The following is a 57,671-nucleotide window of genomic DNA, read 5'->3' on the forward strand; positions in this document are numbered from 1 at the left end:
TGTTGTCCCCAGCTTAGAGGCAGGTTGTCTACGCGTTACTCACCCGTTCGCCACTGAATTCGCTAGTTCGAGGTTCGATTGCTCGAAGTTCGATTTTAATGTTAGCAATTGATCTATCAATTGCTTCATCATACTTCGATCCTCGAATTCTCGAACCTCGAACCCGCGAAATTCCGTTCGACTTGCATGTGTTAGGCACGCCGCCAGCGTTCGTCCTGAGCCAGGATCAAACTCTCCATAAAAAAGCAGTATTTAGGAAGTTAGATGCACTACATCTAACTAAGCGACTACATCGACGCTAAAGCGCCGTGTATCTGCTTATGTTCGATGCATTAGCAGTCGAACCTCAGCTATCTTATGAAGCCATTTGTTGGCTCTTAAATCAAGAAATTATTTATTGACGTTGAATTATCATAAATGATAATTCAACCGCACATCTGGCTTTTTGATGCATTACTTACATTGTTCAGTTTTCAGGGAACATCGTCGTTCGCTGACGACTTATATATATTACCACACGACTTTTCATTGTGTCAATATATCTTCATCTGGTAATTTTTTGAATAATATAATTCGCTGAACCCCATATCTAATGAATTCTTATAATACCTTAAAGCGGCAAGCGCCGCTTTAAAATATTATAAAGTGTTATATCAGACTACAAATTGCTCCACCGATTTTTCTAATTCATTCGCCATTGCGCTTGTCTCTTCTGCACTAGCCGCCACTGTCTGTAAGGCGGAAGATTGTTCTTGATCGGATGCCAGCACTTCCCCACTATGCGCAGCTACTGTTTCAATCACACTGGAAAGATCGTTGATTAACTTTACAATTTGATCCGAATTGGCAACCTGCTCGGAAGTAACATCGCCAATCTCTTTGGCCTCTTGCGCCATAAGGGTTACTGCCTGCAATATCTTATCAAGAGCCAGTCCCGCCTCATTGACAGTAGTAACTCCACCCTCGACTTCAGTCACATTTTGTGCCATCGCCGCTACAGCCAGTTCCGTTTTCTCAGTAACTTTTTGAACCAGCGAGGTAATTTCCTGCGCACCCTGATTAGACTGTTCAGCCAGTTGCCGAACTTCCTCTGCCACTACCGCGAAACCACGCCCGTGTTCCCCGGCGCGTGCGGCCTCAATTGCGGCATTGAGTGCCAAAAGATTTGTCTGTTTAGCAATACTGGTAATGGTATCAATAATCTGCGAAATTTGCTGAGAATATTCACTTAATTCGCTGATAATCTGACTGGATTTTTTCGTTTGCGCGGTAATATTGTCCATCTTACTCACGGATTCGTTGACTTTTGTCCGGCCATTTTCGGCTGCGGCTAATGTTTCTTGCGAATTATTGCACGTATCATTTGCCTTTTTCTTAGCAATTTGAATTAGACTGGACAATTCAACTAATGCCTGTGACGCTTCCAACATAGACTGGTTACCGTTTTCTGCTTCACCAGATAAGCGCTCCATACTCTTAGAAACTGATTCACTTGTGGATGTAACTTCTTCAATAGATGCCGCTGTCTGCTCCGAGGCCGCAGCCAGTTGTTCCGAAGCCGAGCGAATTCCGGTAATCATACTGACAAAATGGCTATGCATAACACTTAATGAACGCCCTAACTCTCCAATTTCGTCAGAAGAATGAGTCTCAATTGCATCCCGCAAATCTCCTGCCGCATATTTCTTAGTAGCGTCAGTAAGGACGATTATAGGGTTCCTAATCGTCTTCGTCAAAACTATAGCAATGACCAATCCTAAGATCAGCACAACCAAGCTGACGACAAGAGAAAACAAATTCACGTTATCTACTCTATTTTTACTGTCATCAATTAGACTTTTTGCAAGAGCAGCATTATTTTCGGCAAAACCATCGACATCGTTGGTAATTGCTTGATCCAATGGTGCCAGCCGTTTAGTCATTTCGTTTAGTTTAATTTCATATTCCCATACCAAAGCGGCATCACCTGCCGTCTTGGCAGTATGATAGGCTTTAACCAACGGAATATAATCCTTGGTAATGATTTCTTTATATTGAGTTGTATCATCAATTACATTTTGAACCTCCTGCCGTTTATCTTCTCTCGCCATAGTCAGCAGTTCTTTTTCATCGGCCACCATGTTTTCAAAACCACTGTCAATTTGTCCCAAGTATGCGGTTTCACCATAAGCGGCATAACCCCGAATGGCTGCTATCGTTGCCTTATACTGTACTGCAACATCATCGGCCAGCGACATCCGCTTATTCGCTTCATCGATTTTTATTAAATCAGCCTTGGAATGTTGCATATTGATAAAAGAACTACAAGCCATAATCAATATAAGTAATAAAATAGTGCCAAAACTCACCGCAAATTTAAAACTCAATTTTGTTTTCAACAAACTCACCCCTAATTCATCCAACCGCCCATCTATATACAACGTGCTAAAGATTTTTGCTCTTCATACACCAGCCGCCTGCGCCTGCAAACTTCTTTAATGCCGAATATATAGCATGAACATAAATTACCGAATTACTATTCCAACCCCTGAAGCATCATCCTTGATTGCTTTGTTAGTTGACAGGCTTTTACACAGTTCATACATGGTTGCAAAGGTATGTGAACGAGCTATAGGTTGTGCCAGCATTTCAAATAGCCCGTCAGTCAAAAAGAAAAAACTATCGCCTGCGTGAAAGGTTAACACCCCTTCGTCATAGGCCTCATTTTCGTTAATGCCTAAAAACAGGCCAGGACTCTTTATCACCCTTGCGCCTTTAGTACTTAAGCGGATAAAATGACTGACTCCCGCCGAAGAATATGTCATTGTCTTATTTTTAAAGTTAAATGCAAACAGTAAGGCGGCCGCAAAGCCACCACAACTAAAAAACGGCATCACTTCATTGTTAATCCAGGCTAATTTGTCACCAATCGCTATATGTTTCTCGATTGCCTGACGAAAGAGGTAGCGCAGAATCCCCCCTTGGCTGGTGGCGGTGATTCCATGCCCCATCACGTCGAGAATAATCCCATAGAGAGTTTGATTGTTATTATCATATTGAATATCATATAAATCACCGCTCAAACCGTGCAGCGGCTGATAAACAGTTTTTAAAGAAAATAGTTCTGTCTCCAAATCACTTGGCAAGAGCAGTCGTTGAATTTTGCCGGCAACTTCAACTTCCTGACGCATTTTGTCTTCAATAGCCGCATCTCTTACAAGCGCGGCAATAACCGGCTTGCCATGCATAACCAGGTAGCGGGCACTGATTTCCACTTTAAAAAGAGTACCGTCTCCTTTAACATGATTCGCCGAAAAAACATACCCCCGTTTTTCCTGTTCAATCACCATCTCTACTTTTTCACGGACGGTTTCCCGCGACTCATGACTTAAGTCCATAATTGACAGGCCCACGACTTCCTGAATCCCATAACGATACATGTGCAAGGCCTTGTGGTTCATAAATATAACAGCATCCGTCTTGGCATCCACTAACAATATAGCGTCGTTGATCATATTTAATAGATCAAAACGTTGGCAATACTCGCACATCTCCGGCTTTTCCCTAGTACTCATTTCCACATCCCCTTGGGTTGGCTACTGCATGTCAAATACTTTATTTAAACGGGTTAACTCAAATAATTCTTTAACAAAGCCGGTCACGCCACTAATTACCAGGCTGCCGTTGCTTTGCCGTGTCCGCTTGTGTATGGAAACTAATACACCAAGCCCGGAGCTGTCAATGTAGTCAACTTTATCCATCTTTATCCAGAAGTGATTTTGCCCTTCTTCCATATATCTGATAAGTTTTTCCCTAAGAATTTCTGCGCCTTCAACATACAGTTCTCCTGACAAATTGACGATAACTTGATTATTGACAATACTGGTATCGATTTGCATGGAATAAACACCCCTTTTCTTTAATTTTTTTCATACGCATCTGACGAGTCTCCCAGTTTTTTTAATTAAAACCACTTCGCTTGGTTCTGAATTAAAGTAATACTGGTCTACGCAATGCCTGATAATTTCAATACCTCGTCCGGTTTCCCGCAACCCTTCTTCTCCATTACCATTCACCGGCGTATATCCCTGGCCTTCATCCCGGACGATAACCCGGACTTCCCCTGGCATACTATTTATTGTTAGCTGTACTTTTTTTGTTTTATCTTGTTTATTGCCATGAAAAATGGCATTATTTACAGCCTCGTTAATCGCAACGAAGAATGCATCCACACCTGTAGCCAGCATTTCTTTAAGTTTCTTTCGAACAGCTTCACGCAATTGGGCAAATTCCTCCACTGTCGAAAAGCAATACATGCATTTCACCCTCTCACCTCTCACATCGTTCTGGTTAATAAACAAATAGAGGCATAAAACAACAAAAGATCCTCTTTTGCAGTTTCATGCCAAATTTATTATATTAAACAATAACCTTACCTGAAAATCAATTTTACAAGATTTTCAGACTGCTATATAGTACCCAATAAAGATTTACCGGCAGGAAGCGGAAGTCAAGCGCCAGCGGTGGAGCGTTACTAACACCCTGTCAGAAGAAAATCTTTATTAGACTTCCTATAACCTTAGTATAGCCTCGCTATTAAAAGGCTGTCAATCCAAAATGTTCCATAATGAGGAATCCTAGCGAAAATTGTCTTGGTTATATTGCCATTTTTCTCAAAGTGAGTACTTTTTGCTGCCGAACCAATTTTTGCTCCCATTCAGCCCTGTTTCTATAGATAAACTCATGCACGAGAAACTCCGGGCGCACAAAATCAATAATGCGCTGAGCGGCTGAGGTAGTAAACGGCCTGTGTTCATCAATCTTGAGGACATGATTCATTACCTCTTCCATATCATAGTTATCTTTAAAGTTCTGTACGTTTTGACTGGAACGAACGTACTTTCCCGATAACGACTTGTTTAAATGAATCCCTTTGACATATTGCGCATAGCTGCCTAAATTTTTGATAGTATTTAGGATATAGCTGACTCCTTCCGCTTCTGTAGTTAAGTCAGGATTGGTATTCATTAAATGACCGGTATCAAGCATTATCCCAATGTTGCGGTGAGAAACGCCCTCCAGCAGCATAGCTGTCAAATTTGCATCGGTAAGCGTCAAACCCGGCCACCACAAATTTTCGAATAACAGGGTAATATCCTGAGGAATCTCCGGTGCCAGCGCATTAACGACTTCTATCGTTGCTTCAATCACTTCCCTGCTGGTTGCACTAAAATTCCAGTTAAATAACTCCGACACCCGGGTATGGCTAACATGCAATACCAGGTATTTTACGCCTGCCTGTTGGGCGGACCGTATATTATCACGATAGATAGCCAGCCACGCTTCACGGGTCGGCCCTCCATAGCATTCGTTTATGCTTTCCTGACTGCCAAACTGACGAAGCAGCACTTCCTGGTCACCGCGCCAAAAGTCCAGCCACCAGGGCCAAAAGCGCAGATGACAGCCCTGCATCCATTCCCGCTTATGAAACTTTGCATCCCAGGGAGAACAAAACATCATTTCCAATCCGTCCAGATTATACCGTGATAAAAAAGCCTGCAGCCGTTCCGGACTATTCCCAAACAATTCATTATCCGTAGTATAGTTCGATATATTTACAAGTTGCAGCATACTAAGATCCTCGCTTAGTTATTTTGTATATCTTACATACTATTCGCATATACATGCCATATCTGCCTTTTATAACACTCTAGCTTCCTACTGAGAGGAGAAGTTACTTTGGTAAAGCTGGCACTTTCCTATTGGTTGTCGGCCGTAGCGCCAAAAGCATGGATATTATCCCTTTTCCTAGTTTTTTGCACAGGCCTGCTTGCTTTTTTAAATATGCAACTCAACAACTGGCAGGTAGACTTCTATAACCATTTGCAACAACATAACCTGTCTGGTTTTTTCCAGGATTTAGTGCAATTTGTCATAATAACTTCTATTTTAGTTACAACATCAGGCTGGCAGACTCATAGTAAGATGCTGCTGCAAATATGCTGGCGACAGTGGCTAACAAATACATATATATCTCTCTGGCTCCATAATCAAACTTACTTTCGTATAAAATTCACTGCCACTCCTATCGATAATCCTGACCAACGAATTGAAGAAGACATTCAGCTTTTCGTTACCCATTCGCTCGATTTAGCGGTAGGCTTACTGCGCCATTTAGTAACCCTTGTCATATTTTCAGCTGTCCTTTGGAAATTGTCAGGAGACCTAACCATACTTTTGTTTGGTACACCTTATATAATTCCAGGATATTTAGTTTGGTCGGCCCTGCTTTATTCCGCTTTTGGAACCTGGATAACCGTCAAAATAGGGCGGCCACTCATGATTCTAAACAATATTCAACAAAGCAACGAGGCGGATTTCCGGTATAAATTAGTGCGAGTCAAAGAATATGCAGAATGCATTGCATTATATAGAGGAGCTTGCTGGGAAAAGAACAGCCTGTTCAAGAATTTTTCACGCATTATTGCAACCTACCTTGCTATGATTAAAACAACAAGAAATATAACCTGGATATCTTCAGCCTATACGCAGTTGTCTACTGTTTTTGCCTTTTTGATTGCGTCACCCAGATATTTCAATGATGAATTACAACTTGGCCAACTCTTTGAAATAGCCGGTGCCTATTGGTATGTTCATTCCGCATTGTCCTATATCATTGAAAGCTTCGGAAAATTTGCCCAATGGCGCGCTGTAACGGATCGTCTCCGGCTGTTTTACGCTCAACTCAAATCACTGGAACAAATGAATAAAAAAACGTTATCTATTTGTAATCATAACACACTACTAACCAAAGAGCTTTCTATATTTTCACCAGCCGGCCACATTTTGATAAACAAGCTTTCCCTAGAAGTCACTGCTGGTGACAGCTTGCTTATTACCGGTCCTTCCGGTTGTGGAAAAAGCACACTGCTGCAGACCCTGGCCGGAATTTGGCCCTATTTCGACGGGCGAATCTCCCTTCCGTCCCACAGCGGTGTACTGTTTCTTCCACAAAAGCCCTACCTCCCCGTAGACTCCCTGCGCAATGTTGTTCTCTACCCGCAAAAAGCTGACCTCATTCCGGACACAAAGATAAAAGAAGCGCTCACTATCTGCAAATTAAACGGCTTGCTCTCACAACTGGACATGGAAGCAGACTGGTCCAAAACCCTTTCGCTCGGTGAACTCCAACGCCTTGCGCTTGTCAGAGCCTTCATCCATCAACCTAAATGGCTATTTCTCGATGAAATCACTGCCTGTATTGACGCTGACACAGAAGCACAAATATACCAGGTACTTAGAGAAAAATTACCCCACTCATCGTTAATCAGTATTGGCCATAGAGATTCACTAAAAGTTCACCATCGCCGAATTTTAGAGTTAAATGGTACAGGCGACTGGCGTTGCTTTGAACAACCCCAGGCATCCGCTGCGCTTTAATGCTCATCAATACTCTATGCCTTTTTGGGCTTTAATTCCCTGTTTCAGCGGATGTTTTATTTCTTTCATTTCTGTAACCAAATCCGCTTTGTCAATAATCTCCTGCCGCGCTTCGCGACCGGTAAGCACCAGATGCAAAGACTCCGGTTTCATTGCCAGCAATTGCAGGACTTCGTCCACTTGAATCAAGCCGAACATAATTGCATAATTAATTTCATCCAGGATAATCATGTCCCATTTACCGGACATGATTTCAGTTTTTGCATCACGCAACGCATGTTCGGCTGCTGCTTTGTGGTCAGCCCGGTCATCATCTTTGATGTTTCTTACGAAACCTTCGCCCAATTGGCGGATGACAAAATCAGCCCCCATCCTTTCGGCTGCCTGCAATTCGCCATACTTCCAATTTCCTTTAATAAATTGCAGAACCAACACCCTAAGTCCCTGCCCCCAGGCCCTGAGCCCCAACCCTAAGGCAGCGGTCGTCTTTCCTTTGCCATTTCCGGTGTTTACGATAATCAAACCTTTTGTTTCCGGCATGTAATTCATCCTCTCTTTCTTGTATTTATTTGTGTTATAGCCAGCATTTTTTTCCGAAGCAAGCCATTTGTCTTGCCTTGAAGCATCCCTCAAGATAAGGCAGAGGCGTTACCGGCAACGCGATATTAGTAAAACAAGGTGTCTTTTTTCTTATTGGTCCAAAATCATCAACGCTATCTACCGGCCAATTCTTAGGAACATATTGACATTTACTATATTGCCGCATTACATACTCCTCCTGGCTAATCAGGCACAGGATAAAAGCCTTCTCCGGCTGCCAACTGCTCTGCAAACTGCTGCGAATTCATGACAACGACCTGCTGCAATTTGAGCAGGTTCCTGTATACCGTGGTAGCTTTACCGCCGGTATAATCCCGCTCTTCGATGGGCGTATCCTCAATCACAATCAGTTTCCTGGCGACAAAAGCAGCTTCCAGATTATCGAAATTCTGCTGTCCATAACATAAATTGCAAAGCACAGTAAAATCAGCCGCAAGAATCTTTTCCCGATTTTCTTTCGCCTGTATTTTTTCAATTTCACAAAAAGGCTGGCCAACAATAGCCGCTATACCAAATGCCAACGCTATATCGGCATCGGTGTCCCCTTGTTGGAAAACTCCCCCGCTTAACGTATAGGCACTTTCGTACAAGAGCCGCAGTATTTTTCCCGCAGAGCCACCGCCGCCAATCACGTGAACCGCTCTCTGCCTTGTGGTCGTACCGGCGGCCTCGTAGGTATGAATATCCAGATTACCTGTTACTTTATTGATGAAAACCGCTGAGTGCAAACCATAGGCTTTTTCAAGATTTTCCTTGGTGATCACTTCTTGGGGTTTTCCGTCCGCCAGCACAGTACCGTCAGCCAGCAGAATCAGCCGGGAACAAAACTTGGCCGCCTGTTTGATATCATGAGCGATAATAAGTACAGTCTTGCCTTCTTGGCACATAATCCGGCAATAGCGGAATATTTCTTCCTGATATACCAAATCCAGGCTGGCTGTCGGCTCATCCAGAAAGATCAGCGGTGTCTCCTGCGCCAATACCTTGGCCAGCAGAATACGCTGCCGTTCCCCGCCGGATACCTGCTGCACCGGTTTCTCCGCCAACTTATCGACGCCGGTAAACACCATATACTTCTGAGCGATCGCATAATCCTGTTTCTGCTCGCTTTGCCACCATTTCAGGTAAGGATAGCGTCCGGTCAGTACTACCTCACGGGCCGTAAAACCAAAGCCGACATTAACTTCCTGCTGCATATACGCGACATGTTGCGCCAATTCTTTTTCGCTCATAGCCAGTATTGGCCGGCCATACATTCTGACTTCGCCGGACGCTACGGCACACATACCGCGTAAGCTGCGCAGCAAGGTGCTTTTGCCGACGCCGTTCGGCCCGATAATACCGATAAATTCTCCTGGTTTTGCGGCAAAAGAAATATCGTGCAGAATGGTTTTGCTCCCTAGAGCAACAGCGATGTTCAAAACTTCCAATGCCACTTGCCCGGCTTTCTTCATGATAACCCGCCCCCTTTCTGAGCCTTACGCAACAGGTACAGAAAATAAGGCGCTCCCACTAACGCCGTCATAATCCCAACCCGGATTTCAGAGGGCGGCATTATGATGCGTCCCAGCGTATCGCAGGCGACCAAAAACAAGCCGCCGGCCAACGCACAGGCAGGCAGCAAGGTGCGGTGTTCGGGCCCGAGCAACAGACGCATAATATGCGGCACGACCAAGCCAACGAAGCCAATTGTACCACTGACACATACCGCCGTTGCCGTTGTCACGGCAGCAACAACCAGCAGCAATAACCGAAAAAACGCCACCGAAACTCCCACGGCCCGTGCTTCCTGTTCGCCTAATGCCAGAATATTGAGGTGCCTGGCCAGTAAACACAGAATAAGAATACCGATTACCACCGGTCCTACCGCCAGATAAACATGGTCCCAGCGGCGGTAATCCAGCCCCCCTACCATCCAGAACAAGAATTCCCGTAGCCGGTACTCATTCATAAAGGTCAATATTCCCGAAGTTAATGCTCCCAGCAGCATGCTTACCGCCACGCCGGCCAGCAACAATACCATGACCGGAATTTTACCATCCCGCATTGCCAGAAAAACCGTCAGCCCGACCGCCAACAGTGCGCCTGCCAAAGCAAAGAAGGGCATATAAAAAATCCCGCTGGCCGTCACTCCTAAAGCAATCGCGATAACGGCTCCTAACGCTGCGCCGCTTGATACCCCGATGATTCCCGGATCGGCAAGCGAATTGCCAAATACCCCCTGCATCACGGCCCCGGAGACAGCTAACGCTGCGCCTACCAGGATTCCTACCAAAGTCCTTGGCATACGTATATGCCAAATAACCGAAACCTGTTCCTGCGTAACAGCTACCCCTTCTGCACCTGTAAGATGCAGCTGTTTCCCAATAACGGCCAAAGCAGCGGTAACAGGCACATTGATTTGTCCCCAAAGCAACGATAATAAAACAATCATCAATAGCAGCACAAGCATGCAAGCAAAAAAAACTGCTTTATTTTTAATCCTGCCTGTCATAACATTCAGTCCTTCTTATCTATTATCAGGTACCTTATATCGTATTATCTTCGCTGACAATTCGCAATATGCCGGTTCCAGAGGCTCTCTGTCAGATAGCATGCCCCACGGAACCCCATTAAAGGCCAGTCACAAAGTTGAACCTCATCATAGACCGGTAAGGCGATATTCAGATAAACTGCATCTGCCACCGACCGTTGCTGCAATATAGCTCTTTCATTACTGCTCCCTAACAGCAATCCGCCGGTCAGCGCCGTCAATTCCTGCTCAATGAGCTGACTGTCGCCGGCAGCATCTAAAAAAGCATCGATATATCCCTCGGTGGCAATATGAGCCGGCCGCCGGTCATACGATACTACCGTCAGTCTGCCGGTATCCAGCCATTCAGTGCGGACAGCCACCGCCATGGCAACCGCAACCGAAGCCGGAGCGGCAATGAGCGTCTTGGCAAACCATAAGTCGCCCCAGATGCGCTGCATTTCCAATTCGGCAGCCTGTTGTTTGCGTTCCAGTCTTTTAACCTCCTGACTAACCTCGGAAAAATCGCAATCTGTAGGTGTCAGATGCTGTCTAATGGTTTCCAGCCAGGCAAAAGATCCCTGCAGACCGTAAGGCAACGCTAATGTCACATAGGGCATTCCATATCGTTCCTGTAACATGTTGGCCAAATCCAACCCCAATTCATCATGGACAACAATATTGAGCGCTGCTTGGGCCATAGCGGTTATTTCCCCAGTACTGCTGCCTGCGCCCGGGCAGGCCAGCACTTGATAGCCTGCCCGCTTGAGCATCCGCTCAAGTTCCCGCACATCACTCGCACCCCGGTAATAACCGACCGTACCTCCCAGCAAATTGACAGCATTGGCTTGCACATTTTGGGGCCGGGTCAGCGCAATCTGATCGAAATAGGCTTTAGCCGCATTACGGTAACCGGCAGCGAAACCGCCCTCCATGCCGCCGCTGTCCATACAGACCACCGGACAAGGTAAATCAGCTTGCCTGGCAATTCCTGCAATATCATCACCAATCAAACTGACAGAACAACTATTTTCAATGAGTACAACGGCCGGTCTGGTCTGCCGGCGTATGATCTGCAAAGTTTCCAGCAGACATTCTTCCGTACCGTAAATCACCGCATGATTATCGGCCTGAGTACAGTAAAACCTAGCGTTAATTTCCGGACACTGCTTTTGCAAGTAACGCAAGGCATAATAGTAGCACCACATGGGGCCGTTGGCGATTAGCACGGCGTCAGGAATACCGGCAAAAAAGGCGGCGGAACCCGTAAGCGCGCATGCCTCCGCTAAAAAGCGCGCATCGTTCCACTCTTCATTACACATACAGGATGCCACCTCTTCTCTCATGCCGCTGTGCAAGCTGGACCAATTTTGTCATTAAGGTGATGATTCCGCCTACTCCGGCCAGTGGTAAGAGCGGCAGAAAAAGTTGTTTCTTGCGTACATCAGGCAATTCGTGAGTGGTAATAACAAAGTCGGCTGCTTCAAATAATACTGCATTGCCTTCTGACCGCGAAAAGCAAAAAATCTCTTTTTGCTGGCGCAGTTCCTGACGCAAATTGCATTCTTGTTTTTTGGTAAGCATCTCATCTAATACGGCAACACCTATTACAATTATCCCATAAAGAGAGATCAACTCCAACACCCACGCCGGGTCAAAATAAGTCAGGGGCCGGCCGATGCACAGCACTATTTTCTTGCCTTTCAATAACGGGCCGCATTCGGCTATATGCCTGGTTAACCGCGTTCTTTCCATTTCAACAGCCACTGCGGCTGCCTGTTCCTGCTGAAGAAACCGGCCAAGCTCTGTCAACCACCCGCTTGTCGCTTGCCAGCCAGTTGGATCATCACCGTCAAAAAACGGTATGCTTAGCAATTCATCCAATTTCATTCCTAGCTTGCGAATCCATGGATAAGACATTTTTGTACCACTAAGGGGTATCGTCATTGCCGAACACGGCACCCGCTTGATATCTTCCAATGATGCGAAAGCCGGGAAATGGCTATGTACTATCAGCCCGAAATAGGCAAACATCCGCTTAAATTCCTGCACATCAGTTCCACTCGGTCCCCCGCGGTCACCTAATAAAGTAACCGTATGACTCAGCTTGGGCTGCCGGGTCATAAACCGTTCTGCCAACTTTATGCCCGCATGATAAAAACCGGTGTAATAATCGCCGTCAAGATAACCGTAGCAAGGCACCGACATAACCGGTAGCCTGAGGTCCGCCTCGGCATCACTGGCGACAGCCGCCGTATCGTCGCCAATTACGCCGGCTACACAGGAATTGGCAATCAAAATATACTTAGGTTTGTATCTGCGGGCTGCATACTCAATGCATTTTCTCAGCAGTTCAGCTCCGCCGAAAACAGAATGTTCTGCCTGCAGGCCGCTGATGATAAGCGGCGCCGCATACTGTTCGGGACAAAATTGCCGCTCTACCAATGAACGGAAATGCATGCCCAGATCCATTTCCCTGCCAATATGGCCGCATGCTTTCGGACTATGATAGATGACCACCGCCCCTTCATTATGGGAGACAGCCCGCCAAACCCCCGGCATCGTACAGCTATATCCCCGCTTGCAAACGGTTGCGGCCTGCTTATTCATCACCATAGGCAAGCACTAACTCTTCTAAATCTTCAAAAGCCAGGGGGGTTGGCACAGTTAATTCCTGATTTTCACAAATAAAATTGGCTAACTGCCGATAAACCGCGGCTTGCGGCGCAGTTGACGCAAATTCTATTACCGTCTTACGATGAATTTCGGCCTTATTGACAGTGCGGTCCCGGGGAATATAGGCAACCAGCCTGGTATTTAACCGTTCGGCAAATTGCTGCAGCAGGGCTTGTTCATTAGCAAGCCCGCGGCTGTTGCCAATAATACCGCCAAGCCGTACCGGTCCCCGCGCGGCATAGCGGGCCACTCCCTTGGCAATATTATTGGCAGCATAAAGAGACATAAGCTCGCCGGAGGAAACAATATAGATATCGGTTGCGTAACCTTCCCGTATGGGTACGGCAAAACCGCCGCACACCACATCTCCCAGTACATCATACAGGACAATGGCTTCCTCAGGCAAAGCCTGCAAGGCTTTCAGCTTTTCCAGCGCCACAATAATGCCGCGGCCGGCGCAGCCTACCCCCGGTTCAGGCCCTCCCGCCTCCACGCAATGTACACCACCAAAACCGGTATGCACAATTTGCTCGGGTTTTACCTCTTCGCCGTATTTTTTCACCATATCAAGAACCGTTTGCTTGCAAACCCGCCCTAATAAGAGCCGCGTTGAATCATTCTTGGGATCACAACCAATTTGGCAGACCTGATAGCCGTTTTCCGCCAACGCTGCCGATACATTGGCGGCAGTCGTAGACTTGCCAATACCGCCCTTACCGTAAAAGGCAATCTTTTTTTGCATAATTTCTTAGCCTCTCCTATTTATATACTATTATGCTACTAAACCTATGCTTGCTTTACTTTATCCTTATGGCTCAACCCCCAACTTTTTCAGCATATTTTTTGCCACCGTTATGGCTTCCCGCGTCTGTTTTTCAACCGGAACATTAGCCAGTAAGCTTTTATAAGCTTGAATAGCCTCATCCGGGCGATCCAGCTTTTGATAGCATACCCCTTTCACTAAATATGCGCCCGCATGCTTAGGCTGTACGACAATTACCTGATCCAAATCATTAATTCCAAGCTCATACTGCCCCAGATAGTAATAACATATCCCCCGCCGGAAATGGGCGTCGATATTGCCGGGAGCCATTTCTATAATCTTGGTATAATCAGCCGCCGCCGCATCATACTGCTTAGTTTCAGAATAAACTCTTCCCCGTACCGCATAGGCCTGTATATTTTGGGGATCCAATTGAATCGCCTGCGCATAATCGGCAATGGCCAAGGTAAACTGCTTGTCCTCTTCATAGGCTTTCCCCCTCTCTATATAGGCTGTAACCGCATGGGGATCAGCCGCAATCGACCGGGTGCAAGCCGCGATACGTTCTTGGTTAATTTCGGCTTCCGCTTTCTTGCCGGCGGCAAACCCCAGGGATAGATTGGCCGTTACCAATACAAACAGAACTAACACTACTAGTCTTTTCAATAAAAACACCTGCCTTTTTCTTGCTATATACAACGTGCCAAAAACATCCTCTATGCTAAAATAACGCTTGTGCCAAGCCCTTCAGGACGGCAGAAGCCTAATATTTTTCTTATCCCCTAGGTTAAATAATGAATCTTATACTTTCTGATGGGGTAAGAAATTCCCGACTGCTTACGCAACCGGGAGAATTCCTCAGTATAAACCAAATAAAAACTCCTGGTCCATGACCAGGAGTAAATTCAGTCAAAAAGCACACTTACTGGGAATAAGCTCCACCATAAGCTAATGCATCTGTAATCTCCTCCCCATCACTCGTGGGTAAAGCGGCGATCTTAAACAGGCAGTTCTCCTGGCTCTGGATCATAGTTTTCCCAAACCTTCCCAGGACTCTTGTCCCAGTGGCATATCCTTGGGTTCACTCCCCATTACAGTGGCGGGACCGCGCCGGCTTTTAACCGATCTTCCCTATTAAGCCCCTTAGGGCACCTGTCTTACTTTTATGAAATTGATGAACCGTATTTAAGTTTAAATTATCATTAATTACCTATTTTGTCAATATTTTATTTGATTGGATAGGCATGCCGACCAGCTTAAAATACCGCTTTTACCCCTACGACATAGTTTCGCCCGCCGCAAGGATACGTGCTATTAGCGGCATAATTGTTATAATACTTGTCAAAAATGTTATTAACGGTAAGAAAAGCCGTATATTCCTTGCTGAATTTCCAGTTAATATCCGCATCCCATACCCAGTAGCTTTTCTCAATATAGTTATAATATTTAGGGTTTATCCGGTCAAAGGCAGCGGTCCCCTTGATATCGACGCTAAGCTTTTCATCCACGTAAGACGCCCCAATATTCCAGGTCTTTTTAGGAACATTAGGATCGCGCGCATAGTCCGCGCTACCGGTTTTATTTTGGACATCCATATAGGTAAAGCCGACAAAGCCTTTGAGTGTAGAAGTCAACTGCTTGCTTACCTGCAGTTCAATCCCATCGGCTTTTTGTTTATCAACATTGGACGGTACCCAATGCGAATTATAAACATCGGTGCCAATATCCTGCCAATTAATGGCATCTGTTAGTTGCCGTTTAAAATATGAAATTTTTCCTTCGGTAGTATCGTCAAATTTATGATTGATACCAAACTCCATATTCCAGCCGGTTTCCGGTTTTAAATCCGGATTGCCGTCATAGATATCGGTATAGGTTTTTGAATTATATGTATATTGTTCTACCTTATGCGGCCAGTACAAATCATCAAACCGCGGCGCATGGAAGACCTTTCCCCAGGATGCATAATACGTGGTTTTGTCGCTGGCTTTATAATTGGCCGCCATATGCGGCGTCGACCGCTCGCCGTACACACCATTATCATCATAACGGAACCCGGGAGTTACACTAAATTTTTGAGAAATGTCCCATTTATCCTGCAGGTAAATTCCCTTTACCGTATTATCCTTACTGCCATAGGCTGAACTCTGGATTTCATCCTTGCGCCAGTCGATTCCTGATGATAACAGATGCTTGTCGCTTAGTTTTGTATTAACCTGATAGTTGAAGCCTTTAATCCGTACATCATGATCATCACTGACATTAAACCGGTGGGAAGCATTCTGGTACACCTTGAGTTGATAATCCGTATTGGTCGAAGTTTTTTCCTTGTAGGTAATATCCCAGTTATGCTGCTTGGTGGTATTATAACCATCGACAGCACTCCCGTCGTCGTCAACCTTAAAATATTCATAGGCCACGGTCAAATCACCATTGCCCAGCTTATCGTCCACTCTAAAGGTATACGCGTTTTGGTCAACCCCTGTATAATTCACTGTTTTCCCGCTGCCATCGGTATAATTGCCTACATGTTTTTTGTCGGCGCTGAAAAACCAGCTAAAATCGCCGTCTTTTCCCTGATTCGTCATGGCATAATTGCGGCTGTTCCAGTTTCCGCCTGAAGTCGTAACTGTAGTCTTATTGTCTGTGCCTTTTTTCGTGATGATATTAATCACGCCGCCAACTGCGTCCGCACCATACAAGGCCGAGCGGCCGCCTTTAACGATTTCAATCCGGTCAATATTTTCTATACCGACTAAACTTGTCAAATTTGTTGTTGCTGTACCAAAACCGCCAATGCCGTTAGGCATATTCATACGCCGGCCGTCAATCATAACCACAACCTGCTCGCTGCCGTTAATAAAAGGAGCGCTGATACTGCCCGGCCTGCCATATGTCCCAATATTCACCCCGGGAATATGCCGCAATATCTCGCCTAAATTCCGGTAGTTTCCTTTTTCAATTTCCTCGCCGGTAATTACCGTTACATTGGCTGCCGTCTCCGATGCTTTCACCGGCATACGGTTAGCGGTAACCACCACTTGATCAAACGAAAATTCCTGGTCCTCAGCCTGAACAACAGCGGGGAACTGGCATAATACCGCGCTTGCCACCATTGCATACAGCAGGCTTCTCCTGGATTTTTTCACTGTCCTGTACCTAATCATTTTCCTACCCCCAAATTTATTAAAATTAAGCCGGCACACATGTCCCGGTAAAAAGAAAAACCGAAACCGTTCTCTGTTAAATCAGCATCCTGTTTGGCAAAATACTGGTTGAGCGCCGGCATTTGAAAAGACTTGCCAATATTGGTATACCAGGAAGTACTGTCATTTATTTTATAAAGGGTCTGGATTTGCGGCAAAAAGACATTTTGCCTTGTCGCATAATCATCAATAAAATGCCCCCGCAGCCCCAGGGTTGTACTAAAGTCAGGCGTCATGGCATAGGTATACGCACCATATATGGCCAGACTATTGCGCAGGGCATTTTTACGAATAGCCGCCGTATCTGTGGAAGGATCATTATAATGTTCAAGTTCCACCAATATCTCATCTAGGCTATAGGCTAAGGACACGATACGTTTTGGATTCTTCGCCAGCATCATGGTACAGCCGCTATCATCCGTTATCGCATAACCGTCTTCGCTATGCGGTGTTTTCCCGGTGACCGGCCTGGCCCGGCACCCGGCAAGCAGTAGGCAGATCCCCACAAAAACTACCAAACACCCTAACAGCTTCCGGCTTTCGCTAAGCAGCCTCACTATACAGTTCACACCTCCTTTCCGGACCATCTAAGTACAAAATAACACAAGCATAGCCACACTATGAGCAAACATGATGGCAGCGAAGATATAACAAAACCTCCCGACTGCAAACAGCGGGAGGTTTATCGACCACAAAACCAAATAAAAACTCCTGGTCAATGACCAGGAGTAAATTCAGCTAATTAACGCACTTGCTTAATTACGGTTACCCGTCCAAACAAGCAAATGCAACTGTAATCTCCTCCCCATCACTCGTGGGTTAAAACGGCGATCTTAAACAGGCAGTTCTCCTGGCTCTGGATCATAGCTTTCCCAAACCTTCCCAAGACTTTCGTCCCAGTGGCATTATCCTTGGGTTCACTCCCCATTACAGTGGCGGGACCGCGCCGGTATTGCACCGGTCTTCCCTATTAAGCCCCTAAGGGCACCTGATTCGGCTATATTCATTTTTATTCATTTTACCATTATTTTCCCTGGATTGTCAAATAATTCTTGCAGGTTCTAACCGTCACAGCGTTCCTCAAGCTCTCCTTCAATGGAAAGATAAATATTCTGCAACTCTTTGACCATTTCCTCTGTCGTATTCCACATACCGCGCTGCTGCGCTTCCAGCAATGATTCGGCAATTCTCTGCAGCGCCCAGGGATTAACGTCCCGCATCCATTCCCGCATGGCCGGATCAAGCGCATATTTTTGGGCATATTGCTCATACATCCAGTCTTCCATAACCTCACTGGTCGCATCCCACTGATAGCTATGCGCTACATAGTTCGCCAAATCCGCCGCACCTTTGTAGCCATGTTTCTTCATCCCTTCGATAAACTTCGGATTCATCGCCTCGCCGCGGAACAAGCGCTTAATTTCAGCCTGCAGGCTGCGCATAATCACATGGCTTTTATCCGTGCTGTCGCCGCAATAAGAACGCGGCGCTTTTCCCCGGATACTGCGTACCGCAGCAATCATGCCGCCATGATACGAGTTAAAGTCATCAGAATTCAGGATGCTGATCTCCCGGTTATCCTCATTATGAATGGTCGCGTCGATTGTGCTTAGGCGCCGTTTAAACAACTCCGGCAGATATTTCCCTTGTTCCTGTTGTCCGTACACATGCGCGCCCCAGCGTATATAAACTTTTGCCAAATCGTCAACCGTTTTCCAATTTTTTTCTTCCAATACATTGGCTACACCGGCGCCATAGCCCCCCGGCGGACAACCAAACAGCCGATACTCTGCCTGCTTTCTTGCTTCTTGCACACTAAGCCCCGTTTTCTCGAGATAAAGAGTATCTTCCATTGCATGCTTACGCACATAGTTCATCTCCGGGCTCTCCTCAAGCCCGGCCGCCATGTGAACTGCTTGATCCATCCAGGCAACCGCACAGGGCATACTGTCCCTCAGCAGGCCGCTGAGCCGTCCGGTAACGTCAATTCTCGGCCGCTGCAGTTCGTCAAGCGGCATAATCTCCAAACCGACGACCCGGCCCGCTGCCTTTCTGCCAAACCGGCCGGATACCCAGCAGATACAAAAATTGCCCGATGCATTCGCCATGCGTCCGCATATTGGCGCCGGCCCAAAGAATGATCCCGATTGACTCAGGATAGCGTCCCTCAGCCGCAATATAATCATGAATCACCGCATCGGCCATTTTTTTGCCTGTCTCCCAGGTGACCCTGGACGACAGCATCCGCGGATCAATACCATAAAAATTTCGCCCTGTCGGCAACACATCCGCCCGGCCGCTTGTTGGCGCACCGGCCGGTGACGGCTCGATAAACTCACCGGCCAGCGCCTTAAGGGTATTGGTCATTTCCTGTACGGTTTTGCCAAGATTAGGCGCAATATCGGTGCAGATATAGCGGCATATCGTGCGCATATCAGCCTGCAAATCCATGGCCATTTGTCCGTAGTCACGCAGCTTACATACATCTTCTACCGCCTCTTCCGCAAAATCCCGCTCCATCAGTGTTTCTATAATTTCCGCACTGGCCGCGCGTATACGGTCTGCCAGAGTGCCGCAGGTAATATTTTTCCCTTCTACAAGTTGTGCACTGTTCTCCAAGAGTTCATAATAATTATAGCCGTCCTTTTTGGCCAGCAGCCGGGCCAGGGAAGGCACCTGGCCGTTCTCAAGCCGGGTTAGCGCCAGCAGATATTCCCGCAATACTTCGCCCTGCGGTGGACTACCGAGGATATGCAGGCCAACGCGGATCTGCATGTTCTTGATATCGGTCACATACGCATGAATTCTGCCAACATAGGCGCTGAACTCTTCATCATCCCCTTGAGCAATATCCTGATCCAAATGCGCCACCACAACTTTTTTCCGTATCAAGTCAATGGCACTTTCGGCTTTTTCCGGCTGATTAATCTGGAGCTGGCAATACTCATCAACCAGCTTTTCTAATTCCTCCAGTTCGTCATACGTACCGGCATTGCTCATGGGCGGTGTCAGATAATCAATCAGACAGGCTGCCCCGCGCCGCTTAGCCTGTACGCCTTCACCGACAATGGTAACAATATACGGATAAATATTCGGCAGGTCGCCAAGCGCAATATCCGGATAGCAATCCCGTGACAGGCCGGTCCCTTTGCCCGGCAGCCATTCCAGAGAGCCATGCGTCCCGACATGAACAACGGCATCTGCCTGCCAGATATCCCGCAGCCAATAATAATAAGCCAAATAATAATGAGTCGGCGCTGCATCAGACGAGTGATAAATTTTGCCCGGATCTTCGCCAAAACCGCGCGGCGGCTGAACAGTAATCAAAATATTATCATGACATCAATACAGGTCTTACCGTCTTTCATAAAGTACTTACGGATTGCTTCCTCCAATCCCGGCGCACCCAGCTCAGAATTGGCAATGCCATCGCTAAACACGGCAATCACATTAAAGCCCTGCCGCTCACATTCCTCAATCACTGCCTTGGGGTAGGCAAGGTTATCCATCAGCCATTCATTGCGATAAAACAAGAAGCCAATGGTTAGGCGACTTGGCCGGCAAAAGGCCAGTGCATATTCCGCCAAATCGGTATAGGCCTGTCCAGCCCGCGGATGATAAATGCCATGCCATAGCTGCGGCATTGGCGGCTCAAAATCACCTGCAGCCTGGGTAAACCGTTGAAACAGCCACAGCCATAAATTTTTATAATTTTCCAGACCGCCATAAGTTTCATACTGCTCCAGGCAGTGATGGTCGTCAGCGTTAAATCCCGCAGAATCCTGTTCGTCAGCCTCATCACCGGCGGTAATTTTATAGAGTATGTTATGTTGCCGAAAAAAACGGCGGGCTTCCCGGAAAAACGGCGCGTCAATTCCCAGCCCCATCCATTTGACGATGACAACCTTGGCGCCGGTCAGCTTATTGGCCCATTCCTCATCCCAGACAGTTTCCTTCTCAATAATATAAATTTCCCCTTCACCCGGAAACCGCCCTTCCTCCTCAGCCATTTGTTTCGCTCTGGCCAAGGTATAACGAAGATCGGTATTAACGATAAAAATAATTTTCCCCATCACAATCAACTCCCGCTAATTCCATGCCACTACCCGGCTGCAATTTTCTCCCACAAAAAAGCACCGGTATCCTGATAAGCTTTCCGGCCTTGAGAAAAATCCCAGCATCCCGGATCTAATGCGAATTACCTCACGGGTTAGAAAATCTATCATTTCGCGGCATCGATCCTGGCCGCTAAAATTTTTACGATTAGGGAGGACCAAGCCTGAATACTTGGTGCCAGTTCCGAAGAAGACGGGACAGACGGTGAAACCCGGTATTTACCGGCTGTCAATACAAGCAGATCATTGCCTGCCTGGATTAATTCGTCGCCGCTCAACAATCGCCATTGAAATTGATCCAATAAGTGAACATACAGAGATGTGCCGGTTACCAGCGCCGGCTCCTTGTCCAGCTGCTCGAGAAACGCTAAAAACTGCTGCCTGTCAATCATTCCGTAAGCATGCAAATATTCCTGATACAGCGTTTCCTGCGTAACGCCGTAACGATTCATACGCCGCAGCACACTATGCTGCTTCTGAGGGGACAATCCGGTCTGCCGCAACAAAGCTTCCTTTACTGCCTGTTTCACTGTGCAGCCGATCAGTTCACCTAATTTAGAATGTTTTCCTGAATCCTCCAAGTATAGTGATGACCCCGGATTAGTAATAATCATAGTTTGATCTGTTCCCGAACCGGTGGCCAGCCCACTCGAATATTTGCTGCCGGCCATCAGTTCCTGTAAGGCGGCTGTTTTGGCCTCCGTACAGGTTACCAGCGCCCGGGCCATTGTAGCCGGGGGAATATCGGCGTCAATAACCAGCATTATGTTAATTGTTCCCGGCTTATGCAAAGTTGTTTTTTCCCCGGGATTAAAGTAAGTTGCCGGATCACCGGCCCGGCCGCCGTTGCCTTCCACCCCGCCCGTAACGATGGCTGTCACGGTAAGTGTTTTATAACTCTCGGTCTGAATAGCGACATTGTCCATAGAAGCGGCCGTACCCATGCCGGTTACCCTGCCGGGATCAAGCCCCAAAGACCTTGCCACATCCTGGAGGTAACCCAGATAAGTAGTTGCATCTACGCCGGCAGCCCCTTTCATGTCGTGATTAAAAACGGCGCTCAGATGTTTCTGATATCCTCCGTTTAACAAAGATGTACTCAACACATCTCTGGGATTGGTAAAATTGACAAAAATACTGGTGTCCTGCCGGTAAACCGCGTCACCGGTCGATAATGTATAGATTTTTACCCGCTCGCTGGCGAGGCAGGGAATAATACTGCAGCACACAATAATAGCCAGCAATATTCCTACTCTCATATACCGTTTCATTTGCAACTCTCCTTTAAATGATATGTCCATGCGGCGGATGGTCGATGGCGGCTTGGAGATGGGCTACATAAATATCCTGAAAAGCTTTATTTTCACCTAAACCACGGAAATATACGTCAACCTCAAAACCGGCTGCCAATAACTGAGATTTGGCAGAATCCTCAGCCTCACCCGCCATGTCCTTAGCTGCATGGTCGCCGGCTACCAGCAAAAACGGCATCAGCGTAACCTTTTTTACCTGTTTTTGTTTGAGCTTGCCGATAATTCTGTCCAAAGACGGATAGCCTTCTACCGTATAAATATAAGTATTCGCAAGTCCGGCATCTTCCAATTTTAACTGAAACACGCCATAGGCGGCATTAGCCGGATGCATTCCGCCGTGCCCCATAAGTACAACAGCACTCGCCGGCTCGAACTCCGGCAACTGGGATGCTAACGCTTTTATGGCAATTTCATAGTCATCAGGATGATTGTCCTGTCCCATGGCATAGAGCAGCGGACGGCTTAACCGGATTTTTTCAAACGCCCTGTCTTTGGCATGGGCATATTGGTTAACCATTCTTCGGATCTTATCATATTCTGCCCCAGGCACAATATGCAGCGGCTGGATATACACCTCCTGAAACCCGTCGGTCCGCAAGCGTTCCAAGGCTTGAACTTCATTATCAGTCCGAACCCCATCCCTCTTCGCCAACAGACTGATAACGGTACGGGAAGTAAAGGCCCGTCGTACCTCATAGTCGGGAAAAGCTTCACGAATGCGGTTTTCCACGCTTTCAATATTCAGCTTCAATGTTTCCGGATAAGACGTGCCAAAACTAACGACGACGATGGCTTTCTTTTTCGCAGTTTGTGCTTGCATCAAACGATATCGCCTCATTTCTTTCAATATTAATTTTCGAACCGTTCTTTTCTAAGCCCCTAAGGGCATCTGACTCGATAATACTGCGCACTTTCGGAAAGTCTAACCAAACATAGAGTACTTGCCGGGATTATTAATATATTTGTCAAACCTACCTGCAGGATCAAATAATGCTGATCCTTTTCCAGTGACCGCCAAGAAACCGATTTGTTACTAAAACCGCCATAATTATGCTATATCCTGTTAATGCAATCCACAGCCAAATCATTGAGAATTCTGCCCAAACACAGAGTATAAACGGCAGAATGACATAAAACAGAAACGGAACAGTTGCGTAAATTAGCATCATAAATTTGGTATCGCCCATTGACTGCAGCACACTGCCTATCGTTAAATAAACGGTATCAAACACCAGCCATACGGATGTCAGCCTCACCAACGGAATCGTTGCCGCATTTATATAGCGAATATTGCCTTGCCCCTGTTCGTCGGTAAAAATCGAAATCAAAAACTCGGGAAATAAATTATATAACCCAATAATGAAAAAATTAAAACAGATCCCGATTACCATTCCTTTTTTCATCACTGCCGTAATATTGTCCAGTCTTTTGGCCCCTCTCTCCTGACCGGCAATAATACCGACTGCCGTAGTGATGCCGATAATCGGCAATATCGAAATTGCTTCAATGGAAAAAGCAATATTGGCACAGGTTAAGGTGAATTCACCTGTTTTGCCGATAATAAGCAACAGAAAACTGAAATATCCTGTTTCAACGAAAGCCTGCACCCCGGCAAACGAGCCGAATTTCAACAACTTATAAAGCAATTTTCTATCAAATCCGTACGTGCTTAACGTCTTATACTTATGTTTAAAAGTATTTTTGTTTAACAGAAATGCATACAAAACAAGGCCAATTGTGCAACTTATCATTGTTGCCAATCCCGCTCCGGCTATTCCCCTCGCGGTTAAACCGCAATTACCGAAAATCAACAGCCAGTCCAGTACCATATTTATAACGTTCGTGGCAACACCCACATACATGATGATTTTGGTATCGCCAATACCACGATAAAAACCGGAAAATGCCGCAGAAAAAATTTGGATACAATTCGCCAGTATAATCAGATAAAAATATTCAACTTCGTATTTTACTAGTTCACCGTCATGCCCCATGATTCGAAAGATATCGGCGGCAACAACAGATAGCAGGCCTAGCAATACCAAAAAAAACATACTCAGATACACGCCCTGCCACATAGCGGCTGAACAGTCGCTATATCTGCGGGCACCGTAGTATTGTGCTATAAGTACTGAAACGTAACTTACGGCACCCGTAAAAATACAGGAAATCGCCGTAGCCAAAGAGCCGGCCGGCATCATGGCGGCAAACTGAGTAAGATTATAGTGCGCTACAAAGGTCCGATCGACAAAAATCATGATATTTACTGAAAGCATGGAAAGTACTACCGGATATGTAATTGTAAGAATATTCCTAAAAGAAATCATAGGTATCTCTTTACTTGTTTCGCTCACTTTATCCCCCATTAAGTCACAACAAAAGCAAAAAGCAATTATACAATTTATTACTATATTTTTTCGGCACAACACCAAAAGACCCTTTATAGCTGCAAGCTTCGAAGGTTATTATTTCCCGGTCCCTCACTCAATTCAAATGTAATAAAGCTGCAAAATAACAAAAAGTATATCGCTTTAAAAACTTAATTTGTAACCTAATAAGAAATTGCAGGGTGCAACATAATAATCGGTAGCACCCGAATAGACAATATCGTCACGATCCAAAACATTGTTTACGCTAAGAAAAATATCACTATTTTTCGTCAAACTGTAGTTTACGTTCAAGTTTGTTAGCAAATATGGCTTCACATCGTTTCCATCAGAAGCCCTTTCCCCTAGATAAGTTGCATTCAAACTGGTACGCCATTTATCTTTTTGATAAGTTGCGCCGCCGGTCACTTGCAGACGTGCATAATCACGTATCCAGCCACTGGATATGCCAGCGTCTATAGTCTTGGTCCGCGGGTTACCGTAACTTACTCCCCAATTATAGGTCCAGCCACTGTTGCCGGTAATATCACAGGAAAGTTCAATACCCGTATTTTTCAGATCTTCATTGTCATAGACAAAATCGTCTTTTGCCGAATCCCATTCTGCGGTAATGTTATCTTTGATAGAATAATTGAATAAAGCAACTCGCCAGCGATGATCATTCGTATTCTTTTTCCAACCTATCTCATAGTGCATCCCTGTTTGCGGTTTTAAATCTGCTCCTTCTTTTGTGCTATAAATCTGATGCAAATACGGCATTTTATAGGATTGTCCAATGTTCAAATACAAATTTTCTTCTTTTCCTAATTTATGAATAATTTGTCCTTGCCCACTGAAATTTGTATTATTGTAATTTTGGGGAGCACCGGTTGTCCACGACTCACGTGCACTTATAATCATTGTATTCCGTTCGTTAAGCGGCTTTTCATACTGCGCATATGCCGAAAAATTATTTCTGGACTGTTCGCTTTCACCGGAAGGTGTATATTCTTCATCTTGGTAGGAAGTGCCGAATAATAGCTTTGCATCCCCGATATTCCAGTCTTTTTGCAGATCAAAGCCCAGATTATCATTTTTTTCCTTATCTTTGCTTACTTTGCCGGATTTTAAGGTTACTGCATTTTTCATTCTAGTCCGGTCAACATAATACAAGGTTGCCTTCATATGCTCATCCGCATAATTTAATTGAGCGTTATTGCGCTCAACATCTTGCCGAGTATCTGTTGTTTTCGTAATATAATGATATTTCGAATCTATGCGATTATAAAATAAACTCAGCTTATCATCAAACCGGTAATTTAAACTAACGTTATTATTCTCCGGACCTTTCCATGTTTTGCCGTCACTGGCAACATGCTCTCTGGTTCCCCATTTGGAATATTGATAGCCTATTCCTAATTTTCCGGCTTGCAGACTTACGCTGTGATCTTGCTGATTAAAATTGCCAAAAGATGATTTGACATAATTTTCTCTTTCTTTTTTCGTAATAATATTAATAACGCCGCCAGTTGCCTCGCTGCCATAAAGGACCGAACCGCCGCCCCGGATTACTTCTACTCTCTCAACATTTTCTACCGGAATATCACTTAAATCATAAGTTCCTCGTATGTTAATCGGTGTTCCATTAACCAACACAAGCGTTCCATTCCCCACGCCCCGAATTACTAATTTACTTGTCATATTTCCCATAGAAGATCCAGCTGTTCCATAGCCCTGCACCTCTATACCAGTTGTATACTTTAATGCTTCATACAGATTTACCGCCCCGGTGTTTTTTAAATCTTCCGTCGTATAAATATCAGTCGATGCCGCAACATCTACATCTTTTTTTTCGTACCTTTGTGCTGTTACAATTATTTGATCTAAGTCAAAATCCTGCGGGGAATTTTCAGCAGTTGCAGCACTTGCCACGCCACTCAAGCCAACACCTGCAATCAGCATAGTCGCGAAAACAGTTTTACCTAACTTCTTTTGCATTATAAATCTCGCTCCTTTTTAAATTTACTATTACTAAAGGCAAATCCCCTCTGATTACTCGCGCACCTTTTCCATGGTCCAGACACTGATAGCCAGCAGCACGCCGATATACACCAGCATAACCAGCCAGGACATGCCCGACGCCTCACCGCCGCTGCCGATGGCTCTGAGGGCATGACTGGCATGAGTCAGCGGCAGCAGCTCCAGTACCCACCGGACCATGACCGGCAATTTGTCAATGCTGAAGAAAGTAGCGCAAAGAAACGACATTGGCAGCAGCACATAGGTACTGAAATTCCCCATATCTTCATGGGAATTAATCAGCATCGCCGCCACAAATCCCAGGCTGGAAAAGACCAAACAATTTAAGATAATGGCAAGCCAAAATAGCATATTTATTTGAAATTTAGCTCCAAACGCATAAGACAAAAGAATAATAATGGCAGAGGAAATCATACCGCGCAAGGCTCCTGCCAATACCTTGCCGGTGATAAAAGCAATAGAACTAATCGGGGCAACTAAATATTCCTCCAGCGTTTTATGATATAACCGGCTCATATTAAGCGGCGAGGCGACTGAGTTAAAGCTAATATTCATAGAATTGAGCGCCAAAATGCCCGGCACAATATAATCCAGATAATTGCCCTGGCTGACCTGTACACTCCGGCCTACACCCCAGCCAAAAGCCACCAAGTATAAAACCGGCGTGATCATGCGGGAAAAGATAAAAGTTCCCAGCCGCCGCTGCAGCACAATCCAGTCCCGCCAAAACACCGTTGCCATATCCTGTAACATTAGCCAGCCACCTTTCTGCCAGTCAACTCCACAAATACATCTTCCAGATTGGAACGCCTAATAGTAGTTGTCATCGTCAATTTTCCCGCAAACGCAGCCGCTTCTTCCCGGGTGTGAAAAAACTTGGTTTGGCGGCCTTCATCAATATTCCACTCCACCACATACACACCTAAACGCCGACATAAGGCCGAGGGACTGTTAAGGGCAATCAGCCTGCCTTTTTCCAGAATGGCCACTCTGCCGCATAAAAACTCGGCTTCCTCGATGTAATGGGTTGTCAGCAGGACGGTCAGCTTGTCACCCGCCATGCGTCTGATTAAATCCCATAACCGTCGCCGAACCTGAGGGTCAAGGCCGACTGTCGGTTCATCAAGAAACAATACTTGCGGCTCATGTAACAGCGCCCTGGCAATCATCAGCCGCCGCTTCATACCGCCGGAAAGGTTCTGTACCTTATCATCGGCCCGCTCGGCCAGTTCAACATATGCCAAGAGTTCACCTATACGCTGCTGGCGTTTTTTCTCCGGGATATGCTGCAGCCTGCCATGCAGTTCCAGGTTTTCCTGGGCAGTCAAATCGGTATCCAGATTAAAATGCTGCGGTACAATGCCAATTATCTGCTTGATTTTTTGCTCATCCTGCGGCAATTGCCAGCCATTAATATTTAGCGTACCGGCGGTAGGGCGGGTTAGCATGGTTAACATCCTGATCGTTGTCGTTTTGCCTGCTCCGTTTGGTCCCAATAGGCCAAAAATTTCTCCTTGCCCAATATTCAGCGAAATTCCATCAACCGCGGTACGTTCACCAAATTTTTTGACCAAATTGCTTATTTGAATCATGTTACAAACCTCTTACCCATTAAAATTGTTCAGATTTTCGTACAGATGGAATCCCCCTATAAGATCACGAACTAAGTTCAAAATTTATCGGCACTTTAACTGTACAAGCAATTTTTTGTCCGGTTTCCCTCACCTTAGCCGGCACAAACCGCCAACGCTGAACGGCTTCCACAGCAGCCTCATCCAAAAGGTCTGAGCCGCTGCTGCTGATGACACTCACCTCACCGGCACGTCCATTCTCCAAAACTTCCACTCTAATCACTACCGTGCCTTCAATGCCTGCCTGGCGTGCTGCTTCCGGATACGGCGGTTTCCGTTGCGAGAGAATGCTGGGGCGAATAATGTCCGAGCCTGAACCTGAGCCTGTGCCTGAACCTGAGCCTGTGCCTGAACCTGAGCCTGTGCCTGAACCTGAACCTGAGCCCGAGCCTGAGCCTGAGCCTAAATCCGAACCTGCGCCTGTGCCGTAGCCGCCTGACGACGATTCCCCGGCGCCACTTGCGGCGTTACCGGCCGGGACAATAGCGCTGGTGTCAACAGACTCGAGCGACATGCTACTGACAGCCACTACCGCCTCTACAGCCGCAGGTTCCGCCATCGCTGCCTGCGAAAACGGCTGGGCAACTTGCTGCATAACTGGCAGTGCTGCCGGCTGCTGCGGCTGGTTTGCCGGTGCCGCACTGCTTGCCGCCCCCTGGTCAGGTAAGGATGCTCCCCCTCCCCCCTGCGGACTATCCGGCTCATTTGACAATTCCAGCTCAATTAAGGTTTCCGGCAGCTCCACAGGCACCAAAGCCTTACTCACCATCCAGCCTGCACCTGCTAACACAATAACATGCAGTATAACCGAAACAATCCAGGCTTTTTGCCAGCGTGAACCTCCCTCCCGCTTCATTATTTATCCTTCCTTTCCGTCGCAATAGCCACCCGGTGCGCCCCCGCCAGTTTCAATTCATCAAGAACAGCCACAACCTTGCCATATTCCGCCATTTTGTCGGATCGCAATACGAAAACCACATCGTTTTGTTTGCCAAGCTCCATTTGTACCCGCTTCTTTACCAGTTCCAGCGGCACATCCTCCTGATCAAACATAATCCTGCCGTCTTTCGTAACAATAACAGCCACACTGCGCGGCCTCTCGCTCTGCGCCGAAGCCGCCTGCGGCAAATTAACGGGAATAATCTGCTGATCAACCATATAGAGGGTACTCATAATAAAAAATACCAACAAAAAGAAAATAATATCAATCATCGGAATAATCATTAGCTTAGGCTGGTGTTCTGACCGCAAGTTACGCAATTTCATGATCTTGCTCCTGTTTGACGTGCCCGATAATCACCAGACAGGTCTGCTCAATCTGAGTAATAAACTGGTCCAACCGGTGATTAAAATAACTGTAAACAACCATCGACAAAGTGGCTACACACAAACCGGAGGCGGTCGCGACAAGCGCCTCGCCCACGCCGCCGGTTATGGCCTGCGGCTGACCGGCTTTGATATTCATGACACTGAACGAGCTAATCATCCCGACAACGGTTCCCAGGAGACCTAACAGCGGCGCAATCGTAACGATCGTATCCAAGTGACTTAAATTGGCCCGCAAATTGGCAACAGCCAACGATGCTTCTCCTTCAAGGACACTTTCCATATTCCGGCAGCCGCACCGCCAATAACCAATGCCCTTAGCAGCCACCATGGCGGCAACGCCTTGGGTTTTACAGCATAACTCACCGGCTGCCGGCCAATTGCTCTGTTCCAGCAAAAGCGTCAGCTGCCCAATAAACTTGTGCATATCGGTGTTCATTTTTCTAAAGTATAAAAAACGCTCCACGCCAATTGATACCACTATCAAAGAACAGGCCAGAATCAGGTACATGACCGGCCCGCCTTTATGAAACACACTAAAACATTCCGCTATAAAGCTCATTTCTTCTCCTCCGTATTCCAGCATGCACATTGCTAAGACAAATTCTTAACAATATACATAATGTTCTGTTCCGATAATTCCTGCAGGCTGTAGTAGGCAGAACCCATCTTCCTGGCCACATTCCGTGCCAGACCCAGCTTAACAAAATCCCGCTCGGTATCAATGACCACACTCTGTACGCCTACCCGATTGATTTTTTCCGCTGCTTTCAAGGCTTCGTCCATTCCGCCACCACCGCCGGTGACGGCAGCATTGGCCCGTCCATCGGTAACAAGTACCAATACCGGCTTCATTTCCCGGTCTTTTTGCCGACGAGAGGCCAGCACTTTTAGAGCTGTTGACAATCCTGCCGCCAGCGGCGTTTTTCCGCCTGTCGGCAGGCGGCGCAGACATTTTTGCGCCAGATCGACACTGCGGGTAATGGGCAACAGCACCTCGGCGGTATGCCGCCGGAAAGCAATCAAGCCTACCTGGTCCCGCTTCTGATAGGCATCCTGCAGCATGGAGCACACGGCCCCCTTGACAGCCCGCATCCGCTCACGCGCCCCCATGGAGCCACTGGCATCCACAACGAAGAGGAAGGTGCTGCCGATTCGCTTTTCACGGATTTTTTGCCGCAAATCTTCCTGCTCAATAGCAATGGCGCATTTGTTTCTCTTACGAAATCTCTGATAAAGCACAGCCGCCCGTAAAGTAGCGTCAAAGGCTAAATCGGTCACCGGCCCATGTGGGATAGCGGAACGCACATAACGTCCCTGCTTACTATCAGTCCGAGTTAAACTGCGTTTGCCGCTGCCGCGGCGCTCCTGGCGATCCTGCGCCAACGATAAGTCTATGGAAATAAAGGGAAAAGTTGTGTCAATATCCGCCACTTTTTCCCGATCGCTGCCCTGATTTTCCGGCTGCCCGCCAGACAGTTCGTCCTGTTTCTCCGGTTTTTCCTGCTCCTGCCGCTCTCCTGGCGGAGGTGGCTGATTATTGTGCTGATCATCAAAAGAATCATCAGGCGGTCGTTCCTGGTTTTGCTCTTGCTCCGGCGATTCGGACGGAAAAGGCTGTTCCTCCTGACGCCTGCGCTGCGGCAGTACATAACCGGCGGCTTCATCGAGATCTGCCGGCAGCAAATAAGTGCGCCCGGCAAGGGCCGCAATACCCCGGGCAGCTTCCAGCAAGAACAGTTCCGCCCGGTGACCTGCCGAATGGGCTTTGGCACACATTTGAGCGGCAAGCAGCATCATGGGTTCAGAGATAGCAATACCGGGCAACTGCTTTTTAGCAGCCGCCACCTGCCGGCTGATTGATGCCGTAGCCGCCGCATAACGCCGCACAAACTCTTCCGGGTTCGCTTCATAGTCAAGAATACGCCGCATAATTTCTGCCCGTACGGCCGCGTCCTGTTCGCTGCTGACAGCGGCATATAAACCAAACCGGTCCAAGTCCTGCGGTGACAGGGCTCCCTCTTCCGGATTCATAGTACCGATGAGAATACAGGCGGCTTCCTGCACACAGGAAATTCCTTCGCGTTCCACCTGCTGCTGCCCGGTGGCCGCCGCATCTAAGAGCGCTCCTAAAAAATCGCGGCGCAATAAATTCACTTCATCAATATAGAGGATATGCTTATGAGCCCTGGCAAGTATGCCTGGCAAAAAGCGGCGCTCGCCGCATTCTACGGCATACTGCATATCAAAATATTACGGTTCGCCTGGGCCAAAATGCCGGGGTCAAATTTCTTTTCCCCTTGTTTAATGGCATGTTCGATGTCCAGTGTGCCAACCACCCGGTCCTCTGTCGCGCTGACAGGCAGTTCTACCACTCGCATTTTGACTGTCTGCACCGGCAAACCATTTTCCTGTCCCGCCTTGTCCCGGCAATTGTCGCATAAATGGCCGCTATCGGCCGGATCGCAATGAAACGGACAGTTTTTACTTACCGCCATGGCCGGCAATAAATCAGCCAGTGCTCTAACAGCCGTAGATTTAGCAGTACCTTTTTCCCCTTTGATCAATACCCCGCCCAACAATGGATTAATTACATTTAAAATAAGTGCCAGCTTCATGTCCTCTTGTCCGACAATAGCAGTAAACGGATACACAGCCTTATGCTTCACCTTCGCTCAACTCCCCGTTGGCTTCCCGGCATTTTGCTCTAAGAATATTGATCAGCAAAATTGTCCAGAATTTTAAACAAGCCTCTACGCTTGCCTCGGCGATAACCGGCGCTTCCACCCCAAATTTGCCGGCTGCCGCCCTAAGCAGTTCATTGCCGGCCTGCCGCACTTCCACAGCGGATAATAGCTTCCACTGGAATTCATCTAAAAGATGTATATACAAAGCTGCATAAGTTACAACATAACCGTCTCGATCGACCTGATAAAGTACATCCATAAATTTAGGCTTACTAACCGCCTTAGCGTTACCGCCGGCATAAGCCTGCCACAAACTTTCTTCCACAATACCGTACCGTTTAAACCGGCGCAGCATACTGTGCTGCTGCCGCGGCGACAATTTAGTCTGCTTACATAAGGCCTCTTTAACTGCCGGCAGCACCGTCCGGCCGATCAGTTCCCCCAGCTTCGAGTGCTTGCCGGCGCTTTCCAGATAGAGCGACGAAGCAGGATTGGCAATCACAATGGTCTGGTCGGTGCCTGAACCGGTAGCCAAACCTGTCGAGTAATGGCTGCCAACCATCAATTCCTGCAATGCCGCTGTCTTCGCCTCCGTACAGGTAACCATAGCCCGGTTCAAAATTCCCGGCGGCAAATCGGCGTCAATGACCAGCATAATATTTATGGTGCCGGGTTTTTCCACCGCGCTTTTGTCGATAGGCTGAAAATAATCGGTCGGATCACCGACCCGTCCGCCATTAACCTCCACGCCGCCGGTGACAATGGCCGTTACCGTCAGATTCTCATAGCACTCCGTATATATCGCCACATTTTCCATAGAAGCCGCCGTGCCCATGCCGGCAGTTGTCGCCGGGTCAAGCCCGATTTCCTCGGCAATCAGCCGCATATGCTCCTGGTAAGTAGGCGCGCGCATCGTACAAGCCATGCCGGCACCGGGATTGCAGTCATTGTTAAATACCGCTGTCAAATCCTCCCGGTAACCGCCGTTGACAACAGCCGTACTGCTTACCTTGCGCGGTTGTTCAAACGGAATCACGATGCTTTTATAATACCGGTAAACCGAATCACCGGTTGCTAAGGTGCATAATTTCAATGCTTGCTCCCTCCCCTGTATCCACAAATTCATGTCTAATCCTCTTTTCGCTTTGCAATTATATTGGCAATACGGCAAACTGACCCGGGCCGACGCACTCTTTGGCAAAATCCCAGTCAAATACAAGAACCGCCGGCTTGCCGGCATAGGCCAGCCGCATTTCTCCGGAAACGACTACCGCGCTTTGCGCATGGGTAAAATCCAGTCGCTCCTGCTTGCCTGTCTGATTACACACCCATAGCGCACGCCCGCTGGCCCTTGAAGCCCTTTTCCAGGCGTTTTCCGGCGGGCCGCCGCAGCCATTGGGCGGCCAGGCGGCAGGAACAACCAGGATCTCGGCGCCTTTACCGGCCAATTCAACGGCATTTTCTGCATACCAGGAGTCGGCGCAAATCAGAATGCCAGCCGTTCTGTCCCCGCATTTTACCGGCTCCAGCATTTCTCCTTTTGCCGCCCAGCCTTCGGAAACGCCCTTATGGGCTTGTTTTTTCCGGTGACGGCCAATTACAGTGCCATCAGGGCCAATCACCAGGCAGCTGTTATAATGCTTGCCTGTCACCGCATCCCGCTCGGCACAGCCTAAGAATACCGTCAGCCGGTGTTTAGCTGCCGATTTTAGAATAGGCTCAATCTTTGCTGAGGGCTGAACCGGCACTTCAATGAGCTTGCTTTCCCGCTCACAAGCAAAAAAATATCCCTGCACCGCCGTTTCCGGTGTAACAACCCAGCTGGCTCCCGCTGCCGCCGCCACGCCAATACCCTCGCTTAGAATCTCCAGATTGTGGCTTTCCGGACCGCCACTAACATCTACATGCAGCAACGCAACTCTCATCTATTTTTCTCCCCTGCCCTTCATGCTTTAGATACCATTCAATTGCCACCTGTTTTAAGGCGCATTCGGCGGCATAACCCTGACTGCCGCAGCCTGCTCCGTACCAACGGGCAAAACAGGCACCGCCGCACAGTGAAAAAGAGGGACATCGCCGGCAAAAACTCATTTCATTGGAAATTAATGCCGCTACTTTTTGCTGTCTGGCAGTATCCAGCCCTGTTTTCACATGCCCCAGGTAAAAATCCGGCTGACCCGCCAGCGAAGCACAGGCATATAAACTGCCGCCTGCATCAACAAAAACCGCCTCGCCATTCATTGCGTGGCAGTGGCCAAACCCCTGCATTCGATTGTTCGCCAGTTTATCTACCCGCTCAATCTGAGAAAACAGAATAGTTCTGTCGGTCTTTTCCGCCAGATCTTTTCCTGTCTGAAACGCTTCTTCCACCCCCTGCCATACAGCCTCGGACGAAGGTGCCGCCATCCCGGCGCCCCTTCCTTGAGCGCGCAACAGATCAAAGCCAATCCGCCGGATATTTCCCAGGTAATAGGCCATTTCCACCAGGCCGCTCAACTTAGCTGCATTTTCCCGGGTAACAACACAGGTAATGCCGGCGGCCATACCTTGTTCCGCCAGCTTGCAGACACCGTTAAGAATCTGGCTGCAAGTTCCCCGGCCATCCGGCAGGCAACGCTGCCGGTCATTACTGTCCAAGCGTCCGTCAAGACTGATCCCGATGCCTACCTGGCCGGCTTTCAAGACGGCGGCCATTTCTCTGGTCAGCAGTGACGCATTGGTCTGCAGCTGCATAATAACAGGCAGGCCATTTTCCCGTACATAGCGAATCACTGCCTGCAGAACCGGAAAATTAAGCAAAGGCTCACCGCCGCTAAACTGCAGGGCAAAAGGCTGCCCGTCGGCCGCCGTCAATTCCAGGGCAGCAATGGCAGTGGCAGTATTCATGGTTTCTGCGGGATGTTCGGCATAACAATATTTGCAGGCAAAATTACACTGTCCGGTCAAACCCAAAATCAACATACTCAACATACGTTTTGTCCATCACTCCGTTCTTTCACTCACGACAATCAACATTCGTTTCCGGCAATACGCGCCCCCAAATGCTTAGTCTCCCAGTTTCCCTCTATAATAAAAAGAAAAAACTTAGTTTTATTCATCCTTAACATAATCCGGATAAGCAACCCTGGCTACATCCCATACACCTTGCACAATATACTGCGATGTGCAAACCAAATGACTATCAGGCACCGAAATCAGCTTGTGCCGGCGAATGGCTTTTACCCCTTGAAGAGCCGGGTCTTCCTGTAACTCAACGGCCAGTTTTTGCAGATCGGTTTTGCCGGCATAGTCCCAAAGAGGGAGCAAAATTATATCAGGATTAACGGCAACAAGCTGTTCTTTCGTTAAACTGTCATTCATCTCCAAACCGGCAGCAGCCGCACCGTTCACCACACCGGCATGCCGGCAGATATCGTCAAAGGTACTGCCTTTGCCATCGCTTCCCCCCATTACGGTATACCGGATGATCACCTGCCGTTTGTCGTCAGGAACCTGTTTTACCTGCCCGGCAATTTGCGCCAGTTGTTGATCCATTTCGGCTACCAGACGGCTGCCGGCCTCGTCCTCACCAACCACCTGGGCGATAGCCATAATCGCTTGTTTGATCTCAGCAATGCTGGTCGGCATTTTATAGACATACACGGGCATCCCCGTCTCCCGCAGTGTTTGTATTAATTCGGGCGGCTGCCAATCAGAAATAATCACCAGATCAGGCTGCAGGGCAATAACACTTTCGGCATTAGCCCGTATTTTTCGCGAAACAGCTTTCGCCTGCCCGCTAATATTGGAAATACCGCTGTCATCAGCCAGATAGGTTAAGGCGGCAATGCGCTCCGGCGCTACCAAACCCATAAGGATTTCATCCGTGCTGCTTAACAGGGACACAATTTTTTGCGGTTTCTGCGGCAGGGTAAGCACATAACCCGTACTGTCTGTAAATTGGCCGCTGCTGACCGGCGGTTGATTGGGAACCTGACTTTTCCCGGCACAGCCGCCGGCAAAAGCTACCAGCAATCCCAAAAATACAATGATACCCGTTCGTATGGCGGAATATTTAACGAACCTTGCTGACATCGTTTCCATCTCCTTAAGTCGTGTGTAGTTAAATAAAAATAGACCTCCCTTATCGTGAAGGAAGGTCTACCGGCTGCAAATTTGACAAAACCTGTGCCTGCTATAATCCCCTCCCCATACCTCGTGGGTAAAAACGGTGACTGTTAGCTAGGCAGTTCTCCTGACTCCGGTTCATGGCTTACTCAAACCTTCCCAGAAAAAAATCTTCCAGTGGCATCTCTTGAGTATGCTCCCCATTACAGTGGCGGGACCGCGCCGGTCTTTCACCGGTCTTCCCTATTAAGCCTGTCGGCGCCTAGCTCTGTCGCTATGTTATTGTCAAAAAACTCCCGGACGCCGAAGCAGCCGGGAGTTTTTTCTACAGTAGGCTAATAAAAATCTCCTGATATAAAAATACCAGGAGTGAATTCAGCCACTTGCTGTAATCCCCTCCCCATACCGCGTGGGTCAAAAAACGGTGATTGTCAGCTAGGCAGTTCTCCTGACTCCGGATCGTCGCTCGCTTAAACCTTCCCAAGACCTGTTGTCCCAGTGGTATATCTTAAGCTTGCTCCCCGTTACAGTGGCGGGACCGCGCCGGCTTTTAACCGGTCTTCCCTATTAAGCCCTAATTGGCACCTAACTCAAAAATATAAATTTACTAGTATTGTAATTTTTATACTACAGAAAAACCATGATCTTGTCAATACATAAAATCCTACTATTTGCCAGCACGGGGGAGCATTCCGTTGCTTATGCATCTATATAATTCCCACAAAGAGTTCCTATATACCGTTTTGTTGATACCAATTTGCTTTGCCCCGCAACGTATTGCCGCCGCTCATCCATTTGTCGCCATTTTTTAGGATTGCCAGGTCCCAGCGTTCGCAAGTCGTCGCCGGACCATACCCGTCAAGGTCGGCTGCCTCCGCGTGCGTCATAACATGGTCAGCATCAATAGGAATGTCCAGAACGTCAGCGATTACCGCAATCACCATGGACATACTTTCAATCTGCGCATCTGTCGGCGGCTCACCGCCTAAATCGTTTACCGTGGCAAAAGCGCCACACGCCAGCACAATGCCAACCGCTCCGCTATTTCGGCGCCAAGTATGGGATAGCACGGCGGATAAATCATCGGTCGTGGCATACATACTGCCATCCTCATCAATACTGATATGATAATCGTCATAATGCTGGTGATAATGGCCGGCGGACCAGTGCAGGTATAAAGTTGCCTCCCGCTCCAACGCCTGAGCCGCCTGCGAAATTTTCTTCCTGGCGGCAATCGCTAACTGTCTTACTTCGGCAAGCGTTATCCGCCGCCCTGGCACTATTTTACTCATAATTTACTCCCTCTGCACGCTGTCGTTTCAATAACCATAAAACAATTTGAAGGGTTAACGTGCTTATCGCCCGTCAAGCCCTTCAAATTCTTTAAACAGTCAGCCTTGCAGTTCATCGCCAACCCTGGTCCCCGGATAACGGACAACTACATCACTGGATTTCAGCATTCATGACCAGAGCAATAATCTGATCGGCAATGGCCGCCTCATTCAAATCTTTATTTGCCAAAAATGGCGAAATTCGCCGCGAAACCGTATCAGGATCAAGTGCCAGCACCCTGTCATTCAACCACTGTGGATTTTCGCAGGCCTTGCTGCCCGGTTTGCTTTGAAAAGCTATCCGTTCTTCATACTCCGCTTTCAATGCGGCTGCCACCCGGGTTTTATCCACATAGGTCAGATCATCGGACTTAAAGACTGCCAGCATGACTGTTTTCAGGACAGCATCGCCGTCAGATTTGTTGGTCATGCCCTTTTCAATCGCCGTATCCATAAGACTGCCATAGTCGTCAAAATACCGGAAATCATCCCGGTACAAAGCCGCTTCGATCAGGAACAGCATATAATCGTAACCGGTAAGCGGTTTAGCCGATTGCAAATCATCCCCAAACTGCAGCTGAAAATTTTTTACAAATAATTTTTCCGTTTTAAACGTAGCCGCATCGGCGGCAATAACAGCAAAATAGCCGTTTTTCAGCGATAATACGGCACCAGGTTGGTTAAAGAATAATTGAGTTCTATCCCTTTCCCCAGAGAATTGCCGTCAAGATTTAGCGCGAGCGGCCCGGCAAGGTAGGGTAATTCCTGCGCCGCATTGGAGCCAAACTGCAGCTGCACGCTGGAAGAGACTACCGGGACATAACTGCGGAACAGTTTACGGTCGTCTTTTAAGAACATGTCCGCCAGCCGCAGGCGGAAATAATGCTGCCCCTCCTTAAATTCAATGGTCTCTATATCGGCCGGGCCAGGAGTAAACACAGAATGTCTCGCTTCCGTTTTTATTAAATTGTTAAACCAATCAAGAATACTCATGTTTCTACGGCCCTTCTTTCCTATATTAAATACCAAATTGATCTGCTTCCAGCCATTCCATCGTCAGCAGCGACCAAAAATCACTCGCCAGCTTATTCAGAACATACGCGTACGGCAGCCAGCCATAGCCCGCCTCGCCCCAGGCACTGCCCCAGGAATTGCGGATCAAGAGAGCGCCGCTAGTTTCCTGGTTGTACCTGGTATTTTTGATGACGACAGCATCATCATAGCCCACGGCAGCCACCGCGTGCCCCCACTCAGCCTGTTCGACCGCGCCGGGGTAGGGAATGCCGCCGGCCACATCCGACTCGGCAAACGAAGGAAAGCCGTAAAAACCGAGCATCGCCGGAATACTGGCAGCCAGATATTTTTTCACGCTTGCCAACACTTCCGCCGGGGTTTTAGCGCCGCCGGCCGCGTCGTGGCAAAAATACTGCAGAGCCTCATAGTTGTCGTCACGGCGTAGACGAAAGAGGCCGGCTCCCTGTCAAACGCTGGCGCCTTGTCGGTATAGGGCCAGTATTTTTCCGGCGGCACGCCGCACAAGGCCAGCGCGCCCATCGTATCCCGGATATACGTTCCCTGATCGCCGGTTACGCCCTGGAGATTACGCGCATTTTTATAAATAAACAGGCGGGAAGCGGTAATGCTCCGGGAATAAGAACGGTTTTCAAAATACTCGATAATGCCTACCGCCGCGTGGGCGGTGCAGGCACCCAGTTCCCCCTGGTCCTGCACCGGTGAGCACCACTGCCGCAGATCCACTTGCTGCGGTAGCGGGACCGTATCGTCGATCCCCAGCTTTTGCAGCGCGACCGCCAGTTTCGGGTGGGCCTCGTCATAGTCGCGCAGATCAGGCAGCGGCGGCCGCCAGCCGGTCCCCAGCCGCCTGTTGTCAGGCAGTATTACCCGCAGATTCATGGGATTGCCTCCTTATCACCACATTTTATCAGAATTTTTTTCCTTTCCGTTTTTCCAGGCGTTGCATATTTGGCGGTGTAAATGTATAATATAAAAAGGCTGACGTGCTCGACACACGCCAGCCTGCCAGGCTGCCTAACCGGTAACGGTTAGCCCAGCTAACGGTATCAAGAAATAACCGCATCCTTGGCCGGGGCGGTTATTTCCGGTTTATAATGAGCACAATCAGTGACGCAAATGCTATCATGAGATACATTGCCTCAAAGATTGACATCCCTACCACCTCCTTCCCGAAAAAGGAAGGAGCTAACCGTCGCAGCTCAGCCTGTATTACTATTATATCACATTTTCCAATTAAAGGAAGTTATTCCTTTTCCGGCTTGCCCGCCGGAGCAGACCGCCCTCACAGGATGAGGGCGGCTTTTTGCTCTGCTCTTGGCTGGGCATAGCGCTAAACCACATTCCAATGACTAGGCAACGCTATTTTTTCACCGCGAGTTTTTCCGCCAGTTCGCGGGCCAGACGGATATGGGAAGCGAGAGATTTGGCCACATGCGCCGGCCGCGCTGCACTGGCAGCAGTCAACGAGGTGTCGGGCGCAATGAAGCAGGCCGAATTGAGCGCGGTATAGCCGGTGCTGCCCGCCAGATTGCTGGTGCTGAAGCTGGTCGGCGTCGCGCCGGTGGTTGTCGGCAGCGAACCGTAGACGTCAATGCTGTTGCCCTTGATATACCAGAGCCGCGTCGGCGAGGCTTCGGCTTGACCCCCATAAGTAGCCCGCATTATTGATGCTCACCGCTTCTGTCCAGTTGCCGGCGATGCCAGGTTGGCCACCGTGCTGTGATAAATTTTTCCTACCAGTTTGGCATAGCTGCTGTCGTAATAGCCCAGCAGGATATAGGCGTTGCTGCCGTTGGCAATCGAAATATCGCGGAAATCGCCGCTCATCCCGGTAGCCAGCGATACGTTGGCAGCAGTCATGCTATTGTTGCTGCCAATGGTGACAATGCTCAGGCAGGTGGCGGTGTTGTAGTTGCCGCCATTTTGCATGCCGCCCAGCGCGCAGATATACAGTTTATTCTCATACAGTTCCAACGTAAAGGCATTCTTGCCGACCCGTACATAGCTCTTATATGTTAAAATGCCGTCATCTTCGTCTATTTCGTATTGGACCACATAGCTGTCGTCATAGGTGGAATATCCACCGCTGGGATTGCAGGTGTACAGCGCATAAAGATACCCGTTATAGACCGCCAGCCCTTCGCCGTGATAAGATGCCCCCGTTACTGCCAGGGAAGACAGGAAATCATAGCTGGCCGTTTGGCTGTAACTATTACTCATATCGACAAGCGCAATTTTGGCCAAATCATAGCCGGTAGCATAGAGATAGCTGCCGGAGGTTGCCACCGCGTGCAGATTAGCCACGGCCGACCAGGTCTGGCTGGCCAGCGGGCTGGTCCAGGTCCCCTGCGGAGCGATGATCTGGTTGGCTTTTAGATCAGTCGTGCTATACGTATACTGCCGCAGTACCAGACGGCTGTTAAGGCCCTGGAAGAAGTTGAAGAAGGCGGCGTCGCTGTTTTCCACTCCCTGTTTTTTATTTTTCGGCTATTTTCTGCTTGGTCTTCCCGTGCCGCGTAACCTAGCCAGCCCATTGGCCTCACCCCCTTTACAGGCTGTCCCTGTTTAAAAATTGTACTGCAGTGTCGTGTAATAGGTACGCCCCTGATAGGGGTACTCCATGTTATAAATGTAATTTCCATTCCAGCCCCCTTTGACTTTCGGGCCAGCATTGCAGAGGTCGTCGACGCCCACGACCAGTTCCACATCTTTGCGGAATTTATGCTTGACCCCCAGGCCTACCGTTGTCAGCGACTCTATGGCGTCATTGTCGTAGGTACTGTAGGAGGTATACATTTTTCCGACATATTTGACTTCGCCGAAGATAGAGTTCCTATTGTCCGGCCGGTAGGTCAGCCGCGCCGAACCTTCCCAGTCCGGCGTATAGCTGGTATGGATGTCATAGTAGGTATTGTCGCCGGTGGCGGAGGTATCACGGCGTTTGGCTTTGGTGTCCATATAGGTGGCCGCCAGATTCAGATCCCATTTCGCCCAGCTCAGGTTGGTCTGCAGTTCCAGCCCGCGGACCCGTCCTTCGGCGCTGTTGCTGTAGCACCAGTAGTCGTAGCCGTAGCGCCAGAGCTGCAGCAAATTTTTGGCATTGCGGCCGAAATAAGTCAGTTGAATATTGCTGTCCGCCCCCAGCAGGCGGTTATTCCAAATGGCGGTCACGTCCCACTGCTTGCCTTCCTCCGGCAGCGGGAAGGACGATACCAAGCTGCCATTCTTGTAGATTGCCGGTGCCGGCAGGATGCCAGCGCCGTCGCCGGCGATCTCATAGAGATTGAGCAGGCGGTAGTAACTGCCGCCGGTGGCCCGCAAGGTCAGGTGGTCGTTGACCTTTTTTTTCAGGGCCAGCTGCCAGGTCGTTTTGCCGGAGGTCTGCTCGATCTCCTTGTTCCACTGGTGCTGCGCGTCATAGTCCAGCGGGTTGGAGCCGTAGGTGGTGCTGGAGTTGTAGCGGATACTCGGGGTCAACCACAGATCGCCGGTGTCGTTCAGGGTAATGGTGTCCTGGAGCTGCAGGTTCCAAAGTTCCTGGGTATAGTAGGTGCGGTACCGCACCGGGTCGGGATTGGTGCCGTCGGTTACCAGCGAACCGCGCACATGCATGCTCTCCTTGGAGTAGCTGAGTAGGAACTCCAGCAGATGGCGGTCACCGGCTTTATATGTCCCGTCAATGCTGCCGCCCCAGCGCTGGGAGTCAAACTCGCTCCATTTGCGGAAAGGTGTCTTCCAATAATAATCTACAGAATCATAAACGGAAGGATAGCTGCGATAACTTTTAGTGGAATCCAGATAATTAACCGACCAGCCCCATTCCAGCTTGCCCACCGTATCCCGGCGCCCAAGCTGCAGTTCCTTGGTAATGATTTTTTGCTTCTTCTCCATGTTAATAATTCTGGTATCTTCGGCATCTACATACGCCTCGTTATGACTACTATCTGGCGTCAGCGGATTGGGCAGATGACGGTCGATCTCCTTCCAGGTGGCCTTGGCCGTCCAGTGATCGTCCTGCCATTTGATGATAGCGTCGGTGTTTTTGTAGTCGTTGTACTTGCGGTAGCGTGTCCCGTCGCCCAACTGGTCTTTTTTGGCCTGATCGGCAGCTTTTTGCTTTAACCATCCTTGATAATCTGTGCTTGTAGAAGAATCTACCGAGTTAACTATCTTTGTCGTTTTGGTCTCCGCTTTGGTAGCATTACCGGAATACTTTGTATAGTAATAATCATAAACAGTTTCATAAAGGTTGGTCTTACCATCCCCATCATCATCTCCATACGCCCACGTCTTCCATGCATCAAGATTTGCTGCATAATAAGACGCTTGGGCATTGGTCAGAATGCCATAGCCCGAAGATGTATTTCCAACACTGTCTGTCCACGTAGACCCAAATTTAAGGATCGACTGAGTATGCCAAAGGGCCATGGTTGTGTCCATCAGCGCCATATCCTTATCCAGGTCAGCCACCGCCAACGAACTCGAGTAGTTCGTATAGGGGAAATCACCGTCGCTTTGCTCCCGGTTGACGCCCACCATCAGACTGCCCTTGCCCAGCGGGGCGTCGACTTCCAGGCTGCCCTTGTAGCCGCCGTAAGAGCTTTTGCCGACCGAGGCGCTGATGTCTGATTTGGTCGGGCGTTTGGTCACGATGTTGATAACACCGCCCATGAAGGTGCCGCCAAACCGCGCCGGGATATAGCCGCGGTACACCTCAATGCGTTCAACGTTCTTAATCGGAATGGTGGAGATATCGGCGGCCGCATCGCCGCCCAGCGTGAACAGCACGCCGTCGACGAACACCCCGACCTGAGCGGCCGTCGAGCCGCGGACGCTGACGGTGGTGTACTGCCCTTTGCCGTTAACTTCCCGGACATGGACGCCCGGTACAGTTTTTAAGAGTTCGGCCAGGGATTTCTGTTCGCCGCGGTAATCCGACGGCCGGATGACAGTCACCGTCCCCGGCGACAGTTTGGACTCCCAGTCCGGCCGCGGCGCCTCGACCGTCAGCGCCGGCAGGTCATATTCCCCGGCCCCTGCCTTGTCACTGCCGGCCGCATCGCCTGCTGCCGCCTTGGCTTGTCCGCCTTCCGGCGTTTTTGCGGCTTCACCTGCCGCCGGCGCCGCTTTACTGTCCGGTGCAGTTTTCTGCGTTGCCTGCACCGGCTCGCTGCCGCCTGCCCCTGCGGCTTCGCCGGCCGTTTGCACAGACTCGTCGCCGGCCGCATACGCCAGGCTGTCAAGCTGCTGCGCGGTGCCCAGCGACAGCGCACAGGCGACACTCACCGCCAGGGCTTTCTTCTTTAACCTCCATGACCTCACTACAAAACCTCTCCTTTTTCAACTGTATGAAGTTTTTCAGCTTCATACATAACATAATAAGAAAAACTCCCTTGCGGGAGTTGATCCGGTTACGTCAGCGACCTCATACCCTAGCCGGCCGTTTGCCGCAATCCCCTCCCTATCGCTCGTAGGTCTATTGTAACGGTGATTGTCGTACAGGCAGTTCTCCTGGCTCCGGTTCATTGCTTGGCCAAGCCTTCCCGGGATTTCTATCCCAGTGGCAAGTACAGTCTTTTCGGCCGTACTTTGGCTTTGCTCCCCATTACAGTGGCGGGACCGCGCCGGCATTGCACCGGTCTTCTCTGTTAGGCCCTTGCGGGCACCTGTACCCGATATGCTGTTTTCCCGTGTTTCCGTATTTCCGCATAAATTAGTTTCCGCTCGCGTCGGCGCAGTGGCCGGAGCTATTGGTTTCTGTCATAGTTTTGCGCAATGTAGTACATCGATTCCGCAAAGGTCTTAGGCGTAACAGCAACAAAACTGGCGGTTTTTTTGGTGTCTTCCAGCACGATTCCCCGTTCGCTCACTACCTTGGTCGCGGTTACCGCATACCGTTTAGCTTTTAGTTGAAAAACCATCTCCATTTCGCTGGCGGCGACCTTATCATCTTTGCCGAGTTTTTCTTTATATCTTTCGTTTAGCTTGTCAATGATTTTCGGATCGGCAAAAATGGTTCTTACCAGGACATGCACCAGGTTTTTATCGGTTTCATCGACGTGCAGCGATTGATTGTCAAACAAGTACAGGCCAATGTCATTGGCGAATACTCCGGACCAGCGCTGCCGTTCCAGTTCTTCCGCTGTTGGTTTCGGCCGAACGCTAAGTTCCCAGTCCAGCGGAGATTTTTCCGCCTGTTCGGCGGCCCAAACAGGAATACCGGGATGTAACATACACCATAGGAGTGCTAGTAGTAATAAGTTCTTCATCGCCAAGCTCCTTCTATAAATTCGTCCTGCGGCAGGCAAACATGCCGTTTTGCCGCTGTTCCTGATAATTCCAAATGTCGCTTATATTTCCATACTATCGCAAAATACGACAGCCTATAACTACCTCAAATGAGGTAGTTTAACTATTTACTAAGCTTTCTCATTTGTTTTACATTTGGCACCAAATTCCACATACCCCTCCAAAACTTCTATAATCAATTGTTCCTGTACACCGTCGTCATCAGCCGGACCCTTCTCAATAGCATCGCTGATCATTTGTTTTATCTGGTATTGATGATAGCCATAACTCAACAGTTTATTAACCAGCATTTCAATTTGGTCATGTTTCATAACACACATTACCCCTTACTGATTCAAGATTGGTATGTAAAAAACATCGCCTTGAGTTTATTCAGAATTTTTGACTATGCCTCAGGTAAGCGTACTACTATTGTCAAAGTGGCAATATTTGCTGATAAGTTCAGCCCGGGAGCTTGTCCCCGTTTTGGCAAACAGGTTTCGAATGTGCGATTTTACGGTTTCAAAACCAATGCTCAGCATTTCACTGATTTCTTTATTGGTTTTTCCGGCAGCAACCGCCCGCAGAATTTCTTTTTCCCGTAATGTAAGCACTACTTTGTTTCTTGACGCAAGCTGCTCATCCACTCGATAGTCAAAAACTATCATAATAAAGCTTTGCTCTGCTGAATAAAACGAAAAACAGGTAAAATTAATGACTGCCGGTTGCCGGCTTAACGTACCGCTATAATTAGATAAACTTGTTTCCTTGGCCATAGCTTTAAAATGCCGGCAAACGCCTTTTAGCTGCTTGTACAAGCCTGTGACGCTGTTGCCAAGCAACTGTTTGGCCTTATTATTCGCGTAAATAATTTCAAATCTGCAGTTAAAAATACAAAACCCTTGCTTAGCCTGATCAAAAATCTCCCAATATTTTGACCAATACATCTTTTCCCTTACCTTCAGTCTTTGTCGTTTAGAATTACCACCATTCCGCTAACGGGTGGATAAAGATCTGCAAACGGATAGATTTCATAACTTCAAAAAGGTTACTGTTTCCAGGTACCTAAGATAACTTACACCATGTGAAGATCCCTCCTTTTGTACTGATCAAAACTGTGTCACCTCCATATTAAGTTTGAAAGCCAGTTGTCCTATGCGGCTATTAGATGAAAAAAGCTCCCGTTTCAACGACGGGAGCAGCCTCAGTATCAACTGTCACTAGGGTTAACCCCTACTTACAGTTTTCATAATCTCCTCCCCATCATTCGTAGGTCACACGGCGATTGTCAGACAGGCAGTTCTCCTGGCTCCGGATCACAGCTCACCCGCGTCTTCCCAAAGCTATGCTTCAGTGACATGTATGCGGATTTACTCCCCGTTACAGTGGCGGGACCGCGCCGGCATCACACCGGTCTTCCCTATTAAGCCCTCAGGTTGTCAGCATCACAACTTTCAACAGGCACCTATCCCTGCAATATTCTCTTTTTTGAACTGTTACATTAAATTCCATAGTTAAACTTTAAAAGTTTCTTACTACCAGATTAATCCATTTGAATCGAAACGTAAATCCCTCAAATGAGGTATTTTTCAAAAAATTCTACACCTGAGGGGTTTTTACAGTAATTATTTTATATTTAATGCAATACTTTTGTTTCCGCTTTTGCCAGCAAAATCAGCTTATACTCGCCGATGACCTGCCCGTCATCCAGTTGCAGGGGCGCTTCGACAGCCGCCGCATAGCGGCCGTCGGCACTGATGGCAGCGGCAACACAGGGACCTGCGGTAGCAGCATAATCGACAAGACGTGTCTCGGGGATTGTCACAATATATAATCCGTGTACTGACGGGTCTTTGGAACGGACATTTCTGCCCACCGCTAAGGCTGCCAGCTTGTTGCCGGCGGCGATTTCCTCAATCATACCGCCAAACTTATAGTTATTCATTAGCTTGCCCTGCAGGTCGAATACAAACAGGCTGTTGGAGTTGGGGTGTTCGACCGGTGTCGGCAGTTGCCAGTTGGCCCGGTTGTAGGTATTGCCTGTTGTAAAAACGGCATACTCCCCGATCATTCGGCTGTAATTACCGGTGGCGTTAATATATACGCCGCCAATTTTTTGCGGCTGGCTGATACTGCGCCGCCATAATTCCTCTCCCCGCTCCCCGTCAAACAAAAAACAGCGTCCGTCGCTGGCAATAGCGGCGGCATACCGACCGTCAGGCATCATATCCGGACTTGTGCGCATCGTGACATTCTGATAGGGCGGAACTATGTCCACATAGTTACTCCATAGTACGTTTTCCAGCTTACCGTCCAGGCAATATAAGTTCCGGTCATAGGTATATTTCACCGCATCGAAATTAGCTGCCGCAAAAGCAATTTTTTGACCCGCCGCATCCACAGCGATCCAGCTCACCCAGGCATCAAAATTGTGATCGCCGGGAAAAATTTCTATCCGTTCCCCGGCAGGCGTAAATTTGTAAATGCGCCCCACATACTCGTTACGTCCGTCCGCATGTTTAATATACCGCTGCGCCACAGCGTAAATCATCCCGGCAGCGTCTGTCCGGACAGCAACGACTCCGGGATAGGTTTTTTCTTTAATGTCAACCCCCAGTTCAACCGCACTGGACTGACGCCATTGCACGTGGCCGTCTTTGCTGTTCAGACTGATCAGGCAGCCCTGCTGGCTGGTTTCACCAACAAGCAGCGAACGTCCGTCCGGTGAAAATTCCAAGGCAGCCAACTTGCCCAGTCCCATATTTTTACGCCAGACAAGCTTTCCCTTAGTATCATAAAGCAACACTTCCCCGGTTTCCGAACCGACAGCCAGAAACCGCCCATCTGGCGAAAAGCGGATAAAGCCTTTATTAAAACCCATCCGCTGATAATTATATACCTCGATCTGCCCTAATACGGTTTCCATTACTTTGACATAAGCACCTGTTTGCGTGCCGCTGGGTTTGCCGGCGAAGCCGGCCTGGCTGTTCATGCCAAAAATATATACAGCTAAAGCGCCAAGCGTACCAATGAACAATAGGGCGATCCCTGTCGTAATTAGCTTTTTCATACCTTACAGCCACACTTTCATCCAGTCATATAGCTTGCGCCAGGAAGGCAGATAGAAAAGACCGTTAAACTGCAATACATCCACGGTTTTAAGCAAAATAATTCCGATTATTATCAATAACAGACCATAGCAGAGAAACCGCTCCCCCAGCGGCCATGCCGGCAACGCCACTTGTGGCACTTCCCGGCCAAAACCACGACTTTCAACCGAGGAAGCCAGCGTTGCCGCCCGGCGCAGCGTCCGTGCCAAAATAGGAAACAAGGTTTGAAAAGCGGTTTGCAGCAGGCGCCGGGGGGACACGGTTCGAAGAGGGTTAAATCCTCTTAATCGCTGAGCCGTCAGCACCACAGCCGTCTCTTGAAAAATAACAGGCAAAAACCTGAGGCCGGTGACCAGCATAAAACCTAATTCATAAGGAAAACGCCAAGCCAGCAGGCTGCGCAGCAGCTGCCTAGGGTCCGATGTCCAGTTAATCAACAGCCCCAAGGTTAGCGTGGTACCTGAACGCAACGCCTGCACAGCGCCATATTCCAGTCCCTCCCGGTAGATGTATACCCCGCCGGTCAATGCGCCAATAACCGGTGTTGCCGGTGGCAGCAAGCAGGCAATCACCGTGCGCGGCTCCCTGCTGTAAAATAACGCCTGGCTTGCCATCGAACCCCAGATGCCAAGCAGGATAAACACCATAAGAATACGCCATCTGGCAAGGGAAGACCGGGCAAACGCATGCAACAAAAGAGCCAGGCAAAATAACAAAAAGAGCGACTGCGGACTATCCACCACTAAAACCGCGGCTGCGAGCAGAACAAGCAGCACCATTTTTGTCCGGACGTCAATTTTATGAAGCAAAGTCTGTCCGGGGGAAGCCTCCCAGACATTTCTGTCGTACATAGCCTACCACCTCCTCGACAGTAAGCGCCGTCCCACCGTACAAAGCCTGTGCCGTAAGCAGCGCGGCAGGCGCTTTGAGTCCGGCTGACTCCAGCATAGCCTGATCCTGAAAAACGGCAGCCGGCACATCATCGGCCACAATCCGTCCCTGCCGCATAACGACAATACGGTCGGCAAACCGTGCGGCCACCTCCGCATCATGAGTACAAAAAACAATGGCGCCGCCGGCGCTGGTATATTCTTTAAGCAGCTGCGCAATATCTTCAATATGCCCGATATCCTGGCCGGTTGTCGGTTCATCCAACAGCAGAATGGCAGGCTGACAGGCCAGTACGGCGGCAATCGCCACCCGCAGCCGCTGACCCCGGCTTAAGGCCAAAGGAAAATCCGTCTCCAAACCGGTTAGGCCTAATTTTTCCAACAGCAACTGACAGTATCCGCTCCAACCACAGCTATCTCCCTTGCGCTGCTGCAAACTAAAGCCGATTTCCTCCTGTACGGTATTATTGAATAACATAAAATCCGGATTTTGTAAAACCATACCGACTGCTGACGACACACCTGTAACCTTTTTCCCCAATACATGGATCTCCCCGGCCGCTGGTTTCAGCAAGCCGCCAATGAGATGCAGCAATGTCGACTTACCGGCGCCATTACTCCCCATAAGTGCAATAAACTGCCCGGAAAAAACGGTAAAATCAATGTTATTGAGCACCGGTTGCGCCGGTCTATTATAAAAAAATGAAAGCTGCCGAACAGCAACAGCCGCCTGTCTAAGAGGCTGCTCTTCTGCCGCAGCCTGCTTAGGCAAGGCAGCCGGCAGCTCATAAGCAGACACACGGTAACGCTGCCGGATGGCAGCCACGGCATCACCGATATCGGCCGAACGGGCTGCAATTCCTAATTGGTGACAAATCATAACAGGCTGCGGCAGCCTGAGACCGTAGGCGGCAAACAGTTCCGGGCGGCTATAGGCCGCTTCGCGCCCGCCCTGCCAGATAAGCTTCCCGGCCTCCATAATGGCAACCCTATGGCACAAAGGCAATACCTCATGCAGCCGGTGCTCTACCAGGACAATGGTAATTTCCCGGTCAATGTTGAGCCGTTTCAATACGGCAAGCAGTTCGCCTGCTCCCTGCGGATCCAGTTGGCTGATGGGTTCGTCCAGAGCCAGCACTTTAGGCTTCGCCGCCAATACAGCCGCTACCGCCAGCCGTTGTTTCTGGCCGCCTGACAGCGCATGTACGCTCGTCTCAGCTTTATCCAACAAGCCTACCAGTTGCAGTGCTTCCAGGACCTGCGGCTTAGCCTGGACGAAGGGTATTCCCATATTTTCCAGAACAAAATTCACTTCATCAAATACAGTTGTTGAGAAGATTTGATCATCCGGGTTTTGAAACACCATACCTACCGTATGGCTCATCGCCGCCACGGACAGACTGCGCGTAGACTGACCGCAGACAATAATCTCTCCGTCGAGTTCACCACCGCTTTCATGAGGAATCAGCCCATTAAGCATTTTTAGCAAGGTACTTTTTCCACAGCCTGTCGCCCCTGTGAGCAGCAAAAATTCTCCCGGCAGAATCCGTAGGCTGAACCTATTGACACTGGGAGCATTGCGGTGCTTATAAGTAAATGAAACATTGCAAAATTCCACCATACTATCCATTCAATCAGTCCCCTCCCACTCTGGCTAACCGGTTGCCTAAGAACATGCCGCAGACAGCGCCAACCGCCGTATAGATAAAGCCGTTTATAACCAGGACCATGCCGATATACCAGGCGGCATAATACAGGCGATACAAAAACGCCATAGCCTGCAACCCCACATAGGTCGAGATCATATCAGCCGCGCCACAGCTAACTGCCAAAAGAAGCATCTTGCCCACCGGCAGGCTGTCCTGCTCCCGTTTTTGCAGCCAGCTATACATGCCGCTGCCATAAATCATGATTTCCAGCAAAAGAGCCTGCAAACTATAGGACAACAGACTGATGGGGGAAACTTGTCCGAAAGCCAGCATACCTAACAGCATCCGGACAATAGTCATCAATGCCACAACACCCGGACGGGGAATGAGGATAATGAGCGCGACCACCATCATGTAGAGAAATACACCACTAAATAAGCCGGTAATCAAAACACTAAACGGCCCCATTACTATATGAAAAAAATCATTTGCTAACGTAGACGGTACCGTTACTATCGCAAACGCCGCCGCACCAAACAGTGCGATCGTGACCAGCCAGCGTGTTTTTAACAGTGTCAGCACCTGTCGCAGCCGCCTAACGGCAACAAACAGGCCCGCAAGCACCGCCAATACGGCTATGCTGACTACGGCCATCGCCCTGTTGTCTTTTTTCACAACAGTAAGCGGTGCTTCATAGACCAGTGTCGACGTTACCCCGTCATGTAACTCTGCCTGCAGCAGATAGTCCCCGCCGGTCAAATCACGTTCATCCGCATACACTGGAATTTGCAGCCGTTGCCGCTCATCGCCGTTTATGGCCGTAAATACTTCTAAATAATTTTTTTGGCTGTCCAGAGCACCGCCGTTAACATCTTCATTGGTCGCACCGGGGGTAAACAGGCCGTTCACCGGTTGATGGCTCACAGCATCCAACAGTCTGACGGTAACTACTACCAATTTTTGCACACCGGCAGAGTTGGCAATATCCACGCCTAGATGTGTCACCGGATGAATGGCTTCAATCTCCTGATTAGAAGCCCCCTTGCCTGCCAATAAATTTTTATAATAGTCCCATTGCCTGTCCCTCAGCACCAGGGTATTGCGTCCCATACGTTCATCGGTCTTGCCGTCTTTGTCCAACGGTAAAACAATACCGGCTATTGTAAGAGCCGCAGCAGCGTTGCCTTTACCTTCTGTCACAGTAACAGGCACCTGTTGTGTAATTGTTCCTGCCGTGATGGCCGCCTGGTATCTGCCAGGCGGCAAGTCTGCCGCCACCTGCAAGGACAATAAGTCATACCACTGACTGTATCCCCCTGCCAGCAGCACGTTTCTAGTTAAAACATACCGGTCTGCCGACTGGTTGATTTCCCAGTTTGCCTGAGTACCTGCCGGTTGGAAGCCAGGCGGCAGGCTGATGGTGACGACTGCCTCTTGGGCGGCGGCGTTGCGATTTTCAATACTGAACAGGGCTGCCGTCGGTGTGCCCGGCGCAACCGAGTCCCTGGCCTTACCCAAATAATAGGGAAACTGGCAGGAAAACGACAAGCCATCTTTAGCGTGACCGGCAATTGCCACTAAGACCAATAGTACTGCCAGCAAGCCGCTCAGTGCCCTTTTGCTAGGCAAGTTCTCCCCTCCTTTAAAACAAAGAAATAAAAAATGCATCCCCTACTATTAGGAGATGCATTTCGGGTCTGCTATATTTTGCCAAAAACAGTTGCCCTCCGGCCCTTGGTTTTTAACCATATAACATACAAGCTTCAATCCCCTACCCATTTCTCGTGGGTTTAACGGCGACTGTCAGTTAGGCAGTTCTCCGGCTTTGGTTCATGGCTCGTCCAATCTTTCCTTATTTCATCATATGGTGAACAGCCGGCTGAACGGTCTCAGCTTCCAGTGCATTCCAGGCATCATTAGCCCGCTCAACAAAAAGTTTACGGACATTTTCATTTTCACCTAACCCATGAATATACGCCGATACATGGAAGCCTGCTTTTTCTAAAATCGATTTATGCGATTCCGGATCTGATCCTGCCATATCATTATTTGCATGATCACCGGCAACCATCATCATCGGAATCAACGTTACATTTTTAATTCCCTTTGCTTTTAATTGCGGAATGACTGTTTCTAAACCCGGCCATCCTTCTACTGTATAAATAAAGACATTATTCATACCCATTTCTTGTAAGCGGGCCTGCATAACCGAATAATAAGCATTAGCGGGATGCGGCGTACCATGATCCATTAATAAAACAGCGTCACGTTTACCGATTCTAGGGAATTCCGTCTTAATTGCCTGTAAAGCTTCCGTAACATCATCAGCTTGGTTTTCCTGTCCCATCCAATACATCAGGGACGTTCCCATGGTCATTTTTTTAAATTGATGCTTGTATAAATCAAAAATTGCACTGTCATAAGCATATTCCATTCCCGGAATAATATCTAATGTTGTAAGCGCTATACGCGTATAGCCTTCTGCTTTCAATTGAGCTAAAGCCTCTTCCGGCGTTGGAATTTTTATTCCTTCCTTTTGCTGAATTCGATCAACAATAATATGGGAAGTAAACGCTAAAACAACTTTCGTATCCGGGTGCGCAGCCTGAATGTCCGCTACAGTTTTTTCAATTGTTACCCGGCGTGAATCCGCATATGTCGTACCAAAACTCATCACAACAATAGCATCCTTATTTGCCAGATCCTTCATGCCCGCATTTTCTGATACACGTACGCCAATTTCTGCTGCCCGTTTGAGCGCCGGCGTCGCGTTTTTCACCTCAGGATTTAGTTGATAAGCCGCATACGTTGTTGCTACATTGGCACCAATAAATGCGACACATGCCATAGAACCAATGATAATTCTTTTCCATTTTTCTTCCATTTTATCTCCTCCTAATAAAAATGAGCCAATCTCTTTCCTGCGTTCGCAGATATAGTATTAGGCAGGTAGTTCTCCCGGCCCGGGGATCTTTCCGCCAAACCTTCCCGCGAACGTTCGGGTTTACCGTATAAGCAGTGTTCGCTAATCGCTTCATTCTGCAAATATATCTGATACAAGCCAGTTGTTTATTATTACATAGGCATCCTCCTCATTTTAAAATTATTATCTATATCAAAAAAATAATTGTAGAAAAGAAGGGCCAAAATGACCCGCGCCAATGGCGCAATATTCGAAAGGAGCGTAAGAAAAATGTTAGAATATATTAAAACTCCTGACCGTTTAAAGTCAGGAGTAATAACCCAGTAAGCAAATAAAAATCTCCTGGCAGGTTAACCAGGAGCGAATTTAGCAAAGTACACAAATACTTACTGTAATCCCCTCCCCATACCTCGTGGGTAACAAACGGTGATTGTCAGATAGGCAGTTCTCCTGACTTCGGATCGTCGCTTGCTTAAACCTTCCCAAGACCTGTTGTCCCAGTGGCATATCTTAAGCTTGCTCCCCGTTACAGTGGCGGGACCGCGCCGGCTTTTAACCGGTCTTCCCTATTAAGCCTGTAGGCACCTATCTCATTTATGCAATTTTCCTTACGTGCTAAAGATATCATGTCCGGAAACAATTGTCAAGCCCTACTTGCCTCATAATACGCTCGCTTATTTTCGTACATCCGCTTATCGGCCTCTTGCATTAAACACTCAGCTAAATACGCAACCTCCTCCTGCAGCTTGGCATTTCGTATCGCAACCGCGGTCTGGCTGGCCAGTGCTTCTAAAAGTTCCAGCTTCTCTTTGTCATCCTCCTTCTGGATGACCTTTTCCACAAATAAAATTCCGAGCAATTCACTCCGATAGATAATCGGAATATACCATTCCGTCCGCTTGTTCTTTGGGTCATCTACCGTTACTGTCCGCAGAGTATTGCGCAATTTTTCCGTTGCATTATGGCAGCCTTGTCCCAATATGCCTATTGCTTCCATGCTGCTGTTTTTTGCCGGCAGCAAATCGATCGTTGCCCTATTGACAACTATGATCCTTTTAATAATTCTTAAAATACCGTCTATCACTTCGCCAATGTTTAAAGCAGATGTGATAATTTGTGCTGCCTGATATAAGGCAGCCTGCCGCTCCAGGGCCGCGCTTAAACTACGGGATACTGTTTCTCTTGCAGTGACATCAATAGTAACCAATACGGTACCGATAAAACTGCCCTGCTCATCAAACACCCGTGAATATCTATTTTCGATGAATTTGCCATCACGCCCCATAAGCCGGTACCACTCATTGTTTTCACCTTCACGCAGTTGAAGCAGTTTTCCTTCTAAAATTTTGCGCCGACGAGACGGATAGTTATCCAAAAAATTTTTTCCTAATAACGAGCCTGCCGGCAATTGCCGCATTTTTTCCGCGTATGAATTGCAAAAAACTACTGTATTATTTTTATCTAAACAAATTATTCCCAAATTGGCGATATTGCGCATATACCGCATAACACCGCCGGCAGCCAAAACCTGATACATTTCTTCCTGATTAACCGGGATTGTCTTGTCTGTTTTCATCTCGGCCATAATTTTGGGAGGTGCCTGAATAAAGGCGTCTACCAGTGTTTCATCAAACTGACTGCCTGCCATACGCTTTAACTCAGCCAACGCCTGCTCCCCGTTTCTTAAATACTGATAATTTTGCACCGTTGTCATAACATCAAAAGCCTCAGCAACAAAAATGATGCGTGCTGCCAACGGAATCTCCTGTCTTTGTAATCTTTTAGGATAACCGTTTCCATCACAGCGCTCATGATGGTGAAGTACTATAGAAGCAAGTTGGCGTAATTCTTTGGAACGCAGCAGCATTTGGTAACCATACACACTATGGCGCTCCATCTCTTCGCGGTCATGCCGGTTATACACTCCTTGTTTATACAGCACTTTGATCGGCACATTAATTTTACCAATATCATGCAGCATGGCTGCCGCGCCAACATTAAGAATTTCACTTTCACTACAGCCAATCGCCTTAGCCAGCGAAACAGCATAATGAGCCACTCGCTCGGAATGTTGAAATACGTGGTTGAATTGATGCGATAAAATAGCCAGATAAAAATTAAAGTCCTCTTGTTCTTTCCACTGTGCCAAAACCGGCTTTAATCCAGCTTTATCCTCCACTTCATTCACGGTAATCCCCTCCTCCTGCCTTATTTAGCAATAGTAGCGGTGTACTTGTCGCAAAAAAAACGACCTTCAACAGATCGGGGAAAGAACACAGCAGGCTAATAAAAAACTCCTGGCAGCAACATACCAGGAGTGAATTAGAAAGCTGACGCAGGAAAACCAAACGTCACTGTAATCCCCTCCCCATACCTCGTGGGTAACAAACGGTGATTGTCAGATAGGCAGTTCTCCTGGCTACGGATCATTGTTTACTTAAACCTTCCCAGAACCTATTGTTCCAGTGGCATATTTTAAGCTTGCTCCCCGTTACAGTGGCGGGACCGCGCCGGTATCGCACCGGTCTTCCCTATTAAGCCCCGTAGGGCACCTATCTCAAATATTCTCTTGTATTAAATTCAGTATATCTGCCTCTTAAAAGATTTGTCAAGTTCAAATAGACTATTTTTTTAGCCTTACACATCCCACCCGCCAACTTCTGCTCAGGGTTTTCACCTTACGATTCCTTGTTCTAATTGACAATCGTGCTGAAACAATTTATAGTTAAAGTAGTTGTTTTGAATCATGAAGATTCAGCCTTTCGGTATGAAACCCGGGGATATAACCCTTGGACGTTCATGCCTTTTTTTATCCGACTGAAAAAATTACTTTTTGATATCCTTACCGATTGGGTACCGGCTAATTCTTTTCCTAACAGCATTTTCAGGAAGGTGACAATATATGTGCAATACTAAATTTTGGACAGATGCCTGGCAGGAAGTAAGAAATACCTCTAATCAAGCACCCAGTTATAGCAACAAGCAAGGCTGGCAGCAATTCTGGAATACGTTTGCCGAATTGCATGCCTTGCGCAACCGCCAGAGCCGTTCTATTTATAACACCATTGTTGAAGGACTGGTAGCCGACAAGGTGATCAGTCCCTTCAGCACAGTGCTTGATATTGGCTGCGGACCCGGTACCTATACGCTGCCGCTGGCTTCCAAGGTCAGACAGGTAACCGGACTGGACACAGCCAGCAATATGCTTTCCATGTTAAAGACCGAGGCCATCCATGAAGGGCTTACCTGCCGGATTGAGCCGTTAGAGGCAGACTGGCTTGATTTTCCGGCAGAACCTGCCTATGATGTCGTATTTGCGGCAAATACAACCGCCATTAACGATTATGACAGTTTAATGAAAATGAATGAAGTGTCCCGCGGTGTCTGCTGCCTGATTGGGTTTGCCGGCACCTACCATATCAAGGTTCGCGCTCTCCTGTGGGAACACCTTATGGGAGAACCGCCTGAGCATATGGCCTTCGACATTCAGTATCCTTTTAATATTCTCTACCATGAACGCTTTTTGCCAAATATTAAATTTTACAGTTACCGCGAACGTTACCGGGAAACCTTATCCTATATGATTGATTATTACACCGGCTACTTTAAACTATTTGGCCTGGAAGGCCCGGAGACAACTGCCAAAATTATCGAGTTTCTCACCAACCGCGCCGTTGAAGATTA

General features: G+C 48.2%; 55 protein-coding genes, 1 rRNA gene and 8 riboswitches (1 of these 64 running past the window's edge). Of the genes, 2 read left to right on the plus strand and 54 right to left on the minus strand.

Annotated elements, in window-relative coordinates:
• The 6 genes from BLR65_RS07495 to BLR65_RS07520 form a co-directional block, all read right to left on the minus strand.
• Positions 1-242, minus strand: a 16S ribosomal RNA gene (locus BLR65_RS07495); the annotation flags it as partial.
• 411 nt (positions 243-653) lie between these two features.
• Entirely contained in the window at positions 654-2,378 is a 1,725-nt protein-coding gene (locus tag BLR65_RS07500) for a methyl-accepting chemotaxis protein (protein WP_245692565.1), read from the minus strand.
• A gap of 126 nt (positions 2,379-2,504) precedes the next feature.
• Positions 2,505-3,554, minus strand: a complete 1,050-nt coding sequence (locus BLR65_RS07505; protein WP_093793576.1) for a SpoIIE family protein phosphatase — start codon at positions 3,552-3,554, stop codon at positions 2,505-2,507.
• A 21-nt stretch (positions 3,555-3,575) separates the two neighbouring features.
• Entirely contained in the window at positions 3,576-3,878 is a 303-nt protein-coding gene (locus BLR65_RS07510) for an STAS domain-containing protein (RefSeq protein ID WP_093793577.1), read from the minus strand.
• Positions 3,879-3,908: 30 nt separating this feature from the next.
• The gene (locus BLR65_RS07515; RefSeq protein ID WP_093793578.1) at positions 3,909-4,295 is read right to left on the minus strand and encodes an ATP-binding protein; all 387 of its coding nucleotides are present in this window, start codon (positions 4,293-4,295) and stop codon (positions 3,909-3,911) included.
• Positions 4,296-4,635: 340 nt separating this feature from the next.
• Complete coding sequence (locus BLR65_RS07520) at positions 4,636-5,610, minus strand: sugar phosphate isomerase/epimerase family protein (protein WP_093793579.1); 975 nt, start codon at positions 5,608-5,610, stop codon at positions 4,636-4,638.
• A 108-nt stretch (positions 5,611-5,718) separates the two neighbouring features.
• Here BLR65_RS07520 and BLR65_RS07525 point away from each other — a divergent pair, with 108 nt between their 5' ends.
• Positions 5,719-7,419 (plus strand): ABC transporter ATP-binding protein/permease, encoded by a 1,701-nt coding sequence (locus BLR65_RS07525; RefSeq protein ID WP_093793580.1) that lies wholly within the window; start codon positions 5,719-5,721, stop codon positions 7,417-7,419.
• Between the two features lie 6 nt (positions 7,420-7,425).
• On the opposite strand, the gene cobO is transcribed toward BLR65_RS07525, so the two are convergent.
• The 48 genes from cobO to BLR65_RS07730 form a co-directional block, all read right to left on the minus strand.
• Complete coding sequence (gene cobO, locus BLR65_RS07530; RefSeq protein WP_281241504.1) at positions 7,426-8,052, minus strand: cob(I)yrinic acid a,c-diamide adenosyltransferase; 627 nt, start codon at positions 8,050-8,052, stop codon at positions 7,426-7,428.
• Positions 7,994-8,185, minus strand: coding sequence for a hypothetical protein (locus tag BLR65_RS07535; protein WP_093793582.1), 192 nt, complete (start codon positions 8,183-8,185; stop codon positions 7,994-7,996). The genes cobO and BLR65_RS07535 overlap by 59 nt, the downstream gene beginning before the upstream one ends.
• 16 nt (positions 8,186-8,201) lie before the next feature.
• On the minus strand, positions 8,202-9,473 hold the full coding sequence (locus tag BLR65_RS07540) for an ABC transporter ATP-binding protein (protein ID WP_093793583.1): 1,272 nt from the start codon (positions 9,471-9,473) through the stop codon (positions 8,202-8,204).
• Positions 9,470-10,513 (minus strand): FecCD family ABC transporter permease, encoded by a 1,044-nt coding sequence (locus BLR65_RS07545; RefSeq protein WP_093793584.1) that lies wholly within the window; start codon positions 10,511-10,513, stop codon positions 9,470-9,472. Before BLR65_RS07545 ends, BLR65_RS07540 begins: the two co-directional genes overlap by 4 nt.
• Positions 10,514-10,557: 44 nt before the next feature.
• Positions 10,558-11,853, minus strand: coding sequence for a nitrogenase component 1 (locus BLR65_RS07550; RefSeq protein ID WP_169716937.1), 1,296 nt, complete (start codon positions 11,851-11,853; stop codon positions 10,558-10,560).
• Entirely contained in the window at positions 11,846-13,147 is a 1,302-nt protein-coding gene (locus BLR65_RS07555; protein WP_093793586.1) for a nitrogenase component 1, read from the minus strand. The genes BLR65_RS07550 and BLR65_RS07555 overlap by 8 nt, the downstream gene beginning before the upstream one ends.
• On the minus strand, positions 13,134-13,949 hold the full coding sequence (locus tag BLR65_RS07560; protein ID WP_093793587.1) for a nucleotide-binding protein: 816 nt from the start codon (positions 13,947-13,949) through the stop codon (positions 13,134-13,136). The genes BLR65_RS07555 and BLR65_RS07560 overlap by 14 nt, the downstream gene beginning before the upstream one ends.
• Positions 13,950-14,015: 66 nt before the next feature.
• Positions 14,016-14,636, minus strand: coding sequence for a tetratricopeptide repeat protein (locus tag BLR65_RS07565; RefSeq protein WP_169716938.1), 621 nt, complete (start codon positions 14,634-14,636; stop codon positions 14,016-14,018).
• Between the two features lie 322 nt (positions 14,637-14,958).
• Positions 14,959-15,141, minus strand: a riboswitch (cobalamin riboswitch).
• 85 nt (positions 15,142-15,226) lie between these two features.
• Positions 15,227-17,137, minus strand: coding sequence for a TonB-dependent receptor plug domain-containing protein (locus BLR65_RS07570; protein WP_093793589.1), 1,911 nt, complete (start codon positions 17,135-17,137; stop codon positions 15,227-15,229).
• On the minus strand, positions 17,134-17,745 hold the full coding sequence (locus BLR65_RS07575; RefSeq protein ID WP_245692575.1) for a TonB-dependent receptor domain-containing protein: 612 nt from the start codon (positions 17,743-17,745) through the stop codon (positions 17,134-17,136). The genes BLR65_RS07570 and BLR65_RS07575 overlap by 4 nt, the downstream gene beginning before the upstream one ends.
• Positions 17,746-17,999: 254 nt before the next feature.
• Positions 18,000-18,183, minus strand: a riboswitch (cobalamin riboswitch).
• A 54-nt stretch (positions 18,184-18,237) separates the two neighbouring features.
• Positions 18,238-19,284, minus strand: coding sequence for a cobaltochelatase subunit CobN (locus tag BLR65_RS30790; protein WP_245692578.1), 1,047 nt, complete (start codon positions 19,282-19,284; stop codon positions 18,238-18,240).
• A complete protein-coding gene (locus BLR65_RS30795; protein ID WP_245692580.1) occupies positions 19,184-20,503 on the minus strand; it encodes a cobaltochelatase subunit CobN in 1,320 nt (439 codons plus the stop codon). Before BLR65_RS30795 ends, BLR65_RS30790 begins: the two co-directional genes overlap by 101 nt.
• Positions 20,500-21,249, minus strand: a complete 750-nt coding sequence (locus tag BLR65_RS30800; RefSeq protein WP_245692582.1) for a cobaltochelatase subunit CobN — start codon at positions 21,247-21,249, stop codon at positions 20,500-20,502. Before BLR65_RS30800 ends, BLR65_RS30795 begins: the two co-directional genes overlap by 4 nt.
• 149 nt (positions 21,250-21,398) lie before the next feature.
• A complete protein-coding gene (locus tag BLR65_RS07585) occupies positions 21,399-22,562 on the minus strand; it encodes an adenosylcobinamide amidohydrolase (RefSeq protein ID WP_245692584.1) in 1,164 nt (387 codons plus the stop codon).
• Positions 22,563-22,575: 13 nt separating this feature from the next.
• A complete protein-coding gene (locus BLR65_RS07590; RefSeq protein ID WP_093793591.1) occupies positions 22,576-23,424 on the minus strand; it encodes a sirohydrochlorin cobaltochelatase in 849 nt (282 codons plus the stop codon).
• Positions 23,425-23,587: 163 nt separating this feature from the next.
• Positions 23,588-24,958 (minus strand): MATE family efflux transporter, encoded by a 1,371-nt coding sequence (locus tag BLR65_RS07595; protein WP_169716939.1) that lies wholly within the window; start codon positions 24,956-24,958, stop codon positions 23,588-23,590.
• Between the two features lie 177 nt (positions 24,959-25,135).
• A complete protein-coding gene (locus BLR65_RS07600; protein ID WP_093793593.1) occupies positions 25,136-26,968 on the minus strand; it encodes a TonB-dependent receptor plug domain-containing protein in 1,833 nt (610 codons plus the stop codon).
• Between the two features lie 54 nt (positions 26,969-27,022).
• Entirely contained in the window at positions 27,023-27,763 is a 741-nt protein-coding gene (locus BLR65_RS07605) for an ABC transporter permease (RefSeq protein ID WP_093793594.1), read from the minus strand.
• Positions 27,763-28,602 (minus strand): ABC transporter ATP-binding protein, encoded by an 840-nt coding sequence (locus BLR65_RS07610; protein WP_093793595.1) that lies wholly within the window; start codon positions 28,600-28,602, stop codon positions 27,763-27,765. Before BLR65_RS07610 ends, BLR65_RS07605 begins: the two co-directional genes overlap by 1 nt.
• Positions 28,603-28,666: 64 nt before the next feature.
• Entirely contained in the window at positions 28,667-29,497 is an 831-nt protein-coding gene (locus BLR65_RS07615) for an energy transducer TonB (protein ID WP_093793596.1), read from the minus strand.
• Positions 29,497-29,907, minus strand: coding sequence for an ExbD/TolR family protein (locus tag BLR65_RS07620; protein WP_093793597.1), 411 nt, complete (start codon positions 29,905-29,907; stop codon positions 29,497-29,499). Before BLR65_RS07620 ends, BLR65_RS07615 begins: the two co-directional genes overlap by 1 nt.
• Positions 29,894-30,529: a MotA/TolQ/ExbB proton channel family protein gene (locus BLR65_RS07625; RefSeq protein WP_093793598.1), complete on the minus strand. Its 636-nt coding sequence runs from the start codon at positions 30,527-30,529 to the stop codon at positions 29,894-29,896. Before BLR65_RS07625 ends, BLR65_RS07620 begins: the two co-directional genes overlap by 14 nt.
• A 32-nt stretch (positions 30,530-30,561) precedes the next feature.
• Positions 30,562-32,211, minus strand: a complete 1,650-nt coding sequence (locus BLR65_RS30805; RefSeq protein ID WP_245692585.1) for a VWA domain-containing protein — start codon at positions 32,209-32,211, stop codon at positions 30,562-30,564.
• Positions 32,196-32,636, minus strand: coding sequence for a magnesium chelatase ATPase subunit I (locus BLR65_RS30810; RefSeq protein WP_245692586.1), 441 nt, complete (start codon positions 32,634-32,636; stop codon positions 32,196-32,198). Before BLR65_RS30810 ends, BLR65_RS30805 begins: the two co-directional genes overlap by 16 nt.
• Complete coding sequence (locus BLR65_RS07635; protein WP_245692587.1) at positions 32,626-33,780, minus strand: adenosylcobinamide amidohydrolase; 1,155 nt, start codon at positions 33,778-33,780, stop codon at positions 32,626-32,628. Before BLR65_RS07635 ends, BLR65_RS30810 begins: the two co-directional genes overlap by 11 nt.
• Positions 33,781-33,805: 25 nt before the next feature.
• Entirely contained in the window at positions 33,806-34,579 is a 774-nt protein-coding gene (locus BLR65_RS07640; protein ID WP_093793600.1) for a carbon-nitrogen hydrolase family protein, read from the minus strand.
• On the minus strand, positions 34,548-35,624 hold the full coding sequence (locus BLR65_RS07645) for a radical SAM/SPASM domain-containing protein (protein ID WP_093793601.1): 1,077 nt from the start codon (positions 35,622-35,624) through the stop codon (positions 34,548-34,550). Before BLR65_RS07645 ends, BLR65_RS07640 begins: the two co-directional genes overlap by 32 nt.
• A 120-nt stretch (positions 35,625-35,744) precedes the next feature.
• Positions 35,745-36,728 (minus strand): ABC transporter substrate-binding protein, encoded by a 984-nt coding sequence (locus tag BLR65_RS07650; RefSeq protein ID WP_169716940.1) that lies wholly within the window; start codon positions 36,726-36,728, stop codon positions 35,745-35,747.
• Positions 36,729-36,861: 133 nt separating this feature from the next.
• Positions 36,862-37,042: riboswitch (cobalamin riboswitch) on the minus strand.
• Between the two features lie 140 nt (positions 37,043-37,182).
• A riboswitch (cobalamin riboswitch) is annotated at positions 37,183-37,365 on the minus strand.
• A 127-nt stretch (positions 37,366-37,492) separates the two neighbouring features.
• A complete protein-coding gene (locus tag BLR65_RS07655) occupies positions 37,493-38,053 on the minus strand; it encodes a peptidoglycan recognition protein family protein (RefSeq protein WP_093793603.1) in 561 nt (186 codons plus the stop codon).
• A 151-nt stretch (positions 38,054-38,204) separates the two neighbouring features.
• Positions 38,205-38,651 carry a hypothetical protein gene (locus tag BLR65_RS07660; RefSeq protein ID WP_093793604.1) on the minus strand — a complete coding sequence of 149 codons (447 nt, stop codon included), beginning with the start codon at positions 38,649-38,651 and terminating at the stop codon, positions 38,205-38,207.
• 95 nt (positions 38,652-38,746) lie between these two features.
• On the minus strand, positions 38,747-39,085 hold the full coding sequence (locus tag BLR65_RS07665; protein WP_094607932.1) for a hypothetical protein: 339 nt from the start codon (positions 39,083-39,085) through the stop codon (positions 38,747-38,749).
• A 25-nt stretch (positions 39,086-39,110) separates the two neighbouring features.
• A complete protein-coding gene (locus BLR65_RS30400; protein ID WP_211285179.1) occupies positions 39,111-39,461 on the minus strand; it encodes a C1 family peptidase in 351 nt (116 codons plus the stop codon).
• Entirely contained in the window at positions 39,458-40,006 is a 549-nt protein-coding gene (locus BLR65_RS30405) for a C1 family peptidase (RefSeq protein ID WP_211285180.1), read from the minus strand. The genes BLR65_RS30400 and BLR65_RS30405 overlap by 4 nt, the downstream gene beginning before the upstream one ends.
• Positions 40,007-40,034: 28 nt before the next feature.
• Positions 40,035-40,190 (minus strand): hypothetical protein, encoded by a 156-nt coding sequence (locus BLR65_RS29615; protein ID WP_176772710.1) that lies wholly within the window; start codon positions 40,188-40,190, stop codon positions 40,035-40,037.
• Between the two features lie 15 nt (positions 40,191-40,205).
• Complete coding sequence (locus BLR65_RS31735; RefSeq protein WP_222428203.1) at positions 40,206-40,280, minus strand: putative holin-like toxin; 75 nt, start codon at positions 40,278-40,280, stop codon at positions 40,206-40,208.
• Between the two features lie 206 nt (positions 40,281-40,486).
• Positions 40,487-40,789: a hypothetical protein gene (locus BLR65_RS07675; protein ID WP_093793606.1), complete on the minus strand. Its 303-nt coding sequence runs from the start codon at positions 40,787-40,789 to the stop codon at positions 40,487-40,489.
• A 9-nt stretch (positions 40,790-40,798) separates the two neighbouring features.
• A complete protein-coding gene (locus BLR65_RS07680; protein WP_143122526.1) occupies positions 40,799-41,431 on the minus strand; it encodes a hypothetical protein in 633 nt (210 codons plus the stop codon).
• Between the two features lie 68 nt (positions 41,432-41,499).
• Positions 41,500-41,661, minus strand: coding sequence for a hypothetical protein (locus BLR65_RS29620; protein ID WP_169716941.1), 162 nt, complete (start codon positions 41,659-41,661; stop codon positions 41,500-41,502).
• A 31-nt stretch (positions 41,662-41,692) separates the two neighbouring features.
• Positions 41,693-44,449 carry a TonB-dependent receptor plug domain-containing protein gene (locus BLR65_RS07685; RefSeq protein ID WP_245692588.1) on the minus strand — a complete coding sequence of 919 codons (2,757 nt, stop codon included), beginning with the start codon at positions 44,447-44,449 and terminating at the stop codon, positions 41,693-41,695.
• A gap of 162 nt (positions 44,450-44,611) precedes the next feature.
• A riboswitch (cobalamin riboswitch) is annotated at positions 44,612-44,812 on the minus strand.
• 62 nt (positions 44,813-44,874) lie between these two features.
• Positions 44,875-45,396 carry a hypothetical protein gene (locus BLR65_RS07690; protein WP_093793608.1) on the minus strand — a complete coding sequence of 174 codons (522 nt, stop codon included), beginning with the start codon at positions 45,394-45,396 and terminating at the stop codon, positions 44,875-44,877.
• Between the two features lie 150 nt (positions 45,397-45,546).
• Positions 45,547-45,747, minus strand: a complete 201-nt coding sequence (locus BLR65_RS07695) for a hypothetical protein (protein ID WP_093793609.1) — start codon at positions 45,745-45,747, stop codon at positions 45,547-45,549.
• Between the two features lie 81 nt (positions 45,748-45,828).
• Entirely contained in the window at positions 45,829-46,362 is a 534-nt protein-coding gene (locus tag BLR65_RS07700; RefSeq protein ID WP_093793610.1) for a helix-turn-helix transcriptional regulator, read from the minus strand.
• A gap of 331 nt (positions 46,363-46,693) precedes the next feature.
• Positions 46,694-46,899: riboswitch (cobalamin riboswitch) on the minus strand.
• A gap of 152 nt (positions 46,900-47,051) precedes the next feature.
• The gene (locus tag BLR65_RS07705; RefSeq protein WP_093793611.1) at positions 47,052-48,485 is read right to left on the minus strand and encodes a WD40 repeat domain-containing protein; all 1,434 of its coding nucleotides are present in this window, start codon (positions 48,483-48,485) and stop codon (positions 47,052-47,054) included.
• A 3-nt stretch (positions 48,486-48,488) separates the two neighbouring features.
• On the minus strand, positions 48,489-49,376 hold the full coding sequence (locus BLR65_RS07710) for an energy-coupling factor transporter transmembrane component T family protein (RefSeq protein WP_093793612.1): 888 nt from the start codon (positions 49,374-49,376) through the stop codon (positions 48,489-48,491).
• Positions 49,324-51,045, minus strand: a complete 1,722-nt coding sequence (locus BLR65_RS07715; protein ID WP_093793613.1) for an ABC transporter ATP-binding protein — start codon at positions 51,043-51,045, stop codon at positions 49,324-49,326. Before BLR65_RS07715 ends, BLR65_RS07710 begins: the two co-directional genes overlap by 53 nt.
• A gap of 4 nt (positions 51,046-51,049) precedes the next feature.
• Positions 51,050-52,693, minus strand: coding sequence for a hypothetical protein (locus BLR65_RS07720; RefSeq protein WP_093793614.1), 1,644 nt, complete (start codon positions 52,691-52,693; stop codon positions 51,050-51,052).
• 223 nt (positions 52,694-52,916) lie between these two features.
• The gene (locus BLR65_RS07725) at positions 52,917-53,948 is read right to left on the minus strand and encodes a sirohydrochlorin cobaltochelatase (protein ID WP_093793615.1); all 1,032 of its coding nucleotides are present in this window, start codon (positions 53,946-53,948) and stop codon (positions 52,917-52,919) included.
• 462 nt (positions 53,949-54,410) lie between these two features.
• Positions 54,411-54,591, minus strand: a riboswitch (cobalamin riboswitch).
• A 39-nt stretch (positions 54,592-54,630) separates the two neighbouring features.
• Positions 54,631-56,175, minus strand: coding sequence for an HD domain-containing phosphohydrolase (locus BLR65_RS07730; protein ID WP_093793616.1), 1,545 nt, complete (start codon positions 56,173-56,175; stop codon positions 54,631-54,633).
• Positions 56,176-56,375: 200 nt separating this feature from the next.
• Positions 56,376-56,558: riboswitch (cobalamin riboswitch) on the minus strand.
• Positions 56,559-56,889: 331 nt separating this feature from the next.
• Between BLR65_RS07730 and BLR65_RS07735 the strand changes: the two genes are divergently transcribed.
• On the plus strand, positions 56,890-57,671 hold the 5' portion of the coding sequence (locus BLR65_RS07735) for a class I SAM-dependent methyltransferase (RefSeq protein ID WP_093793617.1). It continues 76 nt past the right edge of the window; the window shows 782 of its 858 coding nt (coding positions 1-782); the start codon lies at positions 56,890-56,892; the stop codon falls past the right edge of the window.

The organism is Sporomusa acidovorans, assembly GCF_900101845.1.
In the GTDB taxonomy this organism is placed as follows: domain Bacteria; phylum Bacillota; class Negativicutes; order Sporomusales; family Sporomusaceae; genus Sporomusa; species Sporomusa acidovorans.

What these genes read in the sequence shown, in the direction of transcription:
- BLR65_RS07505 (WP_093793576.1), bottom strand. Translation starts at nt 3,554, where the DNA reads ATGAGTACTAGGGAAAAGCCGGAGATGTGCGAGTATTGCCAACGTTTT.
- BLR65_RS07510 (WP_093793577.1), bottom strand. Translation starts at nt 3,878, where the DNA reads ATGCAAATCGATACCAGTATTGTCAATAATCAAGTTATCGTCAATTTG.
- BLR65_RS07515 (WP_093793578.1), bottom strand. Translation starts at nt 4,295, where the DNA reads ATGTATTGCTTTTCGACAGTGGAGGAATTTGCCCAATTGCGTGAAGCT.
- BLR65_RS07520 (WP_093793579.1), bottom strand. Translation starts at nt 5,610, where the DNA reads ATGCTGCAACTTGTAAATATATCGAACTATACTACGGATAATGAATTG.
- BLR65_RS07535 (WP_093793582.1), bottom strand. Translation starts at nt 8,185, where the DNA reads ATGCGGCAATATAGTAAATGTCAATATGTTCCTAAGAATTGGCCGGTA.
- BLR65_RS07540 (WP_093793583.1), bottom strand. Translation starts at nt 9,473, where the DNA reads ATGAAGAAAGCCGGGCAAGTGGCATTGGAAGTTTTGAACATCGCTGTT.
- BLR65_RS07545 (WP_093793584.1), bottom strand. Translation starts at nt 10,513, where the DNA reads ATGACAGGCAGGATTAAAAATAAAGCAGTTTTTTTTGCTTGCATGCTT.
- BLR65_RS07550 (WP_169716937.1), bottom strand. Translation starts at nt 11,853, where the DNA reads ATGTGTAATGAAGAGTGGAACGATGCGCGCTTTTTAGCGGAGGCATGC.
- BLR65_RS07555 (WP_093793586.1), bottom strand. Translation starts at nt 13,147, where the DNA reads ATGGTGATGAATAAGCAGGCCGCAACCGTTTGCAAGCGGGGATATAGC.
- BLR65_RS07560 (WP_093793587.1), bottom strand. Translation starts at nt 13,949, where the DNA reads ATGCAAAAAAAGATTGCCTTTTACGGTAAGGGCGGTATTGGCAAGTCT.
- BLR65_RS07570 (WP_093793589.1), bottom strand. Translation starts at nt 17,137, where the DNA reads ATGATTAGGTACAGGACAGTGAAAAAATCCAGGAGAAGCCTGCTGTAT.
- BLR65_RS30790 (WP_245692578.1), bottom strand. Translation starts at nt 19,284, where the DNA reads ATGGCGAATGCATCGGGCAATTTTTGTATCTGCTGGGTATCCGGCCGG.
- BLR65_RS30800 (WP_245692582.1), bottom strand. Translation starts at nt 21,249, where the DNA reads ATGGGGAAAATTATTTTTATCGTTAATACCGATCTTCGTTATACCTTG.
- BLR65_RS07585 (WP_245692584.1), bottom strand. Translation starts at nt 22,562, where the DNA reads ATGAAACGGTATATGAGAGTAGGAATATTGCTGGCTATTATTGTGTGC.
- BLR65_RS07590 (WP_093793591.1), bottom strand. Translation starts at nt 23,424, where the DNA reads ATGCAAGCACAAACTGCGAAAAAGAAAGCCATCGTCGTCGTTAGTTTT.
- BLR65_RS07600 (WP_093793593.1), bottom strand. Translation starts at nt 26,968, where the DNA reads ATGCAAAAGAAGTTAGGTAAAACTGTTTTCGCGACTATGCTGATTGCA.
- BLR65_RS07605 (WP_093793594.1), bottom strand. Translation starts at nt 27,763, where the DNA reads ATGTTACAGGATATGGCAACGGTGTTTTGGCGGGACTGGATTGTGCTG.
- BLR65_RS07610 (WP_093793595.1), bottom strand. Translation starts at nt 28,602, where the DNA reads ATGATTCAAATAAGCAATTTGGTCAAAAAATTTGGTGAACGTACCGCG.
- BLR65_RS07615 (WP_093793596.1), bottom strand. Translation starts at nt 29,497, where the DNA reads ATGAAGCGGGAGGGAGGTTCACGCTGGCAAAAAGCCTGGATTGTTTCG.
- BLR65_RS07620 (WP_093793597.1), bottom strand. Translation starts at nt 29,907, where the DNA reads ATGAAATTGCGTAACTTGCGGTCAGAACACCAGCCTAAGCTAATGATT.
- BLR65_RS07625 (WP_093793598.1), bottom strand. Translation starts at nt 30,529, where the DNA reads ATGAGCTTTATAGCGGAATGTTTTAGTGTGTTTCATAAAGGCGGGCCG.
- BLR65_RS30805 (WP_245692585.1), bottom strand. Translation starts at nt 32,211, where the DNA reads ATGCAGTATGCCGTAGAATGCGGCGAGCGCCGCTTTTTGCCAGGCATA.
- BLR65_RS07635 (WP_245692587.1), bottom strand. Translation starts at nt 33,780, where the DNA reads ATGAATTTGTGGATACAGGGGAGGGAGCAAGCATTGAAATTATGCACC.
- BLR65_RS07640 (WP_093793600.1), bottom strand. Translation starts at nt 34,579, where the DNA reads ATGAGAGTTGCGTTGCTGCATGTAGATGTTAGTGGCGGTCCGGAAAGC.
- BLR65_RS07645 (WP_093793601.1), bottom strand. Translation starts at nt 35,624, where the DNA reads ATGTTGAGTATGTTGATTTTGGGTTTGACCGGACAGTGTAATTTTGCC.
- BLR65_RS07650 (WP_169716940.1), bottom strand. Translation starts at nt 36,728, where the DNA reads ATGTCAGCAAGGTTCGTTAAATATTCCGCCATACGAACGGGTATCATT.
- BLR65_RS07655 (WP_093793603.1), bottom strand. Translation starts at nt 38,053, where the DNA reads ATGAGTAAAATAGTGCCAGGGCGGCGGATAACGCTTGCCGAAGTAAGA.
- BLR65_RS07665 (WP_094607932.1), bottom strand. Translation starts at nt 39,085, where the DNA reads ATGAGTATTCTTGATTGGTTTAACAATTTAATAAAAACGGAAGCGAGA.
- BLR65_RS30405 (WP_211285180.1), bottom strand. Translation starts at nt 40,006, where the DNA reads ATGAATCTGCGGGTAATACTGCCTGACAACAGGCGGCTGGGGACCGGC.
- BLR65_RS29615 (WP_176772710.1), bottom strand. Translation starts at nt 40,190, where the DNA reads ATGCGGTTATTTCTTGATACCGTTAGCTGGGCTAACCGTTACCGGTTA.
- BLR65_RS07675 (WP_093793606.1), bottom strand. Translation starts at nt 40,789, where the DNA reads ATGCGGGCTACTTATGGGGGTCAAGCCGAAGCCTCGCCGACGCGGCTC.
- BLR65_RS29620 (WP_169716941.1), bottom strand. Translation starts at nt 41,661, where the DNA reads ATGGGCTGGCTAGGTTACGCGGCACGGGAAGACCAAGCAGAAAATAGC.
- BLR65_RS07690 (WP_093793608.1), bottom strand. Translation starts at nt 45,396, where the DNA reads ATGAAGAACTTATTACTACTAGCACTCCTATGGTGTATGTTACATCCC.
- BLR65_RS07695 (WP_093793609.1), bottom strand. Translation starts at nt 45,747, where the DNA reads ATGAAACATGACCAAATTGAAATGCTGGTTAATAAACTGTTGAGTTAT.
- BLR65_RS07700 (WP_093793610.1), bottom strand. Translation starts at nt 46,362, where the DNA reads ATGTATTGGTCAAAATATTGGGAGATTTTTGATCAGGCTAAGCAAGGG.
- BLR65_RS07705 (WP_093793611.1), bottom strand. Translation starts at nt 48,485, where the DNA reads ATGAAAAAGCTAATTACGACAGGGATCGCCCTATTGTTCATTGGTACG.
- BLR65_RS07710 (WP_093793612.1), bottom strand. Translation starts at nt 49,376, where the DNA reads ATGTACGACAGAAATGTCTGGGAGGCTTCCCCCGGACAGACTTTGCTT.
- BLR65_RS07715 (WP_093793613.1), bottom strand. Translation starts at nt 51,045, where the DNA reads ATGGATAGTATGGTGGAATTTTGCAATGTTTCATTTACTTATAAGCAC.
- BLR65_RS07725 (WP_093793615.1), bottom strand. Translation starts at nt 53,948, where the DNA reads ATGGAAGAAAAATGGAAAAGAATTATCATTGGTTCTATGGCATGTGTC.